The 51,461-nt window shown below is 66.1% G+C and carries 43 protein-coding genes, 2 pseudogenes and 1 riboswitch (1 of these 46 cut by a window edge); of the genes and pseudogenes, 22 read left to right on the top strand and 23 right to left on the bottom strand.

The annotated features are described in order from the left end of the window. On the bottom strand, positions 1–1,447 hold the 5' portion of the coding sequence (locus ACIDOCELLA78_RS86340) for a chloride channel protein (RefSeq protein WP_201728267.1). It extends 383 nt beyond the left edge of the window; 1,447 of the gene's 1,830 nt are visible here — the first part of the coding sequence; the start codon lies at positions 1,445–1,447; its stop codon lies beyond the left edge, outside the window. Between the two features lie 85 nt (positions 1,448–1,532). On the opposite strand from ACIDOCELLA78_RS86340, the gene ACIDOCELLA78_RS86345 reads away from it, so the two are divergent. After that, complete coding sequence (locus ACIDOCELLA78_RS86345) at positions 1,533–2,006, top strand: MarR family winged helix-turn-helix transcriptional regulator (protein WP_201728268.1); 474 nt, start codon at positions 1,533–1,535, stop codon at positions 2,004–2,006. Between the two features lie 28 nt (positions 2,007–2,034). Here the strand turns inward: ACIDOCELLA78_RS86345 and ACIDOCELLA78_RS86350 are convergent, their stop codons facing one another. Together ACIDOCELLA78_RS86350 and ACIDOCELLA78_RS86355 are read right to left on the bottom strand one after the other, a co-directional pair. Next, on the bottom strand, positions 2,035–3,444 hold the full coding sequence (locus ACIDOCELLA78_RS86350) for a HAMP domain-containing sensor histidine kinase (RefSeq protein WP_201728269.1): 1,410 nt from the start codon (positions 3,442–3,444) through the stop codon (positions 2,035–2,037). Then, positions 3,441–4,139, bottom strand: coding sequence for a response regulator transcription factor (locus ACIDOCELLA78_RS86355; protein ID WP_201728270.1), 699 nt, complete (start codon positions 4,137–4,139; stop codon positions 3,441–3,443). Before ACIDOCELLA78_RS86355 ends, ACIDOCELLA78_RS86350 begins: the two co-directional genes overlap by 4 nt. A 134-nt stretch (positions 4,140–4,273) precedes the next feature. Between ACIDOCELLA78_RS86355 and ACIDOCELLA78_RS86360 the strand changes: the two genes are divergently transcribed. The 4 genes from ACIDOCELLA78_RS86360 to ACIDOCELLA78_RS86375 are packed head-to-tail and all read left to right on the top strand — an operon-like array spanning position 4,274 to position 9,738. After that, positions 4,274–5,635 carry a TolC family protein gene (locus ACIDOCELLA78_RS86360; protein ID WP_201728271.1) on the top strand — a complete coding sequence of 454 codons (1,362 nt, stop codon included), beginning with the start codon at positions 4,274–4,276 and terminating at the stop codon, positions 5,633–5,635. Positions 5,636–5,639: 4 nt separating this feature from the next. Then, complete coding sequence (locus tag ACIDOCELLA78_RS86365) at positions 5,640–6,686, top strand: efflux RND transporter periplasmic adaptor subunit (RefSeq protein WP_201728272.1); 1,047 nt, start codon at positions 5,640–5,642, stop codon at positions 6,684–6,686. Then, entirely contained in the window at positions 6,683–8,503 is a 1,821-nt protein-coding gene (locus ACIDOCELLA78_RS86370; protein WP_283770821.1) for an efflux RND transporter permease subunit, read from the top strand. The genes ACIDOCELLA78_RS86365 and ACIDOCELLA78_RS86370 overlap by 4 nt, the downstream gene beginning before the upstream one ends. Continuing rightward, positions 8,425–9,738 (top strand): efflux RND transporter permease subunit, encoded by a 1,314-nt coding sequence (locus tag ACIDOCELLA78_RS86375; RefSeq protein ID WP_283770822.1) that lies wholly within the window; start codon positions 8,425–8,427, stop codon positions 9,736–9,738. The genes ACIDOCELLA78_RS86370 and ACIDOCELLA78_RS86375 overlap by 79 nt, the downstream gene beginning before the upstream one ends. Here ACIDOCELLA78_RS86375 and ACIDOCELLA78_RS86380 read toward each other — a convergent pair. The 6 genes and pseudogenes from ACIDOCELLA78_RS86380 to ACIDOCELLA78_RS86405 form a co-directional block, all read right to left on the bottom strand. After that, a complete protein-coding gene (locus ACIDOCELLA78_RS86380; protein ID WP_201728273.1) occupies positions 9,716–10,039 on the bottom strand; it encodes a DUF190 domain-containing protein in 324 nt (107 codons plus the stop codon). The two genes, ACIDOCELLA78_RS86375 and ACIDOCELLA78_RS86380, sit on opposite strands and share 23 nt — an antisense overlap. 1 nt (position 10,040) lies before the next feature. Continuing rightward, the gene (gene crcB, locus ACIDOCELLA78_RS86385) at positions 10,041–10,418 is read right to left on the bottom strand and encodes a fluoride efflux transporter CrcB (RefSeq protein ID WP_201728274.1); all 378 of its coding nucleotides are present in this window, start codon (positions 10,416–10,418) and stop codon (positions 10,041–10,043) included. 124 nt (positions 10,419–10,542) lie between these two features. After that, positions 10,543–10,604: riboswitch (Fluoride riboswitch) on the bottom strand. Between the two features lie 60 nt (positions 10,605–10,664). Beyond that, on the bottom strand, positions 10,665–12,044 hold the full coding sequence (locus ACIDOCELLA78_RS86390; protein WP_249675470.1) for an ABC transporter permease: 1,380 nt from the start codon (positions 12,042–12,044) through the stop codon (positions 10,665–10,667). Continuing rightward, positions 11,954–12,493 (bottom strand): ABC transporter ATP-binding protein, encoded by a 540-nt coding sequence (locus tag ACIDOCELLA78_RS86395; RefSeq protein WP_283770823.1) that lies wholly within the window; start codon positions 12,491–12,493, stop codon positions 11,954–11,956. Before ACIDOCELLA78_RS86395 ends, ACIDOCELLA78_RS86390 begins: the two co-directional genes overlap by 91 nt. A gap of 107 nt (positions 12,494–12,600) precedes the next feature. After that, positions 12,601–12,768, bottom strand: a pseudogene (locus ACIDOCELLA78_RS86400) (ATP-binding cassette domain-containing protein); the annotation flags it as partial. Positions 12,769–12,778: 10 nt separating this feature from the next. Then, positions 12,779–14,068 (bottom strand): efflux RND transporter periplasmic adaptor subunit, encoded by a 1,290-nt coding sequence (locus ACIDOCELLA78_RS86405; protein WP_249675473.1) that lies wholly within the window; start codon positions 14,066–14,068, stop codon positions 12,779–12,781. Between the two features lie 288 nt (positions 14,069–14,356). On the opposite strand from ACIDOCELLA78_RS86405, the gene ACIDOCELLA78_RS86410 reads away from it, so the two are divergent. Together ACIDOCELLA78_RS86410 and ACIDOCELLA78_RS86415 are read left to right on the top strand one after the other, a co-directional pair. Next, the gene (locus ACIDOCELLA78_RS86410; RefSeq protein WP_249675477.1) at positions 14,357–16,717 is read left to right on the top strand and encodes a TonB-dependent receptor; all 2,361 of its coding nucleotides are present in this window, start codon (positions 14,357–14,359) and stop codon (positions 16,715–16,717) included. A 227-nt stretch (positions 16,718–16,944) separates the two neighbouring features. Further along, complete coding sequence (locus ACIDOCELLA78_RS86415) at positions 16,945–17,712, top strand: energy transducer TonB (RefSeq protein ID WP_201728276.1); 768 nt, start codon at positions 16,945–16,947, stop codon at positions 17,710–17,712. A gap of 72 nt (positions 17,713–17,784) precedes the next feature. Here ACIDOCELLA78_RS86415 and ACIDOCELLA78_RS86420 read toward each other — a convergent pair whose 3' ends face one another. Next, positions 17,785–19,518, bottom strand: a complete 1,734-nt coding sequence (locus ACIDOCELLA78_RS86420; protein WP_201727483.1) for an IS1634 family transposase — start codon at positions 19,516–19,518, stop codon at positions 17,785–17,787. Between the two features lie 284 nt (positions 19,519–19,802). Between ACIDOCELLA78_RS86420 and ACIDOCELLA78_RS86425 the strand changes: the two genes are divergently transcribed. Continuing rightward, positions 19,803–20,594, top strand: coding sequence for a TonB-dependent receptor plug domain-containing protein (locus ACIDOCELLA78_RS86425; protein ID WP_249675481.1), 792 nt, complete (start codon positions 19,803–19,805; stop codon positions 20,592–20,594). On the opposite strand, the gene ACIDOCELLA78_RS86430 is transcribed toward ACIDOCELLA78_RS86425, so the two are convergent. Then, a protein-coding gene (locus ACIDOCELLA78_RS86430) for an IS630 family transposase (protein ID WP_201728277.1) occupies positions 20,576–21,609 on the bottom strand; the annotation gives its coding sequence in 2 pieces (ribosomal slippage) (positions 20,576–21,090 and positions 21,090–21,609; 1,035 coding nt in all). The genes ACIDOCELLA78_RS86425 and ACIDOCELLA78_RS86430 overlap by 19 nt on opposite strands. 62 nt (positions 21,610–21,671) lie before the next feature. Here ACIDOCELLA78_RS86430 and ACIDOCELLA78_RS86435 point away from each other — a divergent pair. Next, the gene (locus tag ACIDOCELLA78_RS86435) at positions 21,672–23,324 is read left to right on the top strand and encodes a TonB-dependent receptor (RefSeq protein WP_249675486.1); all 1,653 of its coding nucleotides are present in this window, start codon (positions 21,672–21,674) and stop codon (positions 23,322–23,324) included. A 290-nt stretch (positions 23,325–23,614) separates the two neighbouring features. Here ACIDOCELLA78_RS86435 and ACIDOCELLA78_RS86440 read toward each other — a convergent pair whose 3' ends face one another. From ACIDOCELLA78_RS86440 to ACIDOCELLA78_RS86460, 5 genes are all read right to left on the bottom strand, one after another. Beyond that, positions 23,615–25,291: a PAS domain-containing methyl-accepting chemotaxis protein gene (locus ACIDOCELLA78_RS86440; protein ID WP_249675489.1), complete on the bottom strand. Its 1,677-nt coding sequence runs from the start codon at positions 25,289–25,291 to the stop codon at positions 23,615–23,617. A gap of 323 nt (positions 25,292–25,614) precedes the next feature. After that, positions 25,615–26,544 carry a DUF707 domain-containing protein gene (locus tag ACIDOCELLA78_RS86445; RefSeq protein ID WP_201728280.1) on the bottom strand — a complete coding sequence of 310 codons (930 nt, stop codon included), beginning with the start codon at positions 26,542–26,544 and terminating at the stop codon, positions 25,615–25,617. Between the two features lie 100 nt (positions 26,545–26,644). Then, positions 26,645–28,285, bottom strand: coding sequence for a GMC oxidoreductase (locus ACIDOCELLA78_RS86450; RefSeq protein ID WP_201728281.1), 1,641 nt, complete (start codon positions 28,283–28,285; stop codon positions 26,645–26,647). A 4-nt stretch (positions 28,286–28,289) separates the two neighbouring features. After that, positions 28,290–29,420, bottom strand: coding sequence for a UDP-galactopyranose mutase (locus tag ACIDOCELLA78_RS86455; RefSeq protein ID WP_201728282.1), 1,131 nt, complete (start codon positions 29,418–29,420; stop codon positions 28,290–28,292). Between the two features lie 35 nt (positions 29,421–29,455). After that, positions 29,456–30,556 carry an acyltransferase gene (locus tag ACIDOCELLA78_RS86460; RefSeq protein ID WP_283770824.1) on the bottom strand — a complete coding sequence of 367 codons (1,101 nt, stop codon included), beginning with the start codon at positions 30,554–30,556 and terminating at the stop codon, positions 29,456–29,458. A gap of 202 nt (positions 30,557–30,758) precedes the next feature. Here ACIDOCELLA78_RS86460 and ACIDOCELLA78_RS86465 point away from each other — a divergent pair, with 202 nt between their 5' ends. The 3 genes from ACIDOCELLA78_RS86465 (at position 30,759) to ACIDOCELLA78_RS86475 (ending at position 33,706) form a co-directional block, all read left to right on the top strand. After that, complete coding sequence (locus ACIDOCELLA78_RS86465; RefSeq protein ID WP_214006276.1) at positions 30,759–31,634, top strand: glycoside hydrolase family 16 protein; 876 nt, start codon at positions 30,759–30,761, stop codon at positions 31,632–31,634. A 114-nt stretch (positions 31,635–31,748) separates the two neighbouring features. Next, positions 31,749–32,891: an acyltransferase gene (locus ACIDOCELLA78_RS86470; RefSeq protein WP_201728285.1), complete on the top strand. Its 1,143-nt coding sequence runs from the start codon at positions 31,749–31,751 to the stop codon at positions 32,889–32,891. A gap of 119 nt (positions 32,892–33,010) precedes the next feature. Beyond that, on the top strand, positions 33,011–33,706 hold the full coding sequence (locus ACIDOCELLA78_RS86475) for a VIT family protein (RefSeq protein ID WP_201728286.1): 696 nt from the start codon (positions 33,011–33,013) through the stop codon (positions 33,704–33,706). Positions 33,707–33,795: 89 nt separating this feature from the next. On the opposite strand, the gene ACIDOCELLA78_RS86480 is transcribed toward ACIDOCELLA78_RS86475, so the two are convergent. Continuing rightward, positions 33,796–35,052, bottom strand: coding sequence for an adenosylmethionine--8-amino-7-oxononanoate transaminase (locus ACIDOCELLA78_RS86480; protein WP_201728287.1), 1,257 nt, complete (start codon positions 35,050–35,052; stop codon positions 33,796–33,798). Continuing rightward, entirely contained in the window at positions 35,049–36,035 is a 987-nt protein-coding gene (gene bioB, locus ACIDOCELLA78_RS86485) for a biotin synthase BioB (protein ID WP_201728288.1), read from the bottom strand. Before bioB ends, ACIDOCELLA78_RS86480 begins: the two co-directional genes overlap by 4 nt. Positions 36,036–36,122: 87 nt before the next feature. Between bioB and ACIDOCELLA78_RS86490 the strand changes: the two genes are divergently transcribed. From ACIDOCELLA78_RS86490 to ACIDOCELLA78_RS86510, 5 genes and pseudogenes are all read left to right on the top strand, one after another. Then, a complete protein-coding gene (locus ACIDOCELLA78_RS86490; protein WP_201728289.1) occupies positions 36,123–37,268 on the top strand; it encodes an aminotransferase class I/II-fold pyridoxal phosphate-dependent enzyme in 1,146 nt (381 codons plus the stop codon). Continuing rightward, on the top strand, positions 37,265–37,936 hold the full coding sequence (bioD, locus tag ACIDOCELLA78_RS86495; RefSeq protein WP_201728290.1) for a dethiobiotin synthase: 672 nt from the start codon (positions 37,265–37,267) through the stop codon (positions 37,934–37,936). Before ACIDOCELLA78_RS86490 ends, bioD begins: the two co-directional genes overlap by 4 nt. A 124-nt stretch (positions 37,937–38,060) precedes the next feature. After that, positions 38,061–39,344: an ABC transporter substrate-binding protein gene (locus ACIDOCELLA78_RS86500; RefSeq protein WP_249675492.1), complete on the top strand. Its 1,284-nt coding sequence runs from the start codon at positions 38,061–38,063 to the stop codon at positions 39,342–39,344. Between the two features lie 89 nt (positions 39,345–39,433). Next, a complete protein-coding gene (locus ACIDOCELLA78_RS86505) occupies positions 39,434–40,318 on the top strand; it encodes a branched-chain amino acid ABC transporter permease (protein WP_201728292.1) in 885 nt (294 codons plus the stop codon). 33 nt (positions 40,319–40,351) lie between these two features. Beyond that, positions 40,352–40,885 (top strand): annotated as a pseudogene (locus ACIDOCELLA78_RS86510) (branched-chain amino acid ABC transporter permease); the annotation flags it as partial. 82 nt (positions 40,886–40,967) lie between these two features. On the opposite strand, the gene ACIDOCELLA78_RS86515 reads toward ACIDOCELLA78_RS86510, so the two are convergent. After that, positions 40,968–42,194 carry an IS256 family transposase gene (locus ACIDOCELLA78_RS86515; RefSeq protein WP_201728293.1) on the bottom strand — a complete coding sequence of 409 codons (1,227 nt, stop codon included), beginning with the start codon at positions 42,192–42,194 and terminating at the stop codon, positions 40,968–40,970. 104 nt (positions 42,195–42,298) lie between these two features. On the opposite strand from ACIDOCELLA78_RS86515, the gene ACIDOCELLA78_RS86520 reads away from it, so the two are divergent. After that, positions 42,299–43,549, top strand: a complete 1,251-nt coding sequence (locus ACIDOCELLA78_RS86520; RefSeq protein ID WP_283770826.1) for a branched-chain amino acid ABC transporter ATP-binding protein/permease — start codon at positions 42,299–42,301, stop codon at positions 43,547–43,549. Then, positions 43,542–44,258, top strand: coding sequence for an ABC transporter ATP-binding protein (locus ACIDOCELLA78_RS86525; protein WP_201728304.1), 717 nt, complete (start codon positions 43,542–43,544; stop codon positions 44,256–44,258). Before ACIDOCELLA78_RS86520 ends, ACIDOCELLA78_RS86525 begins: the two co-directional genes overlap by 8 nt. 60 nt (positions 44,259–44,318) lie before the next feature. Here ACIDOCELLA78_RS86525 and ACIDOCELLA78_RS86530 read toward each other — a convergent pair whose 3' ends face one another. Continuing rightward, positions 44,319–45,830 (bottom strand): UxaA family hydrolase, encoded by a 1,512-nt coding sequence (locus ACIDOCELLA78_RS86530; protein ID WP_201728294.1) that lies wholly within the window; start codon positions 45,828–45,830, stop codon positions 44,319–44,321. 100 nt (positions 45,831–45,930) lie between these two features. Next, positions 45,931–46,725 carry a GntR family transcriptional regulator gene (locus ACIDOCELLA78_RS86535; RefSeq protein WP_201728295.1) on the bottom strand — a complete coding sequence of 265 codons (795 nt, stop codon included), beginning with the start codon at positions 46,723–46,725 and terminating at the stop codon, positions 45,931–45,933. Positions 46,726–46,892: 167 nt separating this feature from the next. On the opposite strand from ACIDOCELLA78_RS86535, the gene uxuA reads away from it, so the two are divergent. Continuing rightward, complete coding sequence (gene uxuA / locus ACIDOCELLA78_RS86540) at positions 46,893–48,074, top strand: mannonate dehydratase (protein ID WP_201728296.1); 1,182 nt, start codon at positions 46,893–46,895, stop codon at positions 48,072–48,074. Continuing rightward, on the top strand, positions 48,074–48,967 hold the full coding sequence (locus tag ACIDOCELLA78_RS86545; protein WP_201728297.1) for a sugar kinase: 894 nt from the start codon (positions 48,074–48,076) through the stop codon (positions 48,965–48,967). Before uxuA ends, ACIDOCELLA78_RS86545 begins: the two co-directional genes overlap by 1 nt. A gap of 111 nt (positions 48,968–49,078) precedes the next feature. Here ACIDOCELLA78_RS86545 and ACIDOCELLA78_RS86550 read toward each other — a convergent pair whose 3' ends face one another. Both ACIDOCELLA78_RS86550 and ACIDOCELLA78_RS86555 read right to left on the bottom strand, forming a co-directional pair. Next, the gene (locus ACIDOCELLA78_RS86550) at positions 49,079–49,897 is read right to left on the bottom strand and encodes an amidohydrolase (protein ID WP_201728298.1); all 819 of its coding nucleotides are present in this window, start codon (positions 49,895–49,897) and stop codon (positions 49,079–49,081) included. Then, entirely contained in the window at positions 49,897–50,649 is a 753-nt protein-coding gene (locus tag ACIDOCELLA78_RS86555) for an SDR family oxidoreductase (protein WP_201728299.1), read from the bottom strand. The genes ACIDOCELLA78_RS86550 and ACIDOCELLA78_RS86555 overlap by 1 nt, the downstream gene beginning before the upstream one ends. A 281-nt stretch (positions 50,650–50,930) precedes the next feature. On the opposite strand from ACIDOCELLA78_RS86555, the gene ACIDOCELLA78_RS86560 reads away from it, so the two are divergent. Then, on the top strand, positions 50,931–51,461 hold a 531-nt coding region (locus ACIDOCELLA78_RS86560; protein ID WP_201728300.1), incomplete at its 3' end, for an ATP-binding cassette domain-containing protein.

Genomic DNA, 51,461 nt, shown 5'->3' on the forward strand with positions numbered 1-51,461 from the left:
CCGCGTGCGAGAGGAAGCGCTCGATCGCCGCCCCAATCGGCAGGTCGGCGCCCAGCGTGTCCACCCTGGTTGCCATGATGTCGCGGATGCGGGTCACGGCCAGCGGGTCGATGCTGTATTCGCGGGTGAGGTGATGGCCGCGGCGGGCGATCTTCTCGGTGAGGATCGAACGTTTCATCAGCAGGACGGTTACCGCCATGCTGGCCATGCTGGCGGTGAGCACCGGCAGGAGGATGAGATGATTGCCAGTGAGTTCGACGGCGAACAGCGTCGAGGTCAGTGGGGCGCGCATCGTGCCGCCCATCATCGCCGCCATGCCGAGCACCGCCCAGAAGCCGGGGGCGGCGTGCGGCATGACGGGGGCGAGGACCGCGCCGAGCGCGCCGCCAATGATCAGCAGCGGCGCCAGCACGCCGCCCGAGGTGCCCGAGCCCAGCGCCACCGACCAGATCACGCCCTTGACCAGGACGAGACGGATCGCGGCCCCGCCGGCGAGCGCGCCGGCGAGCAGGCGCGCGATGTCGGGGTAGCCGACGCCGAGCGCCGCGGGGTCGGCCATGCCGCCGATGCCGACGACGAGGCCGCCCAGTGCCGGCCACCACATCCAATGGACCGGGAGTTTGTTGAAACCGTCCTCGGCGGCATAGACGAGCACGGTGAGCAGGGCGGAGCCGAAGCCGGCGGCAAGGCCGAGGCCGAGCCAGCCGAGGGCGTGCAGCGGATCGACGATCACGCCGCCGGCATAAGGAAACAGCGGCGCCGGCGTCATGCAGAAGCGGCGCAGGATCGCGGCGGTGATGCAGGCGGTGCCGACCGGGATGATGCTGCGCGGCTTCAGTTCGAACAGCAGGAGCTCGACCGCGAGCAGGATGGCCGCGACCGGGGTGCCGAACACGGCCGTCATGCCCGCGCAGGCGCCGGCGACGAGCAAGGTCTTGCGCTCGGCGTCGGTCAGGGTGAAGCACTGCGCCATCAGCGAGGCGGCGGCGCCGCCGGTCATGATGATCGGCCCCTCGGCGCCGAACGGGCCGCCGGTGCCGATCGAGATCGCCGAGGAGATCGGCTTGAGGATCGCCACAAGCAGGTCGAGCCGGGCGCCGCCGAGCAGAATCGCCTCGATCGCCTCGGGAATGCCGTGGCCGCGGATCTTCTCCGAGCCGTAGCGGGCCATCAGCCCGATCAGCACGGCGCCGCCGGCGGGAACGAGGATCGTCCAGAGCCCCGGATGGCCGCCCGCCTGTGCGCCACCCGGCGCCAGCATCCGTGTCGACCAGACGCCGTAGTAAACGAGATCGTTGATTAGCCCGATCATGCGCAGCAGAGTCCAGCCGGCGACGACGCCGAACAGGCCGGCGCAGGCGCCGAACCCGATCAGCCGGAAGATCCCGCGATCGGTCGTGAAATCGCCAAGGCGAACGGGCGGTGGCAGATGGGGCGAAGATGACATCGATGGCGGACTCCGAGTCGGGGAAGAGCTGGTCATATATCGCAATACGATATACAACGGCAACCAGCCGGAAAAAGGAGACAGCATGGCCGATGCGCGGTTGACCGACGAGGACTACGAAATGCTGGCCTCGTTCCGCTTTGCCCTGCGGAAATTCATCGCCTTCAGCGAGGCCGCCGCCCGGCGCGACGGGCTGACGCCGCGCCAGCATCAGGCGCTGCTCGGCATCCGCGCCATGCAGGACCGGGGGAGCGCCAGCGTGTCCGACCTGGCGGCGTTCCTGATCCTGCAGCACAACAGCGCGGTGGAACTGGTCGATCGGCTGGTGGCCGCCGGTTTCGTCATGCGGGCGACCGATCCCGAGGACGGGCGGCGGGTGCGGCTGGCGTTGACCGAAAGCGGAGAAGCGCGGCTCGCCGCGCTGTCGCAAACGCATCTCGACGAGCTGGAACAGATCGGCCCCGAGTTACGGCACCTGCTGACGCGCATCCAGCGTTATCGGCGCCGGGTTCGCGGCACCGCGCGCAACGGAGCGGTGCACTGCAAATCCCGGTCGTGAGTGGGCCGCCCGCTGCTCGACGTCATCGTTACCCAGGTCTGGAGGCATCGCCCGCCGGAAAGACCAGGGTGACGGCGAGGCCCGGGCGATCGGCGCCGGGTGCGGCGGCATCGAGCGTGAAGGCGGCGTCGTGCAGCTCGGCGATGGCGGCGGAGAGCGGCAGGCCGAGGCCGTAGCCGGGCCGGTGGCGCGCCGGGTCGAGCCGGCCGAAGCGGCGCAGCGCGGCCCCTCGTTGCTCCGGCGCGATGCCGGGCCCGTCATCCTCCAGGCGGACAACCACGCCGGCCGCCGCGGCGACGGCGACGAGGGCGATGCGCGCCGCCTCGCCCGCATGGGTCATCGCGTTCTCGATCAGATTGGCGAACATCTGGTTGAGGAGCTGTGCATCGCCACGGATGGAAAGGCTTCGAGGAACATGAGCGACGAGATTGTGGCCCGCCTCCTCCGCCACGGTCTCGTAGGTCTCGACCAGCCGGTCCAGCAGGTCGCTCAGGTCGATGTCGGAAAACGAGGCGCGGCGGGCGCCGGTTTCGATCTGGGCGAGGCGGAGAATGGCGCCGCAGAGCGCCAGCGCGCCGTCGACCTGCGCGATCGCCTCGGCGATGGCGTCCCCGGCCGCTGCCGGGTCGGGGTCGCGCTGCGCGAGTTCGAGGGTTTCGCGCAGCCGGGCCAGCGGCGAGCGGAGATCGTGGGCGATGTCGTTGCCGACGGCGCCGAGATTTTCCATCAGGTGCTGCATGCGGTCGAGCATCGCGTTCACGGTTTCGGCCAGGCGGTCGAACTCGTCGCCGGTGCCGGCAAGCGGGATGCGGCGGGACAGGTCGCCGGCCATGATCTCGCGGCTGGCGAGGCTCACCGCGTTCACCCGCGCGAGGGCCTTGCGGCCGAAGCCGATGCCGGCGACGAGGCCGAGGCTGAGGGTGAGGCCGAAGCCGATCAGGAAGCTGCGGCGGATCAGAGCGTTCAGCCGATGGATCATCGTGCCGTCGACGCCGACGAGCAGCGACGCGCCATCGCGCAGGCGGATCACGAGCACGCGCAGCTCCGTCACGCCTGGGGCGAAGCCGCCGGCATGAGGCGCGTCCAGCGTGTGCCAGCCGGGCGCGGGCAGCGGGAGGCGCAGATTGCCCGCAAGGGCGGCGCCGTTCGGCCCGGCCAGCGCGTAGAAGATGCGGAACGGCTTCTCCGCGAGGGCGGCGCGGATGGCGCCGGCCGCCTCCGCCGACGGCGTTGCCGTTCCCTGCGGCAGGATCTCGCCGATCTCGTTGGTGACCGAGGCATCGAGCGTCTGCCGCAGGGAGCCGAGGGTGCCGTAATAGATGACGACGAAGACGATGACGGCCCCCATCGCCGCCACCGCGGCGCCGAGGGCGGCGAGGCGGACGCCGGAGGTGCGCAGGATCGCGGGGTGGCCGGGTGCCAGCCAGCGCCGGGTCATGCGGGGTCGCCGATGCGGTATCCGGCGCCGCGCACGGTGTGCAGCAGTTCGCGCCCGGCGCCGAGTTTGGCGCGCAGGCGGGAGACATGCGACTCCACCACGCTGGTGCGCGGGTCGAAATGGAAGTTCCAGACATCCTCGAGCAGCATCGTCCGCGTCACCACGCGCCCGGCATGGCGCATCAGGTATTCCAGCACCTCGTATTCGCGGGGCTTCAGGTCGATGCGCCGGCCGGCGCGGGTGACGGCGCGGGTGAGCCGGTCGAGTTCGAGATCGTCGACCCGGAGCACCGGCCCGGAGGGGCGCATCTCGCCGCGCCGGGCCAGGGCGGCGACGCGGGCGGCGAGTTCGGCGGCGGCGAAGGGCTTGACGAGGTAGTCGTCGCCGCCGGCACGCAGGCCCTCGACCCGGTCGTCGATGCCGCCGAGGGCGGTGAGGAACAGCGCCGGCATCGTCAGGCCGGCGCCGCGCAGGGTGCGGACCAGGGCGAGACCGTCGAGGCCAGGGAGCATGCGGTCGACGATCAGCAGGTCCCAAGCCCGGCCCTCATGACCGGCGGCGGCGCGCAGCAGGCCGGCCCGGCCATCGGCGGCGACGGCGACGAGATGCCCCTCGGCGCCGAGCGCGGCGCGCACAAGATTGGCGGTCAGCTCGTCGTCCTCGACCAGCAGGATGTCCAGGCTGGGTCGCGTCATCGCATCGGTCCGGTCATTCACGATGCGTGAGAATCATGGTCGCGGCGCGCTGGTCAAGCGACGGCGGGAAACATTACCGAATCACAAACTCCGCGTAAGCTGCGGGGCAGCAGCCCTCCGCCATCCAGCCGGGCGTGATCCGCTCTCCCCTCGCGTTCCTCCGCCGCCTCACCGGGCTTGCCGTGATGCTCGGCCTGTCGGCCTGCGCCCGTTTTCATCCCGCGCCGCTCGCGCTGCGCCCATCCGCCGCCGTGTCGCTCACGGCACTCGACCGCACGCTGCCGGGCGGCGGGAGGATTGCGGCGCGCGGCGCGCTGACACCCGGCGCCTATGCGGCGCTCGCCGTGCTGAACGATCCGGCGTTGGCCGCCGGGCGGGCGGGGGTGCGGCTGGCGTCCGCCCGGCAGTTCGCCGCCGGTCTGCTGCCCGATCCGCAGGTGAGCGGCGGGTTCGCGGCCCTGCTCGGCGGGCCGGCGGTCGCGCCGTCGATCTCGGGTGGCATCGCCCAGGATATTGCGGCGCTGGCCACGCGCGGCCCGCGCCTGTCCGCCGCCCGGGCGCGGACGGCGGCGGCGGCGGCGCAATTCGAGTGGCAGGAATGGCAGGTGGCGGCGAAGGCGGAGACGCTGGCGATCGGCCTCTGGGGCGAGCGGCGGCGGCTGGCCGCGCTGGACCGGGCGCGCGGCGCGCTGGCCGGGCTCGATCGGGCGTCGCGCGCGGCGATCCGGCAGGGCGATCTTGCCCTCGGCGCGGGGGCGGCGGCGGCGGCGAGCCTTGCCGGGATCGAGACGGCGCGGGATGCCATCGCGCGGCGGGAGCAGGCCGATCACGCCGCCCTTGCCGCGTTGCTCGGCCTCGCGCCCGGCGCGGCGCTGCCGGTCGCTTCGCCCGACATCGCCGGGCTGCCGACGCGGCGGGTGGCCGCACTGGTCGGCAGCCTCGCCCGGCGGCGGCCCGACCTGATCGCCCTGCGCTATGGCTATCGGGCGGCGAATGCCGATCTGCGCGCCGCACTCCGCGCACAGTTTCCACTGGTCTCGCTCGCGGTGAATGGCGGGACCGACACCACGAGGGTGGCCAGCCTGGGGCCGACGATCACGCTCGACCTGCCGCTGTTCGATGGCCATCGCGGCGCCATCGCGGTGGCGCGGGCCTCGCGCCGGCAGCTCAAGGCCGCCTTCCGTGCCGCACTCGATCGGGCGGCCGGGCAGGCCGAGGCGGCGCAACAGGCGCTGACCCTGCTTCGCGCGGAATATCGCCGGGCGGCGCGGCGCGCCGCGATCGCCCGGCGCGATGCGGCGGCGGCGCGAGGCGCCTTTGCGGCGGGGCTGATCGACGCCCGCGCCGAGGCCGACCTGATCGACGCGGCGGCCAACCGGCAGGCCGAGGCGATCGACCTCCGGGGCCGGATCGCGGCCGGGCGGGTGTCGCTGCGCACGCTGCTCGGCGCCGGGCTGCCGACGATCCGCTCCCTCTCCGCTTCCGGCAAGGACTGATGCGATGACACGATTTTTTTGCTCTGACGCGCGGCGCCTTGCCGGGGTGGTGGTGGCCGTTGCTTGGTTTGCGGGAAACGCCGCCCTGGCCGCCGGGCCGAGCGTGCTGGTCACCACCATTCCGGTAACGAGGGGCGCGCTCGAGCGCACGATCACCGCCTATGGGCGGATCGCGCCGGGGATGGGAGCGGCACGGACGCTCACGACCTTTTACGAAGCGGTTGTGACGGCGGTGGAGGCGCGGCCGGGCATGGCTGTCCGCAAGGGGCAGGTGATCGCCCGGATCGCCGCCGCGCCGGCGACGCGTGCCGCCTATGCGCAGGCCGTCGCGGCGCGGGATGGGGCGCTGCGGGTGCTCGCCCATACGCGCGCGCTGCTGGCCCGGCACCTCGCGACACGGACCCAGCTGGCGCAGTCGGAACAGGCGGCGCGAACCGCGCTGGCGACGCTCGACGCGCTGAAGCGCGAGGGGGCGGACCGGGCTGCGGCGACGATCGAGGCGCCGTTCGCAGGCATTGTCACCGCGATTGCCGCCGCGCCAGGTGCCACGTTACCGCCAGGGACGGCGATCGCGACCGTGGTGCGGCGGGCGGGGCTGGTCGCGGTGGTCGGCGTCGATCCGACCGAGGCCGGGCGCCTTGCCGCGGGACAGCCAGCTTCGGTGGATGTGTTTGGCGGCGCTGCGCTGCGCGGGCGGATCAAGACGGTGTCCGGCGAGGTCGATCCGCGGACGGGGCTGGTCAATGCGACGGTCGGGCTCGGCGGCGCGCCGGCGCTGATCGGCGCCATGGTCCGCGCGCGCATCGATACCGGCACGGTGCGCGGTGTGCTCGTGCCGCGCGACGCGGCGCTGCCGGCGGAGGGGCGCGACGTGATCTGGCAGGTCAGGGCCGGCCATGCGGTGCGGGTGATCGTCCACGTGCTGGCGAGCGCGCATGGCGAGAGTATCGTCGCCGGGCCTGTTGATCCGGCGCTGCCGGTCGTGGTCGCGGGCAATGCCCAGCTGAAACCGGGAATCGCCGTGCGCGTGCAGGCGGAGCAGGGATATTGATACCGAGTTTCGCCGGCTTCCTCGGCCGCCAGCAGAAGGCGATCCTGTTCCTGATGGCGAGCCTGGCGCTGGCCGGGGCGGTCGGCGCGCTGTCGCTGCCGGTGGGGCTGTTTCCGCGCACCTCGTTCCCGCGGGTGCGGATCAACATCGATTCAGGGGCGCGGCCGGCGCATCAGATGATGCTGCAGGTGACCCAGCCGGTCGAGCAGGCGTTGCGGGCGCTGCCCGGCGTGCGCGGGGTGCGCTCGACCACCTCGCGCGGGTCGATGCAGGCGTTCATCGATTTCGACTGGGGCACCAACATGCGGGCGGCGACGCTGGAGGTCGACGCAGCACTGGCGCAGCGCCTACCCGACCTGCCGAAGGGCACGCGCTACGTGGTGCGGCGGATGGACCCGACCGTGTTTCCCATCATCGCCTATGCGCTGATCTCGCACAGCATTTCCGAGGCGGAACTGCGAACGATCGCGCAATATCACATCTTGCCGGTGCTCGAACGGATTCCGGGTGTGGCCAAGATCGGCGTGCAGGGCGGCGACACGCCGGAAGTGCACGTTATCGTCGATCCGGCGAAGCTCGCGGCGATGCATGTGACGCTGACGAGCGTCGAGCAGGCGGTGTCGCGGGCGAACGTGCTCGCCTCGGTCGGCCGGCTCACCGATCACGACAGTCTCTATCTGGTGGTGCAGCAGAACACGCTGCGGACCATGGCGCAGGTGCGGCGCATCGTGGTCGGCGGCGGGTCGGACGGGGTGGTGCGGCTCGGCCAGGTGGCGCGGGTCGAGATGGGCCGGGTGCCGCGTTATGACCGGGTGAGCGAGAACAGCCACCGCGCGGTGACGTTGCAGGTGTTCCAGCAGCCCAGCGGCAACGCCGTGCAGGTGGACGCGGCGGTGCGCCGGACACTGGCGGCCTATGAAAAACGGCTGCCGGCGGGCGTGCGGCTGGTGAAATGGTACGACCAGAGCACGCTGGTGACCGCCGCCGCCGGCTCGGTGCGCGATGCGATCGCGATCGGCGTGGTGCTGGCCGGGCTGGTGCTGATCGGCTTCCTGCGGAGCTGGCGCGTCACGCTGATCGCGCTGCTGGTGCTGCCGGCCTCGATGGCGACCGCGGTGCTGATCCTCACGCTGCTGGGCATGAGCTTCAACATCATGACGCTGGGCGGGCTCGCCGCCGCGGTGGGGCTGGTGATCGACGATGCGATCGTGATGATCGAGCACGTCGCGCGGCGGGCCGGGCGCGCGGGCGGGATCGCGGCGCGCGGCGCGGTGCTGGCGGCGGCCGAGGAATTCCTCGCGCCGCTCGCCGGTTCCTCGCTGGCGACACTGATCGTGTTTGTCCCGCTTGCCTTTCTCTCGGGCGTGACCGGCGCCTTCTTCAAGGCGCTGTCCATCACCATGGCCTCCACGCTGATCGCCTCCTGGCTGTTCTCGGCCTTCGCGGTGCCTGTGCTGGCGCGCTGGCTGATCGATTTCGACAAGTGGCACGATCCGGTCGCCGGCGGCGGGGCGCAGGAGTCGCTGCTGGCGCGCGTGCATGGGCGCTTGCTCGACCGCGTGGTGGCGCGGCCGGCCTGGCTGCTGGTGGCGCTCATTCCCTTCGCGCTGGCCGGCGCCTATGCCTATTCGGTGGTGCCGACCGGCTTCATGCCGCGGATGGACGAGGGCGGGTTCGTGATCAACTATCAGGCGCGGCCCGGCACCTCGCTGGCCGAGGGGCACGCGAGGTCCGGCAGGTGGGCGATATCCTGCGCGCCGACCCGGCGGTGGCGACATGGTCGACCCGGCTCGGCGCCGGGCTCGGCGGCGACCTGAACGAGCCGTATCAGGGCGACATTTTCGTTCAACTCCGCCCCCTCGGGCAGCGGGCGCCGATCTGGACGGTGATGGACCGGATCCGCCGGCGCATCATCGACCGCGTACCGGGCATTGATTTCGACGAATCGCAGCTGATGTCCGACCTGCTGGGCGATCTCGTGAGCCAGCCGGAGCCGATCGAGATCGAGCTGCATGGCGACCCGGCGCGGCTGGACGCCACGGCGAAGACGGTGGCAGCGGCGATCGGGCAGATTCCGGGCGTGGTGGGCGTGCAGGACGGGGTGGTGATCGCCGGCGATACGATCGACATCCATGTCGATCCGGCGAAGGCGGCGATGTTCGGCTTCGATCCCCTCGCCGTGGAGCGGCAGGTGACGACGGCGCTGCGCGGCAGCGTGGTCACCGCGCTGCCGGGTCAGGATCGGTTTACCGGCGTGCGGCTCGAACTGCCGCGCGACGCCTTCGCGCAGACCGGCGACCTGCTGCGCCTGCCGCTGGCCGCGCCCTCGGGCGCGCTGGTGCCGCTCGGGGCGATCGCGACGCTGAACACGGTGTCGGGCCGGCCGGAGATCGCCCGCGACAATCTGCGCCAGATCGTCGCGGTGACGGGGAGGATCAGCGGCGGCGGCATCTCGACGGCGATTGCCGCAGTGCGCCGGGTGCTGGCGCGGCCGGGCCTGCTGCCGGTGGGCATGAGCTACCGGCTCGGCGGGCTCTACCGGCAGCAGCAGAAGGCGTTCATCGGCCTTGCCCGCGTGTTCGTCGCCGCCGTGCTGGCGGAATTCGTGTTGCTGCTGTTCCTCTACCGCAGCTTCGTCATCGCCGGGGCCATCGTCGTCACCGCGCTGCTCTCAAGCCTCGCGGTGTTCATCGGGCTCGATCTCTCGGGTGTGGCGCTCAACATCACCGCGCTGATGGGGATGACGATGATCGTCGGGCTCGCGACCGAGATGGCGATTTTCTACGTCTCGGAATTCCAGAGCCTCGCCGCGCACCAGGGGCGGCATGAGGCGCTGGTCGCGGCGAGCCGCAACCGGCTGCGGCCGATCGCGATGACCACGCTGGCCGCGATCCTGACGCTGCTGCCGCTGGCACTCGGCATCGGCCAGGGCAGCGGCATGCAGCAGCCGCTCGCCATCGCGGTGATCTCGGGGTTCGCGGTGGCGTTTCCGCTGGTGCTGTTCGCCCTGCCGGCGCTGCTGCGCCTTGTTATCCCGGCAGATGCCGGGTGACCGGCCAGGAAATCACATGCCCTTCCGGCACCAGATCGATCAGTGCCGCCGCCGCCGCGCGGGCAGTCTCCGGCGCGCAGCAGAATTCGATCATCAGCGGTAGGTCGACATCGAAATGCATCAGGTCGGCGGCATGGATGATCCGCTGCCCGTTCATTCCGGCGATGCCGCGGAACACCGAAACCCCGTCGAGCGTGAAATCGTCGCGCAGCCGCTCCAGGATGGTCTGCATCAGATGCCGCCGCCGCCCGTGGTCGGATTCGTCGAGGGCGATGCGCACCAGTGTGGCCTGTTCTTCCATCTCAGACATTCCTTGCCAGATAGACGCCAAGAAAGGCGCCGATGAACCCGAGCACGACCGACAGCAGCACATAGAGCCCCGCTCTCGCGATCTCGCCGTTCTCGACCAGCATGAGGGATTCAAGCTCGAAGGTCGAGAACGTGGTATAACCGCCGAGAAACCCCGTCAGGATACCGGTGCGCAGCGCCGGATCGATGGCGACGCGCTCGGCGGTCAGGACGAAGAGAAACCCGATCGCAAACGAACCGAGCACGTTGATGCTGAGAACGGCGACGGGGAAGCCGCGGCCGAAAAGCCCCTGCATGAAAATCGTCTGGCCGTAGCGCGCCCAGCAGCCGAGCGAGCCGAACACGGCGATTGACGCAAGCGTCTTGATCATGAACTGCCTTTCTGTCGTGGCGATGCATTTGAATGGCTGGGGAGGGGAACGGCAGCGGCGCGCGCCGCGCGGTTCGTTCGGCAAGGTCGGGTGATAGGCACGCCTGTTCCTCCGAGTCTGACGGAATGAAACAGGAGTCATCAGCCCCGCGGGCGGTTTGCGGCGAACCCCATCACCGGCGCGGCCGGGCCGCGCGGGTCATGATTGCGATGCGAGGCCGGGCGCTGTCAATCTGTCCGCCGCCGCTTACTCGTAGCGCAGCGCCTCGATCGGATCGAGCCGTGAAGCCTTGCGCGCGGGATAGAACCCGAACCCCACGCCAACGCCCGCCGCGAACAGGAAGCCTCCAGCCACCGCCAGCGGCGAGAGCGGCGCCGGCCAGCCGGCGAACAGCGTGATGGCGCCGGAGAGCGTTGCGCCAAGCACGATGCCCGCCAGCCCGCCGGTCACGCTCAGGATCACCGATTCGGCGAGAAACTGCAGCAGCACATGCAGCCGCCGCGCCCCGATCGCCATTCTGAGCCCGATTTCGCGGGTTCGCTCGGTCACCGAAACCAGCAGGATGTTCATGATCCCGATGCCGCCGACCAGCAGCGAGATCGAAGCGACGATCGCGAGTAGCAGCGCCATCACCCGGCTCGATCCCTGCGCCGCTGCGGCGATCTGGCTCAGGTTACGCACCGAGAAATCCTTCAGCCCATCCGGCTGGATCCGGTGGCGCTGGCTCAGCGTGCGGCCGATCTGCTCCATTGCCGCGGGCACGGCCTGCGGCGTCGCCGCCTGCGCGAAGAGCTGGTTCACATATCCGGCGAGCCGGGGTTGCAGCGCATAGGGGTTCGGCCAGGGCGGGTAGGGCCAGTTCAGCGGCGTCTCCTCCCGGCTCGGCGCGGCGGCGCCGAGCACCCGCTGCTCCGCGGTGCTGAAAGGCAGCATCATCACATCGTCCTGATCGGTGCCAAACGGCGTCTGCCCCTTGGCGGCGAGCACGCCGACGATGCGGATCGGCGCGCCTTTCACCAGCACGGTGGCGCTGAGCGCCGTCTCTCCGCGTGCGAACAGCATCTGCCGCACCGTCTGCCCGATCAGCCCGACGAGCGCGCCGGCCACCTCGTCATGCGGCGTAAGCGCCCGCCCTTCGGCGATCCGCCAGTTGGTCATCGCGGGATAATCCGGGCTGACGCCGAGGATCGCGGTGGTCCAGTTCTGGCTGGCGTGGCGCACCTGCGCCGCGGCCCGGATCAGATAGCCGACCCGGCCCACCGCCGGGTCCTCGCGCAGGATCGCCTGCGCGTCATCCACCGTGATCGTCGAGGCACTGCCGAACCCGGCATGGGCGCCGCCCGCCGTCGTCGCCCCAGGCAGCACCACGAGCAGGTTGGTGCCCAATCCCTCGATCTGCTTGCGGATCGCCTGGTTCGCGCCCTGGCCCACCGCGACCATGGCGATCAGCGCGGCCACGCCGATGCACACGCCCAGCATTGTCAGCGCCGCCCGCAGCCGGTTGCGCGCCAGCGCCTGCAATGCCGCCGCGACGATCATGCGGACGAAGCGAGCGCCGCGCCGCTGCTTCCGCGGGGCGGTGCCATGGCCGGCGCCGGCTCTGGCGCCGCCGGCGGTGACGGACACGATTCCGCCGGGCCGGCCGGTGCGTCCTGCCGCTCATCCGCGACGATCCGCCCGTCGCGCATCGTCAGCACCCGCCGCGCATAGCGCGCGATATCCTGCTCATGGGTCACCACCAGGATCGTCACCCCCTGCTCGCGGTTCAGCGCCGCCAGCGTCGACATGATTTCGTGCGATGTCCTGGTGTCGAGATTGCCGGTCGGCTCGTCGGCCAGCAGGAGCTGCGGCGCATTGATCAGCGCCCGCGCGATCGCGACGCGCTGCTGTTGCCCGCCCGAAAGCTGCGCGGGCGTGTTCGCCTCCCGCCCGGCGAGACCGAGCCGGTCGAGTGCCGCCCGCGCCCGCGCCCGCCGCGCCGCGCCATCCACCGACCCCGCCGTGGCATAGACGAGCGGCAGCGCCACGTTGTCGAGCGCGCTGGTGCGGGCGAGCAGGTTGAAGCTCTGGAACACGAAGCCGATCCGCGCGCTGCGTATCCCGCGAGCACCGGCTCCGCCAGCCCGGCGACATCGACGCCCTCGAAGCGGTATTCCCCGGAACTCGGCCGGTCGAGACAGCCGAGAATCGCCATCAGTGTCGATTTCCCCGATCCGGACGACCCCATGATGGCGACGAACTCGCCACGCTCCACCACGAGATCGACATCTTGCAGCGCCCGCACCGCGAACCCGCCGCTGCCATAGCTCCGGCCGATCCCCTGCAACGCGATGACTGGTGTCGCCGTCATTCCCTCGCCTTCAGAATCGCGGCACCCAGGGCGCGCCCACGCGCTTCAGCCGCTCGCCGATGATCACCGCATCGCCCACCCGCAGCCCGCCGCCGGCAATCTCGGTCTGGTTGTCGCCGGCAAGTCCGGTCTTCACCGGCACGGCGACAGGCCTGCCGTCCCGCATCACCCAGACCCGCGCGCCCGCCCCAGTTCCACCGGTCGCGCCCGCGGGGGCGAAGCGCAGCGCCTGTCCCGGCGCGAGCAGCACATTTTCACGCGATGCGGTGATGATCCTGACCGAGGCGGTCATGCCCGGTTTCAGCGCGAGGTCGCGGTTGTCGATCGCGATCACCACATCATAGGTGACCACGTTCTGCACCGTCTGCGGCGACTGGCGAACCTGCGTCACCCGCCCCTCGAACATCTTGCCCGGAAAGGCCAGCACGGTGAATTGCGCCGTTTCCCCGGGCCGGACACCGGCGATGTCACCCTCGCTGACATTGGTATCGACCTGCATCCGCGTCAGATCGGTGGCGATCAGGAAAAGGGTCGGCGTCTGGAACGAGGCCGCGACGGTCTGCCCGATCGTCACGTTGCGGGAGACGACGATGCCGTTCACCGGCGAGACGATGTCGGTGTAGCCAAGATTGGCGCGGGCCGCGCTGAGCCGGGCCTCGTCCTGCGCGATCACCGCGCGGTCCAGCGTGGTCTGCGCCTCGCCCTGGCGCATCGCGGCCTTGGCGCTGTCGGCGGCATTGCGCGAAGCATATTGACGCGGCGCCAGTGCCGCGAGCCGGCTTGCGTTGCGGCGCGCGTAGTCGAGCCCGGCCGCATCCTTGGCGAGCTGCGCCCGCGCCACCGCCACCGCCGCGATATCCTGGTCCACGACCGCCTGATAGGGGCGGGGATCGATCCGCGCGCAGACCTGCCCGAGCCGCACGATCGTGTTGTAGTCGCAGTCGATCGACTGGATGATCCCGAAACCGCGGAGCCGACGATCACGCTGAGCACGGGATTGACCGTCCCCGTCGCGGTCACGGCCTCGACGATGTTGCCGCGGGTAATCGCGGCGGTGATGTAGGCAGGCCCTTGCCGCCGCCGCTGCGCCGCCTGCCAGCCGAACACCCCGGCAGCCGCCAGCGCCGCAACGGTGAGCATCATCGCCGCGCGCCTCGCGCGCCGAGCCAAAATCCCCTTCGCATCCGCGCCCGGCGTCCCGCTCATGCGTCGTCTCCTGCACGGCGCATCCGCTCGAACGGCCCGCCGGCGGATGGCGTTGCACCTTGCGCACGGCCAGCGGGCGGACGCCATGACGCATATCAATCCGTCTCCGGAAGGCTGATTGCGAATGTTACACTTCAGGGTCGTTTCGACGAAGTTTCAGTGAAACCAGCCGGTTCGCCAGGTCTGCCACATTGTAACCCTCCATCCGGTCTGCTTACACGCCGACACAATCAGACCCCCCGCAATCCGACAGGCTTGCGGGCGAGACGGTCTGAAAAAACCCACTATCGGAAAGGGACTCATTGTGCGGTTTTCTCAGCAGGCACGGTCGCTCAACCATGAAACGGCCCGGTCAGGCGGCCGTGTCGCGCAGCGTCGCCTCGTGGCACTTCTTCTCTCGTCAAGCTGCCTCATCCCAGTCGCTGCGCATGCGCAGACGGTCAGCGCCGGCGAGGTAAGCGCCGCCGGCTCCGGTTATATCGCGGGCGCCACCGTGGCGCCGAGCCAGAAGAAGGTGTTCAAGTCGGGAACCACGACCCGCGTGCTGAACCGCAAGCTTCTTGAAGCGGCGGGCCCGGTCGCGGGCGCCGCGCAGATGCTGTCCTATGCGCCGGGTGTGCAGGTCAGTGGGTATGGTAATACCGGCTCCACCAAATACACCGTTACTCTGAACGGCGTGTCGCAGGGTTGGGGTGGCTATGGCAGCATGCTGAGCGCCGACGGTCTGCTTGGCGTCACGCTGGATGGCGTGCCGGTTGTCGATCCGTCCACCAATCTCTGGCAGTCGAACATGATCCCGCAGAGCGGGATGATCCAGAGCGTCAGCACCACCTATGGTCCCGGCGAGCCGGCCGATCGCTGGTATAACAATTTTGGCGGCGGCATCGAGTTCACGCCGTTGCAGCCGACGACAAAACCTGGCGGTGACATCAACCTCACCTATGGCAGCTACGGTCAGAAGAACATCGAGTTCGACCTGCGCACCGGCAATTACCATGGCTGGTCGACAATCCTTGCTGGCGGCACCGGTGATGGCAACAGCTTCCGCACTGCCCCTGACGGCTTCAAGAGCCCGAGCGAGAACTATTCGATCTACCTGAAGACGGTGAAGACCTTCTCGGCTGGTAATGTCGCTTTCGGCGGCTATTTTGCCCGCAGCGCCGGCTACCGCACCCCGGTAATCCCGACCTCGGTTCAGCCCGGCGTCTACACCAATGGCACGTCCGGTACGCTGTACAGCCAGCAGAGCTCCGGCTTCTACAGTGCGCCGAGTTTCACCAACTACGAGAAATTTGACACCGACGCGCTGTGGATGGTGTTCGGCCGCGAAAACATCAATCTCGACCGTGACACGACGCTGCACAATCTGACGTATTTCGAGAATTTCTCCCGCGTCCATTCCCGGCTCAACGATATCTACAGCGCCGGGCCGCAGCAGATGGAATACAACAATCCCCATACTGACGTGATCGGCGACAAGCTCTGGCTTACCGAGAAGCTGCCATTTAACACAGTTGATGCCGGCGCCTACATTATCCACGACGATTATAATACAAGAAATAATTTCTATAATACTGCCAATGGCGGGAACAAGGGCGTTGCCAATATCGGCGGCAAGGTCCGCTCCGGATATTTCAGCCAGACCGACGTGGCCTTCTTCCTACAGGATGACATTCATCCGATCCAGCGCCTGCACATCACGCCGGGTGTCCGCTTCGTCAGCTTCCAGACCTCCTATGGCGACTCGGCGCAGCAGGATTTCGGGCTCGCTCCAGGCGCGGTGCTCGGCACCAAGTGTGTCCTTAACGGGACTTCGACCGCTGGCAATGTTACCGAGCAGGGCTCGGTCTGTGGCGCGCATGTCAGTCGCAACGGCGTCGAGCCGTCGTTGTCGGCGAATTTTCAGGTTCTGCCGTGGATGGCGGTCTATGGCACCGTCGCGGACGTGTACCGCGCACCTCAGGTGGGCGGCGGTGGCGGCCTGTTCCAGAAGATAAATCCTGTCACGACCTACGCCCCTGAATATGGGCAGTATTTCGACGCCGGTCTGAAATTCCATGCAGACAATCGGCCGTTCCTGCATCACTTCCTCGCCGGTGTGGATTACTTCCACCTCCGTTACGCCAAGCAGTCGCTCAGCGTGCAGATCAACGGCAACGGTTATTTCGCAACGGGTTCGTCGGTCTATCAGGGCGTCAATCTCTTTGCCAATGACAACCCGATCTACAATCTCTTCGTCTTTGCCAATGCCTCTTTCGTCCAGGCAAAATACCAGAGCTACAACGCCAATCCTGGACCGGGTAACGCGCCGCAATATTTTAACGGTTATCACGTCCCCTACGTGCCGGACATGAACCTCAACATCGGCGCGTATTATAACCTGCCGATCGGCTCCATGGTTCTCACCCCGCGGATCTGGTACCAGTATACTGGATCGCAGTATCTGTTCGACAATACCGGTGCATCAAGCCCCGGCGGCAACCCAGGGCCCAGCAACCAGAAAATGGCGGGCTACGGCACGCTCAACATGTCTGCGAAGCTGAACGTTCCGGTGAATCTGCCCTATGCTGGGCACAAGACCATGGACGTGTCGTTGACCGCTCTTAATGTCACTGGCAATAAATATAACGCTTTCGAATACATCTCGAGCGGCGGTTACTTCGGAACCTCGACCAGCGGCTACCGTCTTGCCTATCCCGGCGCGCCGTTCACGATCTATGGCAGCGTTGGTTTTCACTTCTGACGTCTGATCGGGTCACTGGCGCGGGCCGTTTCGGTCCGCGCCATCGTTTCCCGGCGCATTCCTTCCGCCTGTTCCACTCCTTCTGGCTTTGGCTGGAGTGGATTATCCGGAACGCGTCCCCGCCGGACAGGGCCGGGGGCGGGTTCTGCTCACCTGACCACGCGGAGACGATCCTGCCAGATGGCATCATCCGGCCGGATTTTTTCCCAACCGGACCATGAGTTTTCATGAACACTTTTCGCGGCGTCGGTGATGGCATGAATCCCTTGCCAGAAGATCGCTTCTCGTTCCCTCTCGCGCTCATCGTGGCGTTGGCCCTTGAAGTCGGGCTGGTTCTCCTTGTTGCCTACCTGCCGCCAAGCCATGCCGCGGTCGCGCCGCATCCGCAGGTCACACGGATCAAGATGCTGGCGCCACCGCCAAAGCCGAAGCCGCTGCCGCCGCCACCCAAGCCGGTGCCGCCTCCGCCGAAGCCGCTGCCGCCGCCGCCCAAGCCGCAAACGCCGCCGCCGCCGCCACTACCGAAACCGCCGGTGCCGGTGCCGGTGCCGCCACCGCCTAAGCCGGTGCCGCGCCCCAAACCGGTGCCGCGCCACGTTGTTCATCACAAGCCGAAGCCGCAGTCCAAACCGTTGCCGCGCACGGTGTCGAAGCCCGTTGCTCCGCCACAGCCGAAGCCGCAGCCGGTGCCCGCTGCGGTTCAGGAAAGCGCGCTCGAATCCTATGCCGGCGCCGTTCATGCGGCCGTGCAGGCGGATCTCAAGGTGCCGCGGGTCGTCGAGATGATGCAACTCTCCGGCGTTACCGAACTTGCGCTGCGCATCGCCCCTGATGGGCATCTGCTTTCGGCCAGCGTGGTGCGCTCCTCCGGCGCTCCGCCGATCGACCGTGCAGCACTGGCCGCGGTACGCGCGACGCGGCTGCCGCCGTTCTCGTCAGACATGCCTCACCACCCGATCACGGTGACGATCTTTATCCGGCTACGCAGCCGTTAGCCTGAAGTTTTCACTGATTCGAAAGCAAATTCCCTGTATTTATCGGTGAACTTCGAGATCTGATTTTGCCGCTTACTGGACACGCATGGGGTCGATCCCGATCAGGGCGAAGGCGGTGGTTTGCAGCGACGTGGGGTTTGCCAGAGCGGTGAAGGTGGCGTTCGGCGCCTTGGGTAGGGAGGCGGTGTTGAGGGTCTGTGTGGCGAGATGCGCCATCAGGTCGGTGAAGCTCGAAATCGGCAGGTTCTGGTCGTTGCGGCGTCGCCCGCGCTTGCGATCGGCGGCCGGGGATATCGATGCGGGGGCAACCGGCGATGAGCGTTCAGTTTCCGCGCCTGGCCGGTCGTGATCCTGGAACAGCAGGGGCTTGAGGGCGTCGCGCAGATGCCATTCGACGTAATAGGCCATCATGCAGAGGAAGACGTGGGCACGCACCCGCGGCGAGAGCCAGTGATGCACCGGGCGGATCGCGAGATCGACCGATTTGAGGGACCGGAACGCCCGTTCCACCCGTGAGAGATCCTTGTAGGCTGACACGGCTTCGGTCTCGCTCATGACGTCCGCGCTCACACTGGTGCGGATGACATAGATGCCGTCGAGGGCCGCCTCGCGCGCGATGCTGGCGGCGTTGCGCTGGAAATCGAAGCGGCTGGCGGTGATGGTGAGATCGAAATGCTTGGCCATCTTGCGCTGGTTGATCACCGCCCCCACCGCCAGCCCGATCGCGGCCTCGCCATGAAGAGGAGCGCGTTTGCGCCGTGTCGCATCCCGGATCCGCGCCAGTTCCGTCTCGGTGGCCACGAGCAGCGCCTCGCGCTTGCGCCGTCGTTCGGTCGCCAGGGCGGCGTTGCGACAGGCGATCAGCCGCTCGCCCGGATAATCGGGCGACGTGATCGCGGCGATATCGCGCTCGTCGAACAGCGACATCTGCAGCGGTCCCTCGGCAAGATCCTGGATCTGCCCCGCGCGCAGGCAGCTGATCCAGTCCAGCCCCGCCGGCTTGATCGTCTCGCGGATCCGCGCCGTGGTGATCATTCCGCGATCACCCACCAGGACGACGCGCTCGAGATGGAACCGGCGCTTGAGTTTCTCCACCTGGGCGGCGATCGTCGCCGGATCGGCGGTGTTGCCTTCGAACACTTCCACTGCGATCGGCCGCCCCTCGCGATCGCACAGCAGACCATAGACGATCTGCGGCCGATCGGGCCGGTGATCCCGGCTGTATCCGTGGTGTGCCAGTTCGCAATGCCGGCCTTCGAGGTAGGATGAACTGACGTCGTAGAGCACCAGCGTGCCGTCGCGCAGATGGCGCCTTGCAAACTCCCGTTCGATCCGCCCCTGCTGCGTGCCCAGCCAGTCCAGCGCCGCATAGATCTCGCGCTCTTCAATGACACCGAGATCAAGCATCTGCCCGAGGCTCGATGTTGCGGTCTCCGGGTTCAGGCCGCGCAGGGTCGAGAGCTTCGATCCCGGCGCGATCACCCGGCCGGCGATCAGCGCCAGGGCGAGACTGCGCTCGCGCGACGCCCTCCGGCCCAGCAGGCGGGGTATCCCGAGCTTGCGCATCATCCCGAGTGCCGCCGCCACATGACCATGCGGCAGCGAACGCCGGATCTCCAGCGCCTGATCGGCACCACCAACCACCGCGCCACCCGCGAGCAGCGCTCGTAGGCCATCGATCAACGCGGGCGGCATCTGGCTCAGATTGGCGATGGTACGCTTGTGAACCTTCCGCCCCTCGCGGAAACTCTCCCGCAACAGCACGGCCGGCGCCGATCGGCCATTCGGAACCACATCGATGAACATAACCCGAGCGAATCACAGATCGAGTCGCACCGCAAGCCCCATTTATGGACACAAAACGCTCGCAAGAAATCAGCGCTACGCGAGGCTATCCGCCACGTTCAGGTCATTCCCAAGTAAAAACTTCAGGTTAGAGAAATTTCAGTGAAATCGTTTTGAAATCCGATCTTACGGGTTGTCCATGTTCGCCCATTCTGGCCTTGCCTCGGGTCGGGCAACGACTTCCGCGCGGTCTTCTCGGCCAGGCGTGGTGGGTCAGCACCCGCACCAGAAAAGGGATATGAATGATGCGGAGTTATCTTGGTTCCAAGGGCGTCACGCGGGGTATGCGCCGTCGGCTGACAATCCTGCTCCTGTCGACGAGTTGTCTGGTCCCCATCGCGGCGGGCGCACAGACGGTGAGTGCCGGAGAGGTGAGCGCCAGCGGCGCGGCTGGACTCGTTGCGGATGCCACACAGGCGCCCAGCCAGAAGAAGATATTCAAGTCGGGCACAACGAAGCGTGTTCTGAACCGCAAGATCCTCGATGCGGCCGGTCCGGTTGGGGGCGCCGCGCAGATGCTTTCCTACGCGCCGGGCGTTCAGGTTTCAGGCTACGGCAACACCGGTGCCGACAAATACACGATCACCCTGAACGGCGTTCAGCAGGGCTGGGGTGGCTTTGGCGGCTTTACTGGCGATGGCGCGGTGATGATCACCATGGACGGTGTGCCGATGGTCGATCCTTCGACTGATTTGTGGCAGTCGAACTTCATTCCGCAGAACGGGCTTATTGTGAGCGCGACCACCACCTACGGCCCCGGCAACCCGGCCGATCGCTGGTATGCCAATGTCGCGGGCAATGTGGAGTTCACCCCGGTTCAACCAACGACGAAGCCCGGTGGCGACATCACCGCGACCTATGGAAATTACGGCCAGAAGAATATCGAGTTCAACCTGCGCACCGGCAGCTATCACGGCTGGTCGACTGTCCTTGCCGGCGGCATGGGTAATGGCAACAGCTTCCGAAAAGCGGCTGATGGTTTCCAAAATCCTTATAACGACTATGCGATCTATCTTACTCAGCAGTCGGTAATATAGGCGACAGTTGGTGCTTTGAAGAATGATTGCACGAGACGTGGTTTGCGCTTGATGGCGGCGAGTTGGGCTTCGATTTTGTCCTGAAGCTTTTCGCCTTGGCGTAGCGGAGTCCGGGCGACGCCCGTCCGCTTCATGTGGCTCCAGACCAGTTCATCTGGGTTCAGGTCAGGGGCGTAGCCTGGCAGAAAATGCAACGTCAGCATTCCATTGGTCGACGCCACGTAGGCTTTCACCAGCGCTGTTTTGTGGGCAGGCAGCCCGTCGAGGACCAGGTGCACCGGCCTCGTGCGGTGCCGCATCATCCGGCGTAGCAGCGCTACGAACAACTCAGCATTCAGGCCGCCTTCATAAGTGCAATACCAGAACCCGCCGCGGGCTGTCACCGCCGAGGCGGCGCTGATCGATTGCCGTTGGCCCGGACGCTCGACGATCGGCGTCTGTCCCTTCACGCCCCAGGTCTTGCCATGCACGGCGTCGGCCCGAAAGCCGGACTCGTCCAGAAAAAGACCTCGCCGCCACAGGACTTGGCCTGCCTGGCGATTTCAGGAAACCGCTCACGTCGCCATGCCTCGATCGCCTCCGGATCGCGCTGATAGGCACGCTGCAACGGCTTTTGCGGCGTCAGGCCCAGTTTCGACAGCAGTTCGCCCACAGCCGTCACACCGAGTTTGATACCAAACTTGCGCTCGATCAGTTCGGCCACAACGTGCCGGGTCCACAGCCCGAAATCCAGGCCGTATTGGCGCGGATCGCGGCCATTGATCCAACGCAACACCTGCTGCTCCTGGCGCGGCGTCAGACGCCGCGGCCGGCCGGTTGCCGGCCGTGACCGCAAGGCTTTCACCCCGACCCCAGGCTTCGATGCCGCGCTGAGCCATTTATAGATTGTTGTGCGGCTGAACCCGTATGAGGCAATCACCAAAGAGGCCGCTTCGCCCTCGCGCACCCGCTCTACAGCCATCAGCCGGATGGTTTCCAGGGTGCGATGATCAAATCTGCGACCGTCCCGTTTCATGCCAGAATTATATCATCCCCGCAAACATACGACTAGCAAAATGTCGTCTTAATTACCGACTGGTGAGTAAGACGATCAAGAGCTTTTCCGCCGGCTCTTTTGAATTTGGCGGTTATTTCGCGCGCAGCGTTGCTTACCGCGCACCGATCATCCCGACCTCGCCTTATCCTGGAATCTATATCACCGGTAGTACCGGCAGCGTTCCTTACAGTCAGAAAACATCGGGGTATTATAGCACACCGCCCTTCAATGTTTATGAGAAGCAGGACGAGAACCGGTTCTGGATGGTCTATGCGCGAGAAAATATCCGCCTCGACTCGTCCACCACACTGCATAACCTGACCTATTATCAGAATTACAAGCGAACCCATTCCCGTCTGCATGACCTGTTCTATTCTTTCGGTCAGAATGAGGCGATGGAGTATAACGATCCGCATACCAACGCGATCGGCGACAAGATATGGCTCACGACCCGGCTGCCGCTGAACAAGGCGACGCTTGGGGCCTATTACATCCACGACGACTATAATACGCGGAACAATTTCTACTCGACAGCCTATGGCACCAACACCACTGTCGCGGGCCCGTTCTTCCGGTCGGGTAATTTCAGCCAGAACGATTTCGCTCTCTTCGCGCAGGACGATATCCATCCGATCCGAATGCTGCACATTGTTCCCGGCATTCGTTTCGTCAGCTTCCAGACCGCTTATAACGACACTGCGTTGCAGGATTTCACCATCCTGCCCAACCAGGGATACTATGCGAAATGCGCCCTTACCGGGGGGCATTTGCAGATCGGCAATGGCAATAGCTTCGATTCCGGCTCCATTTGCGGCTCCCATGCCAGCCGCAATGGCATCGAACCCTCGATCTCGGTAAACGCCCAACTCCTGCCCTGGCTGACAGCCTATGGCTCCTATAGCGAGGCCTATCGTACGCCCGCGGTTGGCGGTGCGTTCGGCTTGTTTGCGAAGATCAACCCCTCCGCCTATGGTCTGGAACAGGGACAGTATTACGACGCCGGTCTGAAGTTTAATGTCGAGAACCGGGGATTCCTGCACCACTTCCTTGCGGGCATCGACTATTTCCACATCCGCTATGCCAAGCAGTCGCTGAGCTATGCGATCGGTGGCGGTCAGTCGGTTTTCGCGACCGGAACCTCAATCTATGACGGGGCGAATCTCTTCGTTGATGACAATCCGCTCTACAATCTGTTCGTGTTTGGCAATCTGTCGCTTATCAATGCCAAATACCAAAGCTATGTTACTGGCGGCACATCCTATAACGGCAGTCATGTCCCGTATGTGCCGGCGGTGAATTTCAATGTCGGGGCCTATTACGACATCCCGATGGGCGGTATGATTTTGCAGCCGAAGCTTTGGTATCAGTACACGGGCAGCCAGTACATGTTCGACGATACGACCGGCGCTCCTTCCAACGTCCAGATGCCGGCCTATGGCGTTCTGAATATGGCGCTGAAGCTGAAGGTGCCCGTCCGACTCCCCTATGCCGGACGCAATACGGTGGATGTCAGTCTCACTGCGCTGAACGTCACCAACAACCGGTACAACCAGTATGAAATCGTTGGTGCAGGTGGTTATTTCTCACCGCCGGGCGCGACTGTCCCGACCCCTGCCGTAGGGTCGAACGCCTTGGTCTATGCCTATCCGGGTGCGCCTTTTGGCATTTACGGTACCGTCGCGGTTCATTTCTGACGAGCCCAACCTGGTGGCTCAGACCAGTTGGGTCCGATAAATTCGTAGTGCCGTGCGGAGCTCGCTCCGTACGGCCTCTGCGTTGCCCGCGCGTAGTGTCATTCTACCGCTCGAAAACAATGGGATAAGTCGCCGTCCGATGCTCGATCGGACCAGATCGGGTGGTGCTCCAGATCAGAAAAACTCAACATCCGGCCCATCCGTGAAATGCTTCAGCGGATTCGAGGTGCCGGATTTTTGAGCAGCAATGTGATTAGGCACGACATCCGCCTCCTCGAGCGGGAGCTGCTTCAGCCTGAGTGTAATACCCGGAGGGCTGTCCGCGGCCGGTAGGTTTGGTTCATCGGCCGGAACTGATCCTGCTCCTCGGTCTCTGGGGTGAGAAATCCGGCGACGCGAGAGTTTAGCCGCGCGATTTCCTCGCGTAGCGAATGGGTCGCTGCGGAAGTCTGCTCGACCATGGCGGCATTCTGCTGCACTGCCTGGTTCATCTGCCCGGCGGCAATGTTGATTTCGGAAAGATTGCCCGCCTGGTTCCCTGCCGCATCGGCGATCTCGCCGACAATCCCGTGCATTTCCGCGACATGACGCAGAATGGTGTCGAGCGCGGTGCCGGTTTCGCCCACCAGCCTCACCCCATCGCCCACCTGTTTGGACGACCTCGCGATCAACGCCTTGATTGATTTCGCCGCTTCGGCGGAGCGATGGGCCAAGGCGCGCACCTCTGACGCCACAACCGCAAAACCCCGCCCCGCATCGCCGGCACGCGCCGCCTCGACGCCGGCATTCAGGGCCAGGAGGTTGGTCTGGAACGCCATTTCGTCGATCAGTCCGATGATCTGATCGATCTCGCGCGATGAGGTTTCGATGCCGTTCATCGCGATCACCGCCTCGCTGACGATCTTGTGTGAGCGGTGTGCTGCAGCGCTGGTCGCGTCCACCGCCATGGCCGCCTTGGCGGCGTTGTCAGCGGTCTTGCGGATATCGCCGGTAACACCGTCGAGCACGGTGCTGGTCTCTTCCAGGGCTGCTGCCTGCTGCTCGGTGCGCCGCGCCAGATCCTCGGCCGCCTTGGCAATCTTGCCGACCCCGAGGCTGATCTCTTCCGTGCTCAATTTGACCCCGCTGATGCTTTCGCCGAGCGTGGCAATCGCGGTATTGAAGTCTACCCGCAGCCGATCGAGCGAGGGGATCAGCGCCTCGCCGATCCGCGCCGTGAGGTCGCCGGCCGAAAGACTTTCGAGCGCCGCGGCGATGCGCGAGAGGTTATGCATCCGCTCGGTGATGTCGACCGCGAACTTCACCACTTTCACGACCTTTCCCTGTGTGTCGAACACGGGGTTATACGTCGCCTGCAGCCAGACCTGCCGGCCGCCCTTGGCGATGCGTTCGAATTCCGAGGAGAGATACTCACCGCTGCGCAGATGCGCCCAGAACGCCGCGTATTCTGTGCTGGCAGCGAATTCGGGCCGGGCGAACATGCTGTGTTTGCGGCCAATCACCTCGTCGCGGGTGTAGCCCATATACGAAAGGAAATTGTCGTTTACATCGAGAATTGTGCCATCCAGCCCGAAGGTGATGATCCCCTGAGAGCGGCCGATTGCGGCAAGCACGCTCGCGTTTTCCGCCGATTGCTCTTTCTGCCCGGTGATATCGAGGGCGACCTTGACGATGCGGATGACCTTGCCGCTCCTGACGCGCACGGGGTTGTAGGCCGCGCGAAGCCAGATCGCTTCGCCAGCCTTGCCGATCCTGCGGAATTCGCCCGAACGGGGTTTTCCTGCAGCAAGCTCGGGCCAGAAACGGGCGTAGTCTGAATTGTCCCGCTCGGCAGTGTCCAAAAATATGCGATGGTGGCGCCCGACAATGTCGCCGAGCCTGTAGCCTGTTGCCTCCAGGAATTTTTCGTTTGCGGAAAGAATTTCACCGTCTGGAGAAAAACTGATTACCAGGAAGGAATTCTGCATAGAGGCAAAATTCTGGGAATTTATCGCAGCCTTCGCTGATAAAAACATTTTTACCCCAAAATGTCGAAATGAAACGATCGTTCTTGTATGTTATGAGTATCAAGCCAGATCATTAACGGAAAGTTTCGCGGAATTCCGAATTTCAGGTCAGTCAGCCATGCGCCGTGTGCGTTCGGTCCTAATATTCAAGATAATCCAAAGGCATTTTTCTCGATATCACAAAAACGTGATATTCGAGAGCGTCAATTTTTCATATGTAATCATGTCAGCAGGAGTGACCAACTGCTGCCGGTTCCGTCAGGTCTGGCCAAAAACGCCATCGCCTATGGGCGGCGCAGTGCCAACTTGCGTGGCATCGGCAGCTCGGCCACCCGATCCGGTAGATTGTTCAGCGCCTTCCACAGCATCCCACCCATCCGCCGTAGCATGTGCTGGCGCTGCGGCGTGCGTTTCAGCGCGGGCAGGTAGCCGGCCAGCAATTGCAAGACGAAGCGCCGCTGCTGCGCCATTGCGTCGACGAGGTTACCGTCGCTGGTCACCGCCGCGAGCGTCGCAATCACCGGTTCTTCCTCGATGTCGTTCATCCGGCAGAAGCTGCGCAGTTCGTCCCAGGGTGAAACCCCACGCTCACGCAGCATCTTGTAGTTCGGTCCGCCGACCGGACGGGTATGGCGCACCTGCACCGCATCAATGATCGCGATCTGTGACGCGGGCTCATCGACCAGCTTCGGCCAGACGAAATCAAGCCCCCACCCGCTGAGGTTGGCGTTGAACAACGGCACCGCCCGTTCCAGCACCGCGGTCGTGAAGCACGGGGCCATGACCTCGACATAGTTGGTATAGCGGATTCGGAACCGGTTATTATGCAGCGTGGTCAGATGGCCGAAATAGCTGCTGTGCTCGAGTGAAGGCTGCGCCACCTGGAGATTGTGCCCGGACATGATCCGGAACAGAAGGTCGATCTGGTCCGACGTGGTGTCGAGGTCATCATCCGGCAGCCAGACATAATCATAGTCCCGCAAAAAGCGGGGGGTCTCCTGCAGCAATAATTGCAGCGCCGGCCATTTCGGTCCTTTGCTGTCGATCCGTTCGATATCGGGCCGGCGGTAGAGTTGTTCCTGCTCGCCGTAATAATTTACAACAATGTCCCAGGTTCGTGCGTCGCCGCCGGCGAGCCAGCGAGGATGCAACGAATTGTCGCCCGCCCGCACGATCACGAGGTTGCGGCGTCGGCCGGAAATCTGCCCGTTCATGGCGCTGAAACCCTTATCCTCAAAACGATTTGATTATCCAGATAATGGCTAATTCCTGCTGGAACCAGCGAAACATCGGCAAATCCAGGCGAGTATCCCATTACATCCCCACCGCCGCGTCATCCCGCACCCGGTCGCCGGCCATGTTGCCTTGCCGCGCGGTCTCGCGCAGCCGGTCTGCCAGCCGCAGCGCGAGCGCCACGATCATTTGCGTCGGGTTTGCGTGGCTCGAGGTCGGGAACACCGAGCTTCCCGCAACGAACAGCCCGGCGACCCCGTGTATCTGGCAGTCTGGGTCGACCACGCTGTCAGCCGGCGAGCGCCCCATCCTCGTGGTTCCGGTCGGGTGTGCGACATCACGGAATGTCTCGGGCAGCGTTCCGCTGTCCGCCACCCAGGCGTCGGGCCTTGCGGACGGAAGGCCGAGCCGGGTGAACTCAGCGCCGAGAACCGCGGTCATCCGCGTCATGGTTCGGATGTCCTGGTGGTTTACCCGCCACTCTATCCGTGCGTGCCGCAGTCCGAGCCGATCTCGCCGTGCCGATAGCGTGACCCTGCTGTTCGGGTCCGGCATCTGCTCGACCATGCAAACGAGGTCCAGCCGGTCGATCTTGCGTGGCAGGCCGATGCGCCGCACGAGATAGTCGTGTGCTCCGCGCATGAGTAACCCGGCATGGGTCGTCACCCGGCCTATGGCCCGCACCCCACCGCGCCCGCGGGTCAGTGCCTTCAGCGCGTTCCAGGGATCATCGGCGGAGATCCGTCCCTCCAGCCAGGCGCTGCAGTTGAGCAGTTCCTCCGCCTCCTGCAACGCAGGACTCAGCCGCCACCCGAGTGCGAAAACCTGTCCGTTATTCAGCCGGTAATGGCCGAACACACGCCGCAGCGCAGCGCTCCCGCGCAGCGCGAACGTGGCGGTCGGCCCGCGCAAATGATCCATCAGGTGCCGCCCCACCAGATCGCGCCCGTTGCCGATGCCGCCCGGCACTTGGCTGTCGGCGTTCAGCAGCAGCCTTGCATTTTCGATCCCGCCGCAGCAGATCGCCACCATCCCGGTGGCGATCCGCCGCCGCGCCCCGTCCGGCCCTGCCAGCGTGATGCCGCTCACCCGGTCGCAGGATGGGACGAGATGGATGTCGCAGAGCGTCGCATTGGTAACCAGCGTGACATTGTCGCCGAGTTGCGACTTCAGCCTCTGGCCGAAGCGCATGTAATCCCGCCTCCTCGTCGTATCGCGCGAGAACTGCCACAGATGCGGAAGTACCAGAGTTGGGTCGAATTCCGGCAGCGGGCATCGCCGGCCCGCCAGCGCCCAGAACCGTGCGTCGGAAAATCCGGTTCCCGGATCGAGGCCGAGATAGGCGGCGGCGCGGTCGAGATAGGGGGCAAGGTCGCGCGGCGCCAGAGGCCAGCCTGAATGAGGCACCCAGGGGCGGCGCACGAAATCGATGTCATCGAACGGCACGCACCGCCCGCTCCAGGTGTGCGATGTGCCGCCGAGAATGCGGTTGCGCACCAGCCACTGATCCTCCACCCTCGGATAGCCGGCCTGCTCAACCTCGTTGAGCGCGTCGGCCTCGACCTGTCGCGTCTCGTCGCCGCTTTCCAGGAGCAGGATCCGTAGACCCGACCCGGAAAGCTCCCGCGCCAGCGTCGCCCCGGCCGGCCCCGTCCCCGCGATGCACAGATCCGCGGCGCAGTCCGCCTCTGGCAGGTCCGCCGGGACGCGGAAATTTCTCATCCGCTCACCCGCGGCCCTGCGCCGCCAGCCAGCGCCGCGCCCCGGTGAGCGACTGGTTGATGACCTGGTCCATGTCCAGATACTGATATGTGCCGCAGCGCCCGATGAATTCCATCCGCGTCTCGCGCGCGGCCAGATCCTTATAGGCCGCATACAGCGTCTGATACCGGCCGTCCGCGGTTCGCACCGGGTAATACCGTTCCATCCCGTTGTCGCGGTAATCGCACGGCTCCTCGGTGGTCACGCTGCGCCGCCCGGTCTGCCGCCTGCGGTGATGGGGCAGCGCATCCCACCACGTCTCCCTGGTGAACGGTCCGTCATCGGTGAAATTGACCACCGGTGCCGGGGGGGGCGGCCCATCTGGCTCGCTGCGGTGATGGAAGCGGATCGAGCGATAGGGCAGGTCGCCCAGCTCAAAGTCAAAATACTCGTCAATCGGCATCGCGTTGAAGCAGAAGGCGAATTCCTTGAGCATCGCCCGCTCGAATCTGGTCCCCAGCCTCACCTCGATGCCGGGATGCCCGAGAATTTCGCCGAACAGCGCGGTATAGCCGTCCACCGGCATCAGTTGCGTGTCCTCGCTCGCGAAATAGGTATCGACCCTGTCCGTGCGCAACGGAATCCGCTTGACCACCGCGGCGGCCATGTCCTCCAGCTCCTGCTGCCACATCTTCCGGGTGTAGGGGCGGAAGAACAGGTCGGTCAGCTCGCGGCCGATGGTTGCGTAGAGATGTTCGGCGGCATTGCGGGGCTGCGGAAAATCGAGCGCCACCCGGGCGAGATGCGCCTGCACCTCGGCGCTGGTCTCGTAGTTCGTGCCGAACACCATGTTGACGGTGTCGAGATTGATCGGCAGCGGAGCCATCCGCCCATCCGGCAGCTTCGCGCGAACCTTGTGCTCGTAGGGGACAAACTGCCCGAACCGGCGGATCCACTCCAGCACCGGCGCCGAGCGCGTATGGAACAGATGCGGACCGTAGACATGCACCCGTACCCCGTTCTCGTCCTCCTGGTCATAGGCATTGCCGCCGATATGCGGGCGCTGGTCGATAACCACGACCCGGTATCCCGCCTCGGCCAGCGTGCGCGCATAGACGGAGCCCGAAAATCCTGCCCCGACCACCAGAATCGTCATATCCGCTCCCTTGCCCATCCTGTGCCCCGACACGCTCAGTCGGCCTCTGCCGGCAGGCTGGCGTCGGCGCGCCGCGCCTGGCGTTCGAGCCACGCCGTCTCGATCTCGCGCAGTGCGTGGCGCAGATCTAGCGCCGGTTTCTCGATGAAATGCCACGATATTGCAGCCGCCCCAACCGAGAGCGGCAGCGCGATCAGAAGATTGCCTTCCCAGCTGCGCGCCGCTGGCAGGAACTGCCAGCACGCCTGCTGGATCATGAAGCTTGAGAGATAGATGCCATAGGAATAGTCGGCTTTGCCCAGCCACCGGCGCTTCGGATTTCTGAGCCCCAGATAGACCGTGACATAGGCGGCGGGCAGCGGCGCAAGGAAGTCGCCATAGGGTATGAAGCCGAGGCAGGACGCCGCCACCGCCGCCGCGACGAGGCAGAGCGGCCGCGAATACGGTACGATATCCCGATACTGGTAGAGGCTGACCCCCCAGAGCGAGCAGACAATGAGAAGCGCGCCGTTGGGCATGCCCGGTACCGGCACCAGCACCCCGCCATGCCGTATCAGGGTTGTGGCCAGATATGCGAAGGTCATCCCCACCGCCGCGGCCGGCGCAAGGCTTCGCCTGCGGCTTAGCCCCAGCACAGCCAGCCCGGCGAGCACGACATAGCTCGCCACCTCGAAGGGAATGGTCCAGAGTTGCCCGTTCACCACCCCAGGCAGCGGGTTGTCGATAAATACGCCTGGCAGCCCGAAATGCACGCTGCCGACGATGTTCAGCAGATAGGTGTAGAGACTGGGGCTATGGAAATATCGTCCAAGCGTGTCGCGCGTCGCCAGAGGTCCGAGCACGAGGGCCGCCAGCAAGACCTTGAAGGTCAGGGCGGGCATCACCCGCAACCCCCGCAGCCCGAGAAACAGCGCCACGGTGCGGCATCGCGCCAGACTCCCGGCCACGAGGAAGCCGCTGAGTGCGAAAAAAGCCGGCAGGATGAACCGCACGAGCGGGCGCAGCGGGCTCAGAAACACCGCCATTTCCGCCTGCATCCCGTGCGATACCGCGGCGACGTGCAGAACGACTACAGACACTGCCAGAATCAGTCGCAGGTCGTCGAAACCGCTGCTGCGGCCGCCAGTTTCCGCCATACGGCCAGATATCGAGGTGGTCCTCACGCTGTGTCCTGTCTGTCACCGTTTGTGGGCCGACCGAGCCATGTCGCCGCAACCGAAATAAATTTAAATTAACAACATCGCAATAAAAATAATTAGATTTTTTTTATAATTTTACTTTTTTTGAACAGATGGCTGACTGTTTGCCAAATGTCACGCGATTTGCCACCAAGTGCGGGTGCCCAACCTTTTCCTCTCCTTGCGGCCTTCCCTCCGTGGCCTGAGCTATGCGGCATTCGCGGGATTTTGCGTCGCTCTCGCGGCCGTGGTCGCGTTGCGTGGCAGTATGGGAAGGGCAGGGGGCGGCACGCGGATTGACCTGTCCGTCTATCACGTCACATTCCTCGACCGCTTCCAGACCCTCAGCCTCTCAGCCCATGGGCCCGACACGGTATGGAGCGCCCACACGCCCTGGGGAGGCGATTTCGGCGACGCCGCCTTCGCCAATCCCTCGCCGGAAGTGTTCCGTATCACCCCGCAAGGGCTTTCCATCATCGCCAGCAAAACGGCAGGAGGAAAGTGGCGTTCCGGGCTGATCAGCTCGGCCTATCGGGACAATGATCCGCATGCCGGATTCACCCAGAAATACGGATATTTCGAAATGACAGCGGAATTGCCGGGTGGAATGGGGACCTGGCCGGCGTTCTGGCTGATCGGCATGGACAAGCGCGACTTCGCCGACGAGATCGACGTGATCGAGTATTACGGCGGCTTTCCGCGCTACTTCCATGCCACCGAGCATGTCTGGGTGCGCGGCCGCAACGCCCTGCTGCGCAGCCGACTGGTTCGGGTTCCGGACGGTCTGCTGACCTCCCGGTTCAATCGTTTCGGGGTGCTGATCACGCCACGGACCACGAGTTTCTATCTCAACCGCCGCCGTTTCTGGTCGACCCCGACGCCGCCGCAATACCGCCAGCCAATGTATATGCTGGCCGATCTCGCGCTCGGTGGCGGCTGGCCGATTGGCAACCTCACCTCGCCGCTGACCCTGCGCATCCGCCAGATCAAGGTCTGGCAGCGCGACCGGCCGTGGCCATGCGATCGTGAAAATTAAATTATGCAGGTCTCGACAGACAGTGTTGTTGGATCAAAAAAATTACTCTAAAAAAATAATTTCGTATTTATTATCATTTTTTAAACAACCCTGATGCTTTGATGGCGTGTCGGGGTGAGGAGAGCCGCCATCCAGGCCCTGCGCGACATATCGGCCCGCCAGTCCGACCAGACCACGCATTATCTCGTCCTCGACGGTATGCGAGGCATCGCCGCGGTTACCGTGCTGGCATTTCACGTCACGGAATATTTCCGTCTGCCGTTCAAGCCCGTCCACGGCTATCTCGCCGTCGATTTCTTCTTCATGCTCAGCGGGTTTGTCATCGCTCACGCCTATGACCGGCAGTTGCGCGGCGGCATGAGCTTTCCCGGCTTCCTGCGCTTGCGGCTGATTCGGCTTTATCCCCTTGCGGGGCTCGGTGTGCTGTTCGGCACCGCCGGCTATCTCGTTGCCGCCACCGCCCCCGGCGGTCCCGGCGCCAGCGCCGTCCTGCGGGCAGCGCTGGCAAACGCGCTGCTGCTGCCCACCCGATCCCTGCTTGGCTTCCGCCCCTGGGCCTTCCCGCTCGACACGCCGCTATGGTCGCTATCGATCGAGTTGATGGTGAACATTATTTACGCTTTGTGCTTCCGCTGGCTCACGCGCGCCAGCCTTCTCGCCACCTGCCTTCTCGGCGCCGTGCTGATGGGCGCTACCGCGTTGCATTATCACGGGCTGAATGCCGGCTATCGCTGGATCGATCTTTGGGCCGCAGCGGCGCGGGTGGTCTTCCCCTTCTCTGTCGGCCTGTTGATGCGCCGTGCCATTCTTCCATCCCCTGCCGCGGCGCCGGCGCGCGCCGCCTGGCGCACCGCCGCGCACGCCACGGTGCCGCTGCTTCTCCTGCTCCTCGCCGCGCCATTGCCGCTGGGTGCCTGGTTCGATATCGCGGCGGTGCTGCTCGCTTTTCCGGCCCTGGTCGCTGCCGGCGCACTCGCCACGCCCAGCCGCCGTCTTGATCCGGTCTGGAAATGGCTCGGAGCGCTCTCTTATCCGCTCTACGTCCTGCATTACCCGCTGGTCGCCGGGCTCGCGGACCTCGCGAATCATCACTTGCATCGCCTTGCTCCAGAACTCGCACTTCTTGCGGCCCTGGCCTCGATCGGCCTCGCCTGGGCGGCTGGCCGGTTCTATGATGTGCCATTGCGCCGTTGGCTCAACCGTGCCGGCCGCGAAGCTGTAAGGCTGCCCGCTGTCGTGCCGCCGGGTGCCGGCTGAGCTTCGCCTGCCCCGCCTCTGTTCATCTTCAATGACGCAGCGAACGGCGCTATCCTGTCCAAAATCTGTGCTGCTGTTGTTACATCACACCATCCGGGCCGCGCAGCGAAGGACACGAAATGCATCTTCCCCATCCGGAATTTCACCTCCTTGGCCGTACCGGCTGGCTCCGCGCCGCTGTGCTCGGCGCCAATGACGGCATCATCTCAACCGCCAGCCTTATACTCGGCGTGATCTCGGCCAGCGGGGTCCGGCACGATGCGTTGGTCGCCGGCGTCGCCGGGCTGGTCGCTGGCGCGATGGCCATGGCCGCCGGCGAATACGTTTCCGTCAGTTCCCAGGCGGATACTGAGTCCGCCGCACTCGACAAGGAGCGCGCCGAACTCGCCGAAAATCCCGCATCCGAACATGCCGAACTTGCCGCAATCTACGTCGCCCGTGGTCTCGACCCTGATCTTGCCGGCGCGGTCGCCACCCAGCTCATGGCGCATGACGCGCTTGGCGCCCATGCCCGCGACGAACTCGGCCTTACCGAATTCACCGCGGCCAATCCGATCCAGGCGGCACTCGCCTCGGCCGCCACCTTCGCCATCGGCGCCGCAGCCCCGCTCACCCTCGCCGTTGTCTTGCCGAAGCCAGTTCTCACCGCCGGGATCGGTCTCGGCGCCCTCATCTTCCTTGCCGTGCTCGGTGCCGTCGGTGGCCGCGCAGGGGGCGCACCGATGGTCAAACCGGCGATGCGCGTCGCCTTCTGGGGTGCCCTTGCCATGGCTGCCACCACCCTGATCGGTCATCTTTTTGGCGCCACAGTGTAAGCGTGTTCGTGCTGCCTCGGCCCTTCACGCTCTTCCGTCACCGGCCTTCCTCCGCCCCTCGGATGGCGAGGGGGCGCGGGATCGGACGTTCAGCCCGCGACCAGAACGTCCCTGATCGCCCCGGTCAGGCGCGCCAGTTCGTCCTGCGCGATGGTCAGCGCCGGGGTGAGATAGACGATGTCGCGGAACGGCCGGATCCACGCCCCGCGCGCGACGAACCGCTCCCGCAACCCCGCCGGATTTTTGCTCCGCTCCAGCTGCACCACGCCGATCGCCCCCTTCACCCGCACATCGACCACGCCCGGCAGCCCCCGGCACGACTCCAGCCCCTCGCGCAGCCAGGCCCCGATTTGCGTGGCCTGCCCCAGCCGGTCCTCGGTCTCGAACAAATCGAGCGAGGCATTCGCCGCAGCGCAGCCGAGCGGATTGGCCATGAAGGTCGGCCCGTGCATCAGCGCCTTCATCGGGTCTTCGCCGAGAAACGCCTCGTACAGGTCGCGGTGCACCACGGTTGCCGCCAGCGGCGAGGTCCCGCCCGTCAGCGCCTTCGACAAGGTGACGATATCCGGCGTCACCCCCGCCTGCTCGAAGGCGAACATCGTTCCGGTCCGCCCGAACCCGGTGAAGATCTCGTCGAAGATCAGCGTCAGCCCATACCTGTCCGCCGCCGTCCGCAGCGTCCGCAGCACGGCCTCGTCGTGAAACACCATGCCGCCCGCCCCCTGCACCAGCGGCTCGACGATGATCCCCGCGAGCTCATCCGCGTGCCGCTCCAGCAGCGCCGCGAACGCGGCCTCCGTCGCCGCATCCCGGGGCAGGGGCGCGATCACATGCTCCTGCAACAGCCCGGCGAACAGCGCGTGCATCCCTTCCTCCGGGTCGCACACCGCCATCGTCGCCAGCGTGTCGCCATGATATCCGTCGCGGAAGGCGAGGAATTTGTGCCGCCCGCGCTCGCCGCGATTGAGCCGCGCCTGCACCGCGACCTTCATCGCCACCTCCACCGCGACCGAGCCGGAATCGGTGAAGAACACCCGCTCCAGCCCGTCCGGCATCATCCCTGCCAGCCGCGTCGCGAGGCGATAGGCCGGCTCATGCGCCAGCCCGCCGAACATCACATGCGGCATCGAATCGAGCTGGGCCGCGACCGCTTCACGGATGTGAGGATGATTGTAGCCGTGGCACGACGTCCACCATGAGGCGACGCCATCGATCAGCACCCGCCCGTCGGCCAGATGGATGCTAGATCCCTCCGTCCGCACCGCCGGCAGCGGCAATGGCGCGGTCTGCATCTGCGCATAGGGCAGCCAGACATGCCGCCAGCCGCGCTCCAGCCAGTCGCTCACGAAAGCTTGGTCATCCCGAGCCTGTCGAACAGCGCATTGTCGCGCGCGGCCGCCGGGTTCGCCGTGGTCAGCAGCGTGTCGCCGTAGAAAATCGAGTTCGCGCCGGCGAGGAAACACAGCGCCTGCGCCTCGTCGCTCAGCGCCTCCCGCCCGGCCGACAGCCGCACCCAGGATTTTGGCATGCTGATCCGCGCCGCCGCGATGGTGCGTACGAAATCGATCGGGTCGATCGGCGCGCTCTCGCCGAGTTTCGTGCCCTTCACCGCGACCAGCGCGTTGATCGGCACGCTCTCCGGCGGCGGATCGAGATCGGCGAGGGTCGCCAGCAGCCCGGCCCGGTCGTCGAGATCCTCGCCCATCCCGATGATCCCGCCGCAGCAGACATTGATGCCCGCATCCCGCACCGCCGCCAGCGTGTCCAGCCGGTCCTGGTAGGTGCGGGTGGTGATGATGCTGCCGTAGAATTCCGGCGAGGTGTCGAGATTGTGATTGTAATAGTCGAGCCCGGCCGATTTCAGCCGCGCCGCCTGGTCCGGCCGCAGCATCCCGAGGGTGACGCAGGTTTCCATCCCCAGCGCCTTCACCCCCTCGACCATCGCCGCCACCCGGTCGAGATCGTGGTCCTTGGGCGAGCGCCAGGCCGCCCCCATGCAGAAGCGCTGCGCCCCGGCGTCCTTCGCCCGCTGTGCCGCTTCCAGCACCGGGGCGATGTCCATCAGCTTCGACGCCGGCACCCCCGCGTCGAATCCCGCGCTTTGCGGGCAATAGCCGCAATCCTCCGGGCAGCCGCCGGTCTTGATCGAGAGCAGGGTGGAAATCTGCACCTGGGTCGGGTCGAAATGCTGGCGGTGCACGGTCTGCGCCTGGAAGATCAGCTCGGGCAGCGGCAGCGCCAGCAGGGCGGCGATGCGCGCCCGCGTCGGGGACGGCATGGCAGCAGCGGCAGCAGCGGCAGCAGTGGAAGAATCGAGTGCGATGGACATGGCAAGCTCCGATTTGCCCCAAGGGGTCGAACCGGTGATAAACGCTGCATCCGCGTTCGTGAAGCTTTTGCGGCAGATTGAGACAGGATGACCACGCTCGACCAGTTCGCGACCGACAAGCTCGCCCGGCTCGAGGCCGGCGCCCTCCGCCGCCGCCTGCGCCCGACCGCCCGCGCCGCCGGCGCGATGTTGGAGCGCGACGGGCAGCGGCTGATCTCGTTCTCCTGCAACGACTATCTCAACCTCTCCACCCACCCGGCGGTGATCGACGCCGCGATCGACGCCGCCCGCCGCCACGGCGCCGGCGCCGGCGCCTCCCGCCTCGTCACCGGCGACCATCCGCTCTACCGCGCGCTCGAGGCGCGCCTCGCCGCGCTGAAACAGACGGAAGACGCCGTGGTGTTCGGCTCGGGCTTCCTCGCCAATACCGGCATCATCCCGGCGCTGATGACGCGGGACGATGCGATCTTCGTCGACGAACTCGCCCATGCCTGCATCTGGGCCGGCGCCCGCCTGTCCGGCGCTGCGCTGCACATCTTTCGGCACAACGACCTCGTTCATCTCGCCGAACTTCTCGCCGCCCATCGCCCGGCCGCCCGCCACGCGATGGTGGCGACCGATGGCGTGTTCTCGATGGATGGCGACCTCGCGCCCGTGGGCCAGATGCTCGCCTTGGCGAACGCGCATGACGCCTGGCTGATGACGGACGACGCGCATGGCATCGGCGTCATCAACCAGGGGCGCGGCTCGGCCCACGGCCATAGCGTGCCGTTGCAGATGGGGACGCTGTCCAAGGCGGTGGGCAGTTATGGCGGCTATCTCTGCGCTTCGCATGTCGTGTGCGAGCTGATCCGCAACCGTGCCCGCAGCTTCGTCTACACCACCGGCCTGCCGCCGGCGGTGGTCGGCGCCTCGATCGCGGCGCTCGACCTGATCGCGGCCGATCCCGCCCTGTGCGCCGCCGCGCTCGCCCATGCAAGCCGCTTCTGCGCCGCCCTGGGCCTGGCGCCGGCCGAAAGCCCGATCGTGCCGCTCCTGCTCGGGACCGCCGAGCGCGCCCTCGCGGCCCAGACGGTGCTGGAGGCGGCGGGCTATCTCGTCGCCGCCATTCGCCCGCCCACCGTGCCCGAGGGCACGGCGCGGCTGCGCTTCGCCTTCACCGCGGGGCATTTACCAGAAGACGTCGACCGTCTGGCCCAACTCGTCCGCACCAAAATCATGGGGAGCGCATGAGCCATTTCTTCATCACCGCATCCGGCACCGAGATCGGCAAGACGCATGTCGCCGCCGGCATGATCCGGCATTGGCGGGCCGGTGGCGTTTCCGCGCGGGCGCTCAAGCCGGTTGCCAGTGGCTATGACCCAGTCCTCGCGGCAGAGAGCGATGCTGGCATTCTGTTGCGGGCGATGGGCAGGGCGGCGGTCACCGACGATGACGTTGCCGCCATCTGTCCCTGGCGGTTTCCCGATCCGATCTCACCCGACATGGCGGCGGCGCGATCCGGCCGGCGCATTCCCTTCGATGCGCTCGTCGCTTTCTGCGAGACCGCGCTGGCCGAGGCGCGGGCCCCGCTGCTGGTCGAAGGCGTCGGCGGCGCGATGGTACCGCTGGATGAAACGCATACCGTGCGCGACTGGATCGCCGCACTCGGCCTTGAGGTGGTGCTGGTCGCTGGCGGGTATCTCGGCACGATCAGCCATACGCTCTGCGCCGTCGAGGCGCTGCGCGCGCGCGAGATTCCGATTGCCGCGATCGTCATCAACCCGATGGAACCGCTGCCTGTACCGGTTGGACAGACGCAGGAGACGCTACTGCGTTATCTCGGCACCAGCCCGCCCCCGTTGCTGGTGGATGCGACGCCGGACTGGTTTGCCTGGCTCGACGCGGCCGCCCGACGCTGAGGGATCATGCCCCTCGCGCGCGTGTTGACACCCCCAAAAATCCTATATACCGGTTATCAATAATCTGCGAGGGGAGGCCGACCGATGCGCGCTCTTTTGCCGGATTGCCTGGGCAAGCGGCAATATGTTGCGGCGCGACCCTTCCCTGCACTCTCCACCCGGCTGCGTATTCTGCAGAAGCGATGCACGACACGGCGCCAACCTTGTCAGTTGCCCGCCCTCGAACCGTCGCGCCGGGAGGGGGAATAAGACGTCCAATCAAATAAAATCGAGGGAGATGAAACCAATGATCGGAAAATTACTCGGCGGCGCGGGCATGATTGCGCTTCTGTGCGGTGCGGGTGTGGCCCATGCAGCATCCGGCACGATCGAGATCGGCATGATCGCCGATCTGACAGGCCCCGCAGCGCTCAGTGGCCAGCACAAGGTTGATGGCGCAAAGCTCGCCGTTGACGAGATCAACGCCCATGGCGGCATCGCCGGCAAGAAGATCAAGCTGATTGTCGAGGACGATCGCGGGCAGAATCAGGCCGGCGTCTCGGCCTATCAGAAGCTCGCCGCGAATCAGAACATTGTCGCCATCATCGGCTCGATCCGCAGCACGATCGTGCAGGCGACGCTGCCTTATGTCGCGCGCTACAAGATCCCAACCATGATCGGCGGCACCGATCCGAAGCTGACGCATGTCGGCAACCAGTGGGTGTTCCGTTTCCGGCCGAACGATACCTATGCGTCGGCAACGATGGCCCAGTACGCGGTAAAGACGATGGGCAGCAAGAACGTCGCCGTTCTTTACGATACCGACGCTTTCGGTGCGGCCGGGAATGCGCTGCTCAAGGTGGCGCTGGTGAAGAACGGCGCCAAGGTTGTCAGCGATCAGGGCTATACCACCGCGACGCGGGATTACACGTCGTTTCTGGAGAAGGTCAAAAGTTCCGGCGCCGATACGCTCGCAACCTACATGACCAATTCCGAGGACGAGGCGCAGATGCTCAAGCAGCTGCGCCAGCTGGGTCTCAAGGTGAAGATCATCGGCTCGACCTCGATCGCGACCTCGGTCTGTATCCAGCTTGCTGGCCCCGCGGTCGACGATACCTATGGCGTGTCCGATTTCGTGGCTGATGGCAACGATGCGGCGAAGGCGTTCACCAAACGTTATGTTGCGAAATATAACAGCCAGCCCGACGTGTTCGGTGGGTGGGTCTATGACGCGATGAACGTCCTCAGCCGGGTCATCGCGAAGGATGGCACCGCGCCGGCCGCGATCCAGAAGGGCATTCGCGCGGTGAAGGGCTATCACGGGGTCGAGGGCACCTACACTTTCGACACCAACGGCGATGGGCTGCACGGCTATTGGGTGGTCAAGATCAAGCATCGGAAGGTGATCCCGATTAAATATGTCGGCTGAATGCCGGGCGTCGTCCGGGTGGCTCGTCTCCCGGACGGCGCATTCGTTTTCTGCCGGAATGAAAATCAGCTGACCGGGATATTGTCTGCGTGTTCTCCGAATTCATCCAGCTGACCATCGCGGGACTTGCGGTCGGCAGCATCTATGCGCTGATCGCGCTTGGCTTCGTGCTGATCTATACTTCCGTCAATGTGGTGAATTTCGCCCAGGGCGATTTCGCGATGATCGGCGCCTATTTCATGGTCAGCCTCGTCGTTGTGCTGCATCTGCCTTGGTGGCTCGCGCTGGTACTTGCAGTGGTGGCAACCGGTCTGGTCGGCGCGCTGTTCCAGCTGCTGATCTTTCAGCCGGTGCGAAACCGGCCGCGCAACTTCCTGCCGGTGATGATCGCCACTGTCGGTGCCTCGGTCTTTCTCGAACAGGCCTTCCTGCTGATCTATGGACCGATACCTTACCAGCTGCCGCCGATCTTCAAGGCTGACTCCGTCGCGGTGTTCGGCGTTCATGTCTATCCGCAATACATCGTCATCATCGTTGTCACCGCGGCCATGGTGGCGCTGTTGAACTGGTTTCTCGAACGAACCAAGCTCGGCAAGCAGTTGCAGGCGACGGCGCAGGACCCTGACACGGCGCGGCTGATGGGGATCCGCGTGGCCTGGATGGCGGCGCTGACGTTTGCGATCAGCACCGCGCTCGGCGGGCTTGCGGGATTGCTGATCGCACCCGTCTACACGGTGACGGCGACGATGGGGTCGAGCATCGCGCTCAAGGCTTTCGCCGCGGCGATCGTCGGCGGATTCGGGAGCATGAAGGGGGCGATCGTCGGCGGGCTCGGCATCGGGCTGATCGAGACCTATGGCGCGACCTATATCTCGGGATCGTATCGCGATGCATTTCCGTTCATCGTGCTGATCCTGTTCCTGATCTTCCGGCCATACGGGCTGTTCGGTGAAAAAGTCTCACAGAAGGTCTGACCGGCGCGCCGGCGGCTTCAGGAAAACGACAACATGATCAGGTCGATCGCCAGGTTCCTGCCCTTCATCGCACTGCTGGTGCTGATACCGTTCCTGCTGCCGGGTGGGCGGCTCGGATCGTATTATCTCACGCTGCTCATCCTCTCGCTGTCTTATGCCGTCGCGGCGCTCGGGCTGACGGTTCTGCTCGGTTATTCGGGGCAGATCTCGCTGGCCCAGGCAGCGTTTTTCGGGATCGGCGCCTATACGTTCTCGGTTCTCGCGGTGAACCATCACGTCGGCTACTGGAGTGCTGCGCTGGCGGCGGTGGTGGTGACCACCGGCTTCGGCCTCTTCCTCGGCGCGATCTCGCTCAGGCTCGCCAGCCATTATCTCGCGCTGGTGACGATCGGGTTTCAGATCATCACCGAGCTTGTGCTCAACAACTGGAACGCCATGACCGGCGGTGCCGACGGGATTTCCAACATCCCCCGGCCGAGCCTGTTCGGCTACGCGATCAACAGCGACCACGGGTTCTATTTCATCTCCGTCGCGGTTCTCGTGCTGGCGAGTTATGTTGTGTTCCGCCTGCGCCATTCGCGGCGGTGGCGTCTCGGATTGTGTGGAAATTGCCTTGGGCGGCGTCTCCGGCTGGTGGAACATGACGAGGTCAGGCGACGAGATCAAGATGCATTGAGGCGGGAGGCTCTCCGAGGCTCTGCCACCCGTCGACTTTGCGCATGGAGATCTGTCCGGATGCGAGCAATGACCAGAACAACATCGCCGCGGTTTCGGCCGAGGGCAGGACGGTCTGGGTCTTGATCCGGCGCTTGAACTCCTCATGCAGACGTTCGATCGCATTCGTCGTTCTCGCTGATCTCCACTGGCTTTGGGGCAATCGTGTGAAGGTGAACAGCCGATCGCCGGCTTCTTCGAGGCTGTCGGCTACACCGCGGCATTTCAGACGCCATTTGGCCAGGAACAGCCGACGCCGGCGCATCACCTCGGCACTGGTTTCGGCGTAGATCATGTCGTTGTAGTCGGCGGTGATCTCCTCGTGCAGGGCGTCTGGCGCATGGGCCAGCAGGTTTCGGTGCTTGTGCACGGTGCAGCGTTGCGTCGGCACGTTTGGCCACAGGCTGGCCAGCGCACGTTCGAGGCCGGCGCCACCATCGATCAGCAGCAGTTCCGGAGTGCGCAGGCCGCGGGCGATGAGATCATCGAGCACGGCGCGCCAGGCGGCTTCGCTTTCGCCTCCCATGTTCTTCACCGCCAGCAGCAGCTTCTGCCCATCGCGGCGGACACCAAGCACGACCAGCAGCGAGATGTTGGTCGCTTTCCGGTCGAGCCTGACCTTCACCACGGTGCCGTCCAGGATCAGCCGGACGATGTCATCATCGGCCAGACTGCGCCGGTTCCAGCCTTCCCAGTCCGCCTTCACCTTTCGCCAGGTACGACTGACCACGTCCTTGCCTACCGCCCCCTTGAACAACGCCCCCAATGCCCGCTTCACCCGCCGTGTGTTCGTGCCGGCGAGATAAGTCGCCGCAATCAACGCCTCCGCCTGTTTCGTCATCCGCGCATAACGAGGCAGTGCGGCGCTGCGCCATTCGGCGGTTCCACCTTCAGGCTTTGGCATCCGACCCCGCGGCACCGTGATGTCGAGCGGTCCGAACGAGCCGAGGATTTGCCGATGACGGACACCGTGACGATATCCGGCCGCCGCCTCGCCATCCCGATGGTATCGCCCCCGCCCGAGCGCCGCCGTCAGCTCCTCCTCGAGCATGGTTTCAATGAACCCTCGGATCCGATCCCGAACGCCCGTCTCGATCGGGTCGAACCACGCCGTCCCATCAAACAGCCTGGCTTCCGGCGTTCCTGTGCTATTCTTCTCCATGGCGTGATCTCCATCGGCGCTACAACGCCGAGTCTGGTGGTTGAACTCACCCGGAGATTACGCCACCCAGAATTTCCACACACTTCACGACGCCACCTTCGCGGCTGGGCGGCGCGCTGTTCGCCCTGCGCGAGGATGAAATCGCCGCGTCGGCAAACGGAATCAGCCTGTTCCGGACGAAGGTTCTCGCCTTCGCCGTCTCCGCCGCGCTCGCCGCGATGGGCGGGATTCTCTATGCTTCCGGCTCGCTCTATATCAGCCCGAACGTGTTCAACTTCTACCAGTCCGTCTCCTTCTTCGCGATGGCGCTGGTGGGCGGGCAGGCTTCGATCGTCGGCACCACGCTGGGCGCCGGGCTGATCACCTTCCTGCCGGAAGTGCTGCGCTTCCTGCATGCCTATTACATCGCGGTCTATGGCGTGCTGGTCGTCGTCGTCGTGCTGTTCATGCCCGAAGGGCTATACGGCTTGCTGCTGCGCGGTGTCGGCGCGGTGACGACGCTGGTGCTGGGGCGACGCGAGGATGGTCGGGACGAGGTCGCACATCTCAAGTCTGACGCGGTGCCTGAACGGCCAGTGGCCTCGGATCGGCCGCTTCTGGAAATTCGTGATCTGGCCAAGCATTTCGGCGGCATCAAGGCGGTCAATGGCGTGTCGCTGACGGTCAATCGCGGTGATGTGGCGGTGCTGATCGGGCCGAATGGCTCGGGCAAGACGACGGTGCTGAACGTGCTGAGCGGGATCTACACGGCGACGGCGGGATCGATCGTCTATGACGGGAAGGAGATCACCAATCTCGGCCCGACGCGGATCAACCGGCTCGGCATTTCACGCACCTTTCAGAATATCCGCCTGTTTCCCGAACTGACCGCGTTGGAGAATGTGGCGGTCGGTCATTACCGGCGGGGAACGGTCGGGCTCGCGGGGGCGCTGCTATCGCGGCCGCGCGGCTATCGCGAGGAACGCGAGGCGATGGAAAAGGCAAGGGAGACACTGCACTTTCTCGGTTTCGTCCGGCTCGATGTAAAGGCGAAGAACCTGCCTTACGGGCAGCAGCGCATCGTCGAGATCGCGCGGGCCATCGTCTCCGGCCCCGAGCTTCTGCTGCTCGATGAACCGGCGGCGGGGATGAACCACGAGGAAACCGAGGTGCTGTCGCAGATCCTTTACCGGATCCATGCGCTGGGGGTGACGATGCTGCTGATCGAGCACGACATGAGCTTCGTCTCCAGCGTGGCGACGCGGGCCTATGTGATGGATTTCGGCCAGAAGATCAGCGAGGGATCGGTGAAGCAGGTGCTGTCGGATCCTGCCGTGATGAAGGCGTATCTGGGTGACGATGTCGAATATGCTTGAGGTCAGCAACATCCAGTCGCGCTACGGGCAGGTGACCGCCCTGCACGATATCAGCATCGAGGTAAGGGCGGGTGAGGTCGTCGCCCTGCTCGGCGTCAATGGCGCTGGCAAGTCGACCACGCTCAAGACGATTTCCGGTCTGCTGCACCCGACGCGCGGTGAAGTCCGCTTCGAGGGCGAGCGGATCGACCGGATGGCGCCGGAGGCGATCGTCCGCCGCGGCATCGCGCATGTGCCGGAAGGGCGGCACGTGTTTCCGGGGCTTACCGTGCGCGAGAACCTGATCATGGGCACGTCGAACCGGAAGGTGTCGCGCGCCGAAACCGAGCGTGACATCGAGGGGATTCTCGAAATCTTCCCCGATCTCAAGCGGCTTTACACGCAGATGGGCTGGTCGCTCAGCGGCGGGCAGCAGCAGATGCTGGCGATCGGGCGCGGGCTGATGGCGAAGCCGCGCCTGCTGATGCTGGACGAGCCCTCGCTCGGCCTCGCACCGGTGATCGTCAAGCAGGTGTTCGCGACGATCGCGCGGATCAACGCCCAAGGGACGACGGTGCTGCTGGTCGAGCAGAATGTCAATCTGAGCCTGAAGGTCGCGCATCGCGCCTATCTGCTGGAAACCGGGCGGATCGTGCGGGCGGATACCACCGAGGCGCTGCGCGCTGATGAGGGATTCCGCGCGGCGATGCTGGGTGCCGGCGCCCACTGACGCCAGCGCCGCGGTCACATGACGCTTCATCTGGCGGTCACATGACGCTGCGTCTGGCGGTCACATGACCGCCCCAACCTGCCAGGGCACGAATTCGTTGTCGCCATAGCCGAGCAGTTCGGATTTGGTGCGCGCGCCGGAGGCGACGTCGAGCAGGTGGCGGAAGATCTCTTCGCCCTTTTGCGCGATCGTCATGCCGGCGAGGATGTCGCCGCAATCGATGTCCATGTCGGTTTCCATGCGGCGGTAGAGATCGCTGTTGGTCGCCAGCTTGATCGAGGGCACCGGCTTGCAGCCGAATGCCGAGCCGCGGCCGGTGGTGAAGCACAGGATGTTGGCGCCGCCGGCGACCTGGCCGGTGACCGAGACGGGGTCGTAGCCGGGCGTGTCCATGAAGACGAACCCGCGCTCGGTGACCGGGTCGGCATAGCGGTAGACCGCAGTGAGTGGGGTGGTGCCGCCCTTGGCCACGGCGCCGAGGGATTTTTCGAGAATGGTGGTCAGCCCGCCAGCCTTGTTGCCGGGTGAGGGGTTGTTGTTCATCTGTCCGCCGGTGCGGGCGAGATAGTCGCGCCACCAGTCGATCCGCGCCAGCAGGTCGTCGGCGACGCGGCGGCTCGCGGCGCGGTGCACAAGAAGGTGTTCGGCGCCGTAGATTTCCGGCGTTTCCGACAGGATCGCGGTGCCGCCGTGGCGCACCAGAATGTCCGCCGCCTCGCCGAGTGCGGGGTTGGCGGTGAGGCCGGAATAGGCGTCCGACCCGCCGCATTGCAGGGCGAGAACAAGATGCGAGGCGGGCAGGGGCTCGCGCCGCGCGGCGTCGGCGCGGGGCAGGATCTCGCGCAGCGCGGCGAGCCCGGCCTCGATCGTCGCGGGCGTGCCGCCGGAATCCTGGATCGTCATCCAGTGAAAGCGGGGATCGTCCTTCAGCCCGTAGCGGGCGGTCATCCGCGCGATCTGCAGCACCTCGCAGCCCAAGCCGATGAACAGCACGCCGGCGACGTTCGGGTTGCAGGCCGCCCCCCAGAGCGTGCGTTCGAGCAGCTCGTAGCCCTCGCCGTCGGCCGCCATGCCGCAGCCGGTGCCGTGGGTGAGCGGGACGATGCCGTCGACATTCGGAAACCCGTCGAGCAGGCCGCTCCGTTCCGCCCGCAGCGCGATCTGGCGGGCGACGGTGGCGGCGCAGTTCACCGAGCTCAGAATGGCGATGTAGTTGCGCGTGCCGACCTGGCCGTTGGCGCGGCGGAAGCCCATGAACGTCGCCGGGGCGGCGACGGGTTCGACCGGCTTCACCGCGCCGAGCGTGTAGTCGCGCGCGAATTCGTGAACCTCGACATTGTGTTCGTGCACCCAGGCGCCGGGGGCGATGGCCTCCTTCGCAAAGCCAATGATCTGGCCGAACTTGCGCACCGGCGCGCCGGCCTCGATCGGGGCGGCGGCGATCTTGTGCCCGCGGGGAATGCGCGCCGAGGTCACCAGGCCCTCGGCGACGCCGGTGCCGGATGCGATCGGCTCTATCGCCACGAGGACGTTGTCGGCGTCGTTCAGGCGCACGGTGGTGGGAGCGTTCATGGGTCTGGTTCCGTTTCTCGCCTAGGCGCGGGGCGGCGGTGCGCCCCGGTCGTTGAAGGGAATATATCGGTTTGTATTTTTCCGATAAACGGCAGTCCGGTCAAGCGCCGGCGGGCCGCCCCGCGCGCTGGGCCACCTCGCCGGCATCGGGCGAGAAGTAGTCGCGCCGCTCGGCGATCAGCAGGCGCACGGTTTCGAACACCCGGTCGAGATGCGTCTGCATGGCGGCGGCGGCGCGCTCGGCATCGCGCCGCATCAGCGCGTCGAAGATCGCCTGGTGCTCGGCGAGCACGGTTTCGGCGTGGTGCGGGCGCGGGAAGCCGAGGCGGCGGATGCGGTCGAGCTGCGCCTTGGCGCCGTTGATGATGCGCCAGACCGTGGGCGAGGCGCCGCATTCGCTGATGAGGCGGTGGAAATCCTCGTCCAGCAGGTAGAACCCATCGAAGTCGCGGGCTTCGGCGGCCTTGTGCTGGGCTTCCATATTCGCGGCCAGCGCGCGTTCGACGGCAAGGTTCATCCGCGATGAGGCGAGCCGCACCACGCGCATCTCCAGCGCGTCGCGCACCATCTGGCCGTCGAACGCGTCCTGGATATGGATGGGAGCGACGCTGGTGCCCAAATTCGGCACCACGGTAACCAGGTTTTCCGCCGCGAGTTGCAGGATCGCCTCGCGCAACGGCGTGCGCGACACGCCGAGCCGGGCGCAGATTTCCCGCTCGTTGATTGCCGCCCCTGGCGGGAGCTTGAGCTGGACGATGCCGTTGCGGATGATCGTGTAGATTTGCGCCGTCTTGCCGATCGCGGGGTCGAGCCACACCGCCGCAAGCGACGCGAGGAAAGGGTCTTCCGGTTCATCGCCGGTGAATCCGGCTTCATGTTTGCGGGGACGCGGCATCTGCCTTCTTGGTCCGGTGCGCTTTTTCGGTCAAGTCGGGGTAGGGCGCCCGGAGCCCTTTCCGATCCCGCCGGATCGGATAAAGATGGTGGGACTTATGGGCGGATCGGCTGGCCGTTCAGCGCGCGCCTCCGTGCGCTGGACTGACAAGGGGAAAGGGCGGGGCGATGGAAGAGACCTGGCGCTGGTTCGGGCCGGAAGATCCGATCCCGCTCGCCCATGTCCGGCAGGCGGGGGCGACCGGCGTGGTGACGGCGCTGCACGACATCCCCCCCGGCGAGCCCTGGCCGGTCGCCGCGGTGCAGGCGCGTCGCGACGCGATCGAGGCCGCCGGGCTGCGCTGGAGCGTGTGCGAGTCGATCCCGGTGCCGACCGGCATCAAGTGCCGAGACAGTCACTGGCCGCGCCTCGTCGGGGCGTGGAAGGACTCGCTCGCCGCGGTGGCGCGGGCGGGGGTGGGCGTGATCTGCTACAATTTCATGCCGGTGATCGACTGGACCCGCACCGAACTCGCCCACGAGATGCCGGACGGGGCGAAGGCGCTGCGCTTCGACATGGTGGATTTTATTCTCTACGACGCCTTCGTGCTGCGCCGCGCCGGGGCGGCGGAGGGCTATCCGGCGCCGCTGGTCGCGCAGGCGGAGGCGCGGATGGCGGCCTGCGACGCGCAGGCGCTGGAGCGGCTGGAGCGGACCATCATCGCCGGCCTGCCGGGCGGGGCGGCGTCGCAGACGCGGGAGACCATCGCCGCCGAGATCGCGCGGTTCGATGGGCTGGACGACGCGGCGGTGCGCGCCAACCTGGGCGATTTCCTGCGCGAGGTGGTGCCAGTGGCCGAGGAACTCGGCGTGCGGCTCGCGATCCATCCCGACGATCCGCCGGTGAAGCTGTTCGGCCTGCCGCGCGTGGTCTCGACGCTGGAGGATCTGGCGACGCTGTTCCAGGCGGTGCCCTCGCGGGCGAACGGGCTGACGCTCTGCGCCGGCTCGCTCGGGTCGCGCGCGGATAACGACGTGCTGGCGATCGCCGAGACGTTCCGCAGCCGCATCCATTTCGTCCATCTGCGCAACGTAACGGTCGAGCCGGACGGCTCCTTCGTCGAGGCGCCGCATCTCGACGGGCGGACCGACATGGTGGCCATGCTCGCCCTGCTGCTGCGCGAGGAACGCGAGGCGGCGACGGCGGGGCGGCGGGCGTCGATCCCGTTACGGCCGGATCATGGGCATCTGCTCGCCGCCGATGCGGCGCGGCGGGTCAATCCCGGCTATTCCTATATCGGCCGGCTGCGCGGGCTGGCGGAATTGCGCGGCGTGATCCGCGCGCTCGAAGCCACGGCGCCGGCGGCCTGATGTTCGTCGCCATCGGCGAGTGCCTCGCGGAGTTCGCGCCGAACGAGGCGGGCGGCTACACGCTCGGTTTCGCGGGCGATACGTTCAACGCCGCCTGGGCGGCGCGGGTGCGGCTGCGCGGTGCCGTGCCGGTGCGCTACGTGACCGCGATCGGGACCGACTGGATGTCGGACGCGATGCGCGCGCGGATCGAGGCGGCCGGGATCGATGCGGCGTTCGTGCGGCGGGTCGAGGGCGCGTCGGTCGGGCTTTACGTGATCCGGGTGGAGGCGGGCGAGCGGAGCTTCGCCTATTGGCGGCGGCACTCGGCGGCGACGCATCTGGCCGACGATCCGGCGTTCCTCGCACGGGCGCTGGCGGGCGCGCGGCTCGTGCTGGTCTCGGGCATCACACTGGCGATCCTGCCGCCGGCGGGGCGGGCGGCGCTGCTGGACGTCCTCGGCGCGGCGCGGGCGGCGGGGGCCGAGATCGCCTTCGATACCAATTACCGCCCGGCGCTGTGGCGCGACGCCGACGAGGCGCGGGAGATCGTCCGGCGCGTGCTGCCGCTCGTGGATATCGCGCTGCCGACCTTCGAGGACGAGGCGGCCCTGTTCGGCGACGCGGCGCCGGCGGCGACGGTCGCGCGACTGGCGGCGGCGGGGGTGCGGGATATCGTCGTCAAGAACGGCACAGCGGCGACGCTGGGGCGCTTTGGTGCGGACAGCTTCGAGGTGGTGCCGCGCGAGGTGGTGACGCCGGTGGATTCGACCGGCGCGGGCGATGCGTTCAACGGCACCTTCCTCGCCTGCCGGATGCAGGGGATGGCGCCCGCTTCTGCGGTGGCGGCGGCGCAGGCGGTGGCGGCGCGGGCGGTGCTGACGCGCGGCGCGCTGATCGCCGAAGAGGCGTGAGCCGGGCTCAGAGCACTTTCCGATCCTTTTGGATCGGATGTAGTGCTCTATCATGCTGATAAACTGAGCATCTTTATCCGATCAGATGACTCCATCTGATCGGATGATGCTCTAGCCCCGGTAGATGCGCGCGGCGTTGCCGCCGAACACCGCGTCCATCGCATCAGGTGCTATCATCCCGGTGAGGGCTTCCGCCGCGCCGCGCCAGGCATCGTAGGAGGCGGCGAGGGTGAGCACCGGCCAGTCGCTGCCCCAGAGAATCCGGTCCGGCCCGAAGGCCTCGAACACCGTTCGCACATAGGGGACGAGCGCGTCGAATCCCGCGCCAGGTGCGGCTTCGGTGATGAGGCCGGAGAGCTTGCAGGCGATCGCGGTATCGGCGGCGAGGCGGTGCAGCGCGTCGGCCCAGGCGGTGTGGCCGCGCTGCGCGATCGGCGGCTTGGCGGCATGGTCGAGCACCATGGCGAGGCCGGGATGCCGGCGGGCGAGTTCGCGGCAGCGCGGCAGATGCGCGGGGCGGACCAGCAGGTCGAGCACCAGGCCGGCGCGTTCCATCGCGGCGAGGGCGGGTTCGATGTCCGGGCGCAAAATCCAGTCGGGATCGGCGATGTCCTGCAGCATCGGGCGCAGGCCGGCGAGGCGCGGTTCGCCGGCGAGGGCGGCGATGCGGGCGGGCGCGTCCGCCGCCGCGAGATCGGTCCAGCCGACCACGGCGCGGACGAAGCCGCCGGCGCGGGCGGCGATGTCGAGCAGGAAGCGCGTTTCCGCCTCGGTGGGCGCGGCCTGGACGAGGATGACGGCGTCGATCCCCGTCGCGGTGCGGCTTGCCTCGTCGAGCGTGATCTCGCGGCAGATCGGCAGGTCCGGCGTCAGCCAGCCATAGTCGCCACGGGCGGGCGACCAGAGATGCAGGTGGGCGTCGATGCGCATCAGGCGGTCAGCGCGCGGTCGAGATGAACGTAGCCGCCATCGACGACATGATGCTGGCCGGTGACGTGCGAGGCGGCGACGGAGAGCAGGAAGACGACGCTCGCCGCGATTTCCGCCGGCGTCGTCATGCGCGCGCCGAGCGGGATGGTGCGGGTGATGGCGGCGCGGCGGGCGTCGGGATCGGGCTGGGCGGACAGCCATTGGTCGTACATCGGCGTGGAGACCTCGGCGGGCAGGACGGCGTTGACCCGTATGCCATCGGCGGCGAGTTCGGCGGCCCATTCGCGGGTGAGACCGAGCAGGCCGCCCTTGGCCGCGGCATAGCCGCTGGTGCCGCCCTGGCCGGTGAGGGCGACCTTTGAGGCGATGTTCACCACCGCGCCGCGCGACTGGCGCAGATGCGGCAGGCACAGATGCATCAGGGTGAAGCACTGCACGAGATTGCGTTCGAGCGAGGCGCGGAAGGCGGCGAGGGCGATATCGAGCGTGCCGCCAAGCCCGGCGCGGTCGTTCACGCCGGCATTGTTCACCAGCCCGTCGATCCGGCCGTGGCGCGCGGCGATGGCGGCGATGGCCGCGGCGCAGGCGGCGTCGTCGGTCAGGTCGAGGCGGTGATGCTCGCCGGGTGCTGCGGCACGGTCGAGCACGACCGGCACCGCGCCAGCGCCGGCGAGCGTGTCCACCACCGCGGCGCCGATTCCCGAGGCGCCGCCGGTGACGATAATGATCTTTCCATTGAGCCCAAGTTCCATCTTTGCTCCCTCCCTCACGGATTACGCGAATTTATTATTGTGTATACGCAATGAAAATTGCGAGACATGCTGACGAGGCTATCAATCGGGTTCTCGCCGCGCAAGCCGGCCCACGATCCCGCGATGGTGAGAAACGGGCACGCGCTTCCCGCTTGTCAGCGTTGCCGCATATCGATATTCTGCAACTCAATGGCTGGTGCTGAAGCGCCGGCGGAGGGAGGAAAAACGATGCGAGCGAACGACCCAGCAACGGGCGCGCCGGTCGGAACGGAGATCACGGCGTGAGCGTGCCCGCCCTCGAGGTGCGCGGCGTCGACAAGCGGTTCGGCGCGATCGAGGTGCTGCGCGGCGTGTCGCTCGAAGTGGCCCCCGGCGAGGTGCTCGGCGTGGTTGGCGACAACGGGGCCGGCAAGTCCACCCTGATGAAGGTGATTTCCGGCGTGCACCGGGCCGATTCCGGCTCGATCCGGCTCGGCGGCGAGGAGATGTCGTTCCGCTCGCCGCGCGATGCGCGCAATGCCGGGATCGAGACGATCTATCAGGATCTCGCCCTTGCCGATCATCTCGATGTGGGCGCCAACATCTTCCTTGGCCGCGAGCCGATGCGGCGCTTCATGGGCCTGGTGCCGATGCTCGACGAGCGGAAGATCCATGGCGAGATCGCCGCCCTGCTGGCGCGGATCGAAAGCCATATTCCCGACCCGATGACCCGCGTGCTCGACCTCTCCGGCGGGCAGCGCCAGGCGGTGGCGATCGCGCGCGCGCTCTACTGGCGGGCGAAGGTCGTCATCATGGACGAGCCGACGGCGGCC

The organism is Acidocella sp. C78 (assembly GCF_907164655.1).

Coding starts and splice junctions, on each gene's coding strand:
- ACIDOCELLA78_RS86345 (WP_201728268.1), top strand. CDS start 1,533: ATGGCCGATGCGCGGTTGACCGACGAGGACTACGAAATGCTGGCCTCG.
- ACIDOCELLA78_RS86350 (WP_201728269.1), bottom strand. CDS start 3,444: ATGACCCGGCGCTGGCTGGCACCCGGCCACCCCGCGATCCTGCGCACC.
- ACIDOCELLA78_RS86355 (WP_201728270.1), bottom strand. CDS start 4,139: ATGACGCGACCCAGCCTGGACATCCTGCTGGTCGAGGACGACGAGCTG.
- ACIDOCELLA78_RS86365 (WP_201728272.1), top strand. CDS start 5,640: ATGACACGATTTTTTTGCTCTGACGCGCGGCGCCTTGCCGGGGTGGTG.
- ACIDOCELLA78_RS86380 (WP_201728273.1), bottom strand. CDS start 10,039: ATGGAAGAACAGGCCACACTGGTGCGCATCGCCCTCGACGAATCCGAC.
- crcB (WP_201728274.1), bottom strand. CDS start 10,418: ATGATCAAGACGCTTGCGTCAATCGCCGTGTTCGGCTCGCTCGGCTGC.
- ACIDOCELLA78_RS86405 (WP_249675473.1), bottom strand. CDS start 14,068: ATGCGTCATGGCGTCCGCCCGCTGGCCGTGCGCAAGGTGCAACGCCAT.
- ACIDOCELLA78_RS86415 (WP_201728276.1), top strand. CDS start 16,945: ATGAACACTTTTCGCGGCGTCGGTGATGGCATGAATCCCTTGCCAGAA.
- ACIDOCELLA78_RS86420 (WP_201727483.1), bottom strand. CDS start 19,518: ATGTTCATCGATGTGGTTCCGAATGGCCGATCGGCGCCGGCCGTGCTG.
- ACIDOCELLA78_RS86425 (WP_249675481.1), top strand. CDS start 19,803: ATGCGGAGTTATCTTGGTTCCAAGGGCGTCACGCGGGGTATGCGCCGT.
- ACIDOCELLA78_RS86440 (WP_249675489.1), bottom strand. CDS start 25,291: ATGCAGAATTCCTTCCTGGTAATCAGTTTTTCTCCAGACGGTGAAATT.
- ACIDOCELLA78_RS86445 (WP_201728280.1), bottom strand. CDS start 26,544: ATGAACGGGCAGATTTCCGGCCGACGCCGCAACCTCGTGATCGTGCGG.
- ACIDOCELLA78_RS86450 (WP_201728281.1), bottom strand. CDS start 28,285: ATGAGAAATTTCCGCGTCCCGGCGGACCTGCCAGAGGCGGACTGCGCC.
- ACIDOCELLA78_RS86455 (WP_201728282.1), bottom strand. CDS start 29,420: ATGACGATTCTGGTGGTCGGGGCAGGATTTTCGGGCTCCGTCTATGCG.
- ACIDOCELLA78_RS86460 (WP_283770824.1), bottom strand. CDS start 30,556: ATGGCGGAAACTGGCGGCCGCAGCAGCGGTTTCGACGACCTGCGACTG.
- ACIDOCELLA78_RS86475 (WP_201728286.1), top strand. CDS start 33,011: ATGCATCTTCCCCATCCGGAATTTCACCTCCTTGGCCGTACCGGCTGG.
- bioB (WP_201728288.1), bottom strand. CDS start 36,035: ATGTCCATCGCACTCGATTCTTCCACTGCTGCCGCTGCTGCCGCTGCT.
- ACIDOCELLA78_RS86490 (WP_201728289.1), top strand. CDS start 36,123: ATGACCACGCTCGACCAGTTCGCGACCGACAAGCTCGCCCGGCTCGAG.
- bioD (WP_201728290.1), top strand. CDS start 37,265: ATGAGCCATTTCTTCATCACCGCATCCGGCACCGAGATCGGCAAGACG.
- ACIDOCELLA78_RS86500 (WP_249675492.1), top strand. CDS start 38,061: ATGTTGCGGCGCGACCCTTCCCTGCACTCTCCACCCGGCTGCGTATTC.
- ACIDOCELLA78_RS86515 (WP_201728293.1), bottom strand. CDS start 42,194: ATGGAGAAGAATAGCACAGGAACGCCGGAAGCCAGGCTGTTTGATGGG.
- ACIDOCELLA78_RS86525 (WP_201728304.1), top strand. CDS start 43,542: ATGCTTGAGGTCAGCAACATCCAGTCGCGCTACGGGCAGGTGACCGCC.
- ACIDOCELLA78_RS86530 (WP_201728294.1), bottom strand. CDS start 45,830: ATGAACGCTCCCACCACCGTGCGCCTGAACGACGCCGACAACGTCCTC.
- ACIDOCELLA78_RS86535 (WP_201728295.1), bottom strand. CDS start 46,725: ATGCCGCGTCCCCGCAAACATGAAGCCGGATTCACCGGCGATGAACCG.
- uxuA (WP_201728296.1), top strand. CDS start 46,893: ATGGAAGAGACCTGGCGCTGGTTCGGGCCGGAAGATCCGATCCCGCTC.
- ACIDOCELLA78_RS86545 (WP_201728297.1), top strand. CDS start 48,074: ATGTTCGTCGCCATCGGCGAGTGCCTCGCGGAGTTCGCGCCGAACGAG.
- ACIDOCELLA78_RS86550 (WP_201728298.1), bottom strand. CDS start 49,897: ATGCGCATCGACGCCCACCTGCATCTCTGGTCGCCCGCCCGTGGCGAC.
- ACIDOCELLA78_RS86555 (WP_201728299.1), bottom strand. CDS start 50,649: ATGGAACTTGGGCTCAATGGAAAGATCATTATCGTCACCGGCGGCGCC.